At 60.2% G+C, this 55,073-nt stretch carries 55 protein-coding genes and 1 pseudogene; 26 read left to right on the forward strand and 30 right to left on the reverse strand.

The genetic code is table 11. The features are described from left to right. The first annotated feature begins 575 nt into the window (after window positions 1-575). From ACIPL2_RS13665 to ACIPL2_RS13680, 4 genes and pseudogenes are all read left to right on the forward strand, one after another. The gene (locus ACIPL2_RS13665; RefSeq protein WP_401357050.1) at window positions 576-755 is read left to right on the forward strand and encodes a type II toxin-antitoxin system HicA family toxin; all 180 of its coding nucleotides are present in this window, start codon (window positions 576-578) and stop codon (window positions 753-755) included. Window positions 756-792: 37 nt separating this feature from the next. After that, window positions 793-1,200 (forward strand): type II toxin-antitoxin system HicB family antitoxin, encoded by a 408-nt coding sequence (locus ACIPL2_RS13670; RefSeq protein ID WP_401357052.1) that lies wholly within the window; start codon window positions 793-795, stop codon window positions 1,198-1,200. Window positions 1,201-1,638: 438 nt separating this feature from the next. Continuing rightward, a complete protein-coding gene (locus ACIPL2_RS13675; protein ID WP_401357055.1) occupies window positions 1,639-1,908 on the forward strand; it encodes a short-chain dehydrogenase in 270 nt (89 codons plus the stop codon). A gap of 62 nt (window positions 1,909-1,970) precedes the next feature. Next, window positions 1,971-2,453 (forward strand): annotated as a pseudogene (locus ACIPL2_RS13680) (hypothetical protein). Window positions 2,454-2,744: 291 nt separating this feature from the next. On the opposite strand, the gene tam reads toward ACIPL2_RS13680, so the two are convergent. Further along, entirely contained in the window at window positions 2,745-3,515 is a 771-nt protein-coding gene (gene tam / locus ACIPL2_RS13685; RefSeq protein ID WP_401357057.1) for a trans-aconitate 2-methyltransferase, read from the reverse strand. A gap of 402 nt (window positions 3,516-3,917) precedes the next feature. Here tam and ACIPL2_RS13690 point away from each other — a divergent pair, with 402 nt between their 5' ends. The 3 genes from ACIPL2_RS13690 to ACIPL2_RS13700 all read left to right on the forward strand — a co-directional run bounded on the left by ACIPL2_RS13690 (window position 3,918) and on the right by ACIPL2_RS13700 (window position 5,672). Next, a complete protein-coding gene (locus ACIPL2_RS13690) occupies window positions 3,918-4,421 on the forward strand; it encodes an inclusion body family protein (protein ID WP_401357059.1) in 504 nt (167 codons plus the stop codon). Between the two features lie 124 nt (window positions 4,422-4,545). Beyond that, window positions 4,546-5,085, forward strand: coding sequence for an AidA/PixA family protein (locus ACIPL2_RS13695; RefSeq protein ID WP_401357062.1), 540 nt, complete (start codon window positions 4,546-4,548; stop codon window positions 5,083-5,085). Between the two features lie 176 nt (window positions 5,086-5,261). Beyond that, entirely contained in the window at window positions 5,262-5,672 is a 411-nt protein-coding gene (locus ACIPL2_RS13700; protein ID WP_401357065.1) for a low affinity iron permease family protein, read from the forward strand. Between the two features lie 46 nt (window positions 5,673-5,718). Here ACIPL2_RS13700 and ACIPL2_RS13705 read toward each other — a convergent pair whose 3' ends face one another. The 4 genes from ACIPL2_RS13705 to ACIPL2_RS13720 all read right to left on the reverse strand — a co-directional run bounded on the left by ACIPL2_RS13705 (window position 5,719) and on the right by ACIPL2_RS13720 (window position 8,643). Then, window positions 5,719-6,222, reverse strand: coding sequence for a DUF4142 domain-containing protein (locus tag ACIPL2_RS13705; protein WP_401357068.1), 504 nt, complete (start codon window positions 6,220-6,222; stop codon window positions 5,719-5,721). Between the two features lie 74 nt (window positions 6,223-6,296). Further along, window positions 6,297-6,455, reverse strand: coding sequence for a KGG domain-containing protein (locus ACIPL2_RS13710; RefSeq protein WP_401357071.1), 159 nt, complete (start codon window positions 6,453-6,455; stop codon window positions 6,297-6,299). A gap of 115 nt (window positions 6,456-6,570) precedes the next feature. Beyond that, window positions 6,571-7,920 (reverse strand): diguanylate cyclase domain-containing protein, encoded by a 1,350-nt coding sequence (locus ACIPL2_RS13715; RefSeq protein WP_401357074.1) that lies wholly within the window; start codon window positions 7,918-7,920, stop codon window positions 6,571-6,573. A gap of 84 nt (window positions 7,921-8,004) precedes the next feature. Next, the gene (locus tag ACIPL2_RS13720) at window positions 8,005-8,643 is read right to left on the reverse strand and encodes a LysE family translocator (RefSeq protein WP_401357077.1); all 639 of its coding nucleotides are present in this window, start codon (window positions 8,641-8,643) and stop codon (window positions 8,005-8,007) included. 258 nt (window positions 8,644-8,901) lie between these two features. On the opposite strand from ACIPL2_RS13720, the gene ACIPL2_RS13725 reads away from it, so the two are divergent. Together ACIPL2_RS13725 and ACIPL2_RS13730 are read left to right on the forward strand one after the other, a co-directional pair. After that, on the forward strand, window positions 8,902-9,141 hold the full coding sequence (locus tag ACIPL2_RS13725; protein ID WP_401357080.1) for a CopG family ribbon-helix-helix protein: 240 nt from the start codon (window positions 8,902-8,904) through the stop codon (window positions 9,139-9,141). Then, window positions 9,131-9,415 (forward strand): type II toxin-antitoxin system RelE/ParE family toxin, encoded by a 285-nt coding sequence (locus tag ACIPL2_RS13730; protein WP_401357478.1) that lies wholly within the window; start codon window positions 9,131-9,133, stop codon window positions 9,413-9,415. Before ACIPL2_RS13725 ends, ACIPL2_RS13730 begins: the two co-directional genes overlap by 11 nt. A gap of 32 nt (window positions 9,416-9,447) precedes the next feature. Here the strand turns inward: ACIPL2_RS13730 and ACIPL2_RS13735 are convergent, their stop codons facing one another. Further along, entirely contained in the window at window positions 9,448-10,359 is a 912-nt protein-coding gene (locus ACIPL2_RS13735) for a LysR family transcriptional regulator (protein ID WP_401357083.1), read from the reverse strand. Window positions 10,360-10,436: 77 nt separating this feature from the next. Between ACIPL2_RS13735 and ACIPL2_RS13740 the strand changes: the two genes are divergently transcribed. Then, on the forward strand, window positions 10,437-10,925 hold the full coding sequence (locus tag ACIPL2_RS13740; RefSeq protein ID WP_401357086.1) for a DMT family transporter: 489 nt from the start codon (window positions 10,437-10,439) through the stop codon (window positions 10,923-10,925). A gap of 139 nt (window positions 10,926-11,064) precedes the next feature. Here ACIPL2_RS13740 and ACIPL2_RS13745 read toward each other — a convergent pair whose 3' ends face one another. The 5 genes from ACIPL2_RS13745 to yiaY all read right to left on the reverse strand — a co-directional run bounded on the left by ACIPL2_RS13745 (window position 11,065) and on the right by yiaY (window position 17,046). Continuing rightward, window positions 11,065-12,396 carry an MFS transporter gene (locus ACIPL2_RS13745; protein ID WP_401357089.1) on the reverse strand — a complete coding sequence of 444 codons (1,332 nt, stop codon included), beginning with the start codon at window positions 12,394-12,396 and terminating at the stop codon, window positions 11,065-11,067. 176 nt (window positions 12,397-12,572) lie between these two features. Continuing rightward, complete coding sequence (locus tag ACIPL2_RS13750) at window positions 12,573-13,499, reverse strand: hydroxymethylglutaryl-CoA lyase (protein WP_401357092.1); 927 nt, start codon at window positions 13,497-13,499, stop codon at window positions 12,573-12,575. After that, window positions 13,496-14,689: a CaiB/BaiF CoA transferase family protein gene (locus ACIPL2_RS13755; RefSeq protein WP_401357095.1), complete on the reverse strand. Its 1,194-nt coding sequence runs from the start codon at window positions 14,687-14,689 to the stop codon at window positions 13,496-13,498. The genes ACIPL2_RS13750 and ACIPL2_RS13755 overlap by 4 nt, the downstream gene beginning before the upstream one ends. Window positions 14,690-14,918: 229 nt before the next feature. Next, the gene (locus ACIPL2_RS13760) at window positions 14,919-15,827 is read right to left on the reverse strand and encodes a LysR family transcriptional regulator (RefSeq protein ID WP_401357098.1); all 909 of its coding nucleotides are present in this window, start codon (window positions 15,825-15,827) and stop codon (window positions 14,919-14,921) included. Between the two features lie 70 nt (window positions 15,828-15,897). Beyond that, window positions 15,898-17,046: an L-threonine dehydrogenase gene (gene yiaY / locus ACIPL2_RS13765; protein WP_401357101.1), complete on the reverse strand. Its 1,149-nt coding sequence runs from the start codon at window positions 17,044-17,046 to the stop codon at window positions 15,898-15,900. Window positions 17,047-17,202: 156 nt separating this feature from the next. On the opposite strand from yiaY, the gene ACIPL2_RS13770 reads away from it, so the two are divergent. Then, window positions 17,203-18,222 carry a DUF4917 family protein gene (locus ACIPL2_RS13770; RefSeq protein WP_401357104.1) on the forward strand — a complete coding sequence of 340 codons (1,020 nt, stop codon included), beginning with the start codon at window positions 17,203-17,205 and terminating at the stop codon, window positions 18,220-18,222. Window positions 18,223-18,335: 113 nt separating this feature from the next. Here ACIPL2_RS13770 and ACIPL2_RS13775 read toward each other — a convergent pair whose 3' ends face one another. Continuing rightward, window positions 18,336-18,878: a helix-turn-helix domain-containing protein gene (locus ACIPL2_RS13775; protein WP_401357107.1), complete on the reverse strand. Its 543-nt coding sequence runs from the start codon at window positions 18,876-18,878 to the stop codon at window positions 18,336-18,338. 107 nt (window positions 18,879-18,985) lie between these two features. Here ACIPL2_RS13775 and ACIPL2_RS13780 point away from each other — a divergent pair, with 107 nt between their 5' ends. Together ACIPL2_RS13780 and ACIPL2_RS13785 are read left to right on the forward strand one after the other, a co-directional pair. Further along, window positions 18,986-19,768, forward strand: coding sequence for an aldolase (locus ACIPL2_RS13780; protein WP_401357110.1), 783 nt, complete (start codon window positions 18,986-18,988; stop codon window positions 19,766-19,768). A gap of 29 nt (window positions 19,769-19,797) precedes the next feature. Beyond that, window positions 19,798-20,685 carry a dihydrodipicolinate synthase family protein gene (locus ACIPL2_RS13785; protein WP_401357113.1) on the forward strand — a complete coding sequence of 296 codons (888 nt, stop codon included), beginning with the start codon at window positions 19,798-19,800 and terminating at the stop codon, window positions 20,683-20,685. Between the two features lie 130 nt (window positions 20,686-20,815). Here ACIPL2_RS13785 and ACIPL2_RS13790 read toward each other — a convergent pair whose 3' ends face one another. The 3 genes from ACIPL2_RS13790 to ACIPL2_RS13800 form a co-directional block, all read right to left on the reverse strand. Next, a complete protein-coding gene (locus tag ACIPL2_RS13790) occupies window positions 20,816-21,160 on the reverse strand; it encodes a YegP family protein (protein ID WP_401357116.1) in 345 nt (114 codons plus the stop codon). A gap of 181 nt (window positions 21,161-21,341) precedes the next feature. Further along, window positions 21,342-21,647, reverse strand: coding sequence for a ribbon-helix-helix domain-containing protein (locus ACIPL2_RS13795; RefSeq protein WP_401357119.1), 306 nt, complete (start codon window positions 21,645-21,647; stop codon window positions 21,342-21,344). A gap of 14 nt (window positions 21,648-21,661) precedes the next feature. Continuing rightward, window positions 21,662-22,243, reverse strand: a complete 582-nt coding sequence (locus ACIPL2_RS13800) for a DJ-1/PfpI family protein (protein ID WP_059402327.1) — start codon at window positions 22,241-22,243, stop codon at window positions 21,662-21,664. A gap of 292 nt (window positions 22,244-22,535) precedes the next feature. On the opposite strand from ACIPL2_RS13800, the gene ACIPL2_RS13805 reads away from it, so the two are divergent. Next, window positions 22,536-23,426 (forward strand): DMT family transporter, encoded by an 891-nt coding sequence (locus ACIPL2_RS13805; RefSeq protein ID WP_059402326.1) that lies wholly within the window; start codon window positions 22,536-22,538, stop codon window positions 23,424-23,426. A gap of 165 nt (window positions 23,427-23,591) precedes the next feature. On the opposite strand, the gene ACIPL2_RS13810 is transcribed toward ACIPL2_RS13805, so the two are convergent. The 4 genes from ACIPL2_RS13810 to ACIPL2_RS13825 all read right to left on the reverse strand — a co-directional run bounded on the left by ACIPL2_RS13810 (window position 23,592) and on the right by ACIPL2_RS13825 (window position 27,088). Next, entirely contained in the window at window positions 23,592-24,806 is a 1,215-nt protein-coding gene (locus ACIPL2_RS13810) for a class I SAM-dependent methyltransferase (protein WP_401357121.1), read from the reverse strand. A gap of 210 nt (window positions 24,807-25,016) precedes the next feature. After that, window positions 25,017-25,634 carry a TPM domain-containing protein gene (locus ACIPL2_RS13815; protein ID WP_401357123.1) on the reverse strand — a complete coding sequence of 206 codons (618 nt, stop codon included), beginning with the start codon at window positions 25,632-25,634 and terminating at the stop codon, window positions 25,017-25,019. A gap of 40 nt (window positions 25,635-25,674) precedes the next feature. Next, window positions 25,675-26,433 carry a TPM domain-containing protein gene (locus ACIPL2_RS13820; protein WP_401357126.1) on the reverse strand — a complete coding sequence of 253 codons (759 nt, stop codon included), beginning with the start codon at window positions 26,431-26,433 and terminating at the stop codon, window positions 25,675-25,677. A 43-nt stretch (window positions 26,434-26,476) separates the two neighbouring features. Beyond that, window positions 26,477-27,088 (reverse strand): LemA family protein, encoded by a 612-nt coding sequence (locus tag ACIPL2_RS13825; RefSeq protein ID WP_401357128.1) that lies wholly within the window; start codon window positions 27,086-27,088, stop codon window positions 26,477-26,479. 238 nt (window positions 27,089-27,326) lie between these two features. Here ACIPL2_RS13825 and bglX point away from each other — a divergent pair, with 238 nt between their 5' ends. After that, window positions 27,327-29,618, forward strand: a complete 2,292-nt coding sequence (bglX, locus tag ACIPL2_RS13830) for a beta-glucosidase BglX (RefSeq protein WP_401357131.1) — start codon at window positions 27,327-27,329, stop codon at window positions 29,616-29,618. Between the two features lie 142 nt (window positions 29,619-29,760). On the opposite strand, the gene ACIPL2_RS13835 is transcribed toward bglX, so the two are convergent. The 9 genes from ACIPL2_RS13835 to ACIPL2_RS13875 form a co-directional block, all read right to left on the reverse strand. After that, window positions 29,761-30,918: a phosphatidylserine/phosphatidylglycerophosphate/cardiolipin synthase family protein gene (locus ACIPL2_RS13835; protein ID WP_401357133.1), complete on the reverse strand. Its 1,158-nt coding sequence runs from the start codon at window positions 30,916-30,918 to the stop codon at window positions 29,761-29,763. 1 nt (window position 30,919) lies between these two features. Next, window positions 30,920-31,510: a YceI family protein gene (locus ACIPL2_RS13840; protein ID WP_401357136.1), complete on the reverse strand. Its 591-nt coding sequence runs from the start codon at window positions 31,508-31,510 to the stop codon at window positions 30,920-30,922. Window positions 31,511-31,675: 165 nt separating this feature from the next. Continuing rightward, the gene (locus ACIPL2_RS13845; protein WP_401357138.1) at window positions 31,676-32,446 is read right to left on the reverse strand and encodes an IclR family transcriptional regulator; all 771 of its coding nucleotides are present in this window, start codon (window positions 32,444-32,446) and stop codon (window positions 31,676-31,678) included. A gap of 70 nt (window positions 32,447-32,516) precedes the next feature. Further along, the gene (locus tag ACIPL2_RS13850) at window positions 32,517-33,959 is read right to left on the reverse strand and encodes an amidase (protein WP_401357481.1); all 1,443 of its coding nucleotides are present in this window, start codon (window positions 33,957-33,959) and stop codon (window positions 32,517-32,519) included. A gap of 2 nt (window positions 33,960-33,961) precedes the next feature. Further along, window positions 33,962-35,272, reverse strand: coding sequence for a citrate-proton symporter (locus ACIPL2_RS13855; RefSeq protein ID WP_401357140.1), 1,311 nt, complete (start codon window positions 35,270-35,272; stop codon window positions 33,962-33,964). An 81-nt stretch (window positions 35,273-35,353) separates the two neighbouring features. Further along, window positions 35,354-36,529 carry a M20 aminoacylase family protein gene (locus tag ACIPL2_RS13860; protein WP_401357143.1) on the reverse strand — a complete coding sequence of 392 codons (1,176 nt, stop codon included), beginning with the start codon at window positions 36,527-36,529 and terminating at the stop codon, window positions 35,354-35,356. Between the two features lie 298 nt (window positions 36,530-36,827). Then, the gene (locus ACIPL2_RS13865) at window positions 36,828-37,157 is read right to left on the reverse strand and encodes an amidase (protein ID WP_401357145.1); all 330 of its coding nucleotides are present in this window, start codon (window positions 37,155-37,157) and stop codon (window positions 36,828-36,830) included. Further along, window positions 37,154-38,248 carry a serine hydrolase domain-containing protein gene (locus ACIPL2_RS13870; RefSeq protein WP_401357147.1) on the reverse strand — a complete coding sequence of 365 codons (1,095 nt, stop codon included), beginning with the start codon at window positions 38,246-38,248 and terminating at the stop codon, window positions 37,154-37,156. Before ACIPL2_RS13870 ends, ACIPL2_RS13865 begins: the two co-directional genes overlap by 4 nt. 174 nt (window positions 38,249-38,422) lie before the next feature. Continuing rightward, the gene (locus ACIPL2_RS13875) at window positions 38,423-39,301 is read right to left on the reverse strand and encodes an acyl-CoA dehydrogenase (RefSeq protein WP_401357149.1); all 879 of its coding nucleotides are present in this window, start codon (window positions 39,299-39,301) and stop codon (window positions 38,423-38,425) included. A gap of 152 nt (window positions 39,302-39,453) precedes the next feature. Here ACIPL2_RS13875 and olsB point away from each other — a divergent pair, with 152 nt between their 5' ends. Both olsB and ACIPL2_RS13885 read left to right on the forward strand, forming a co-directional pair. Continuing rightward, window positions 39,454-40,209, forward strand: coding sequence for an L-ornithine N(alpha)-acyltransferase (gene olsB / locus ACIPL2_RS13880; protein WP_007903792.1), 756 nt, complete (start codon window positions 39,454-39,456; stop codon window positions 40,207-40,209). Beyond that, window positions 40,209-41,003, forward strand: coding sequence for a lysophospholipid acyltransferase family protein (locus ACIPL2_RS13885; RefSeq protein WP_401357484.1), 795 nt, complete (start codon window positions 40,209-40,211; stop codon window positions 41,001-41,003). The genes olsB and ACIPL2_RS13885 overlap by 1 nt, the downstream gene beginning before the upstream one ends. A 108-nt stretch (window positions 41,004-41,111) precedes the next feature. Here the strand turns inward: ACIPL2_RS13885 and ACIPL2_RS13890 are convergent, their stop codons facing one another. Beyond that, window positions 41,112-41,681 (reverse strand): ACP phosphodiesterase, encoded by a 570-nt coding sequence (locus ACIPL2_RS13890; protein ID WP_401357152.1) that lies wholly within the window; start codon window positions 41,679-41,681, stop codon window positions 41,112-41,114. A gap of 172 nt (window positions 41,682-41,853) precedes the next feature. Here ACIPL2_RS13890 and ACIPL2_RS13895 point away from each other — a divergent pair, with 172 nt between their 5' ends. The 5 genes from ACIPL2_RS13895 to ACIPL2_RS13915 all read left to right on the forward strand — a co-directional run bounded on the left by ACIPL2_RS13895 (window position 41,854) and on the right by ACIPL2_RS13915 (window position 46,283). After that, window positions 41,854-42,156 (forward strand): helix-turn-helix transcriptional regulator, encoded by a 303-nt coding sequence (locus ACIPL2_RS13895; protein WP_033060920.1) that lies wholly within the window; start codon window positions 41,854-41,856, stop codon window positions 42,154-42,156. Window positions 42,157-42,190: 34 nt separating this feature from the next. Then, window positions 42,191-43,357 carry an MFS transporter gene (locus ACIPL2_RS13900; protein ID WP_401357155.1) on the forward strand — a complete coding sequence of 389 codons (1,167 nt, stop codon included), beginning with the start codon at window positions 42,191-42,193 and terminating at the stop codon, window positions 43,355-43,357. 22 nt (window positions 43,358-43,379) lie between these two features. Continuing rightward, complete coding sequence (locus ACIPL2_RS13905) at window positions 43,380-44,429, forward strand: alkene reductase (RefSeq protein ID WP_401357158.1); 1,050 nt, start codon at window positions 43,380-43,382, stop codon at window positions 44,427-44,429. Between the two features lie 184 nt (window positions 44,430-44,613). After that, window positions 44,614-44,808, forward strand: a complete 195-nt coding sequence (locus tag ACIPL2_RS13910) for a hypothetical protein (protein WP_401357160.1) — start codon at window positions 44,614-44,616, stop codon at window positions 44,806-44,808. A 1,166-nt stretch (window positions 44,809-45,974) separates the two neighbouring features. Next, window positions 45,975-46,283 carry a DUF3077 domain-containing protein gene (locus ACIPL2_RS13915; RefSeq protein ID WP_401357163.1) on the forward strand — a complete coding sequence of 103 codons (309 nt, stop codon included), beginning with the start codon at window positions 45,975-45,977 and terminating at the stop codon, window positions 46,281-46,283. A gap of 365 nt (window positions 46,284-46,648) precedes the next feature. On the opposite strand, the gene emhR is transcribed toward ACIPL2_RS13915, so the two are convergent. Continuing rightward, window positions 46,649-47,281: an efflux system transcriptional repressor EmhR gene (gene emhR / locus ACIPL2_RS13920; protein ID WP_401357166.1), complete on the reverse strand. Its 633-nt coding sequence runs from the start codon at window positions 47,279-47,281 to the stop codon at window positions 46,649-46,651. Between the two features lie 266 nt (window positions 47,282-47,547). On the opposite strand from emhR, the gene ACIPL2_RS13925 reads away from it, so the two are divergent. From ACIPL2_RS13925 to ACIPL2_RS13940, 4 genes are all read left to right on the forward strand, one after another. After that, complete coding sequence (locus ACIPL2_RS13925; RefSeq protein ID WP_401357169.1) at window positions 47,548-48,705, forward strand: efflux RND transporter periplasmic adaptor subunit; 1,158 nt, start codon at window positions 47,548-47,550, stop codon at window positions 48,703-48,705. Between the two features lie 3 nt (window positions 48,706-48,708). Continuing rightward, window positions 48,709-51,858 carry an efflux RND transporter permease subunit EmhB gene (gene emhB, locus ACIPL2_RS13930; RefSeq protein WP_401357171.1) on the forward strand — a complete coding sequence of 1,050 codons (3,150 nt, stop codon included), beginning with the start codon at window positions 48,709-48,711 and terminating at the stop codon, window positions 51,856-51,858. Continuing rightward, window positions 51,855-53,315, forward strand: a complete 1,461-nt coding sequence (emhC, locus tag ACIPL2_RS13935; RefSeq protein WP_401357174.1) for an efflux RND transporter outer membrane subunit EmhC — start codon at window positions 51,855-51,857, stop codon at window positions 53,313-53,315. The genes emhB and emhC overlap by 4 nt, the downstream gene beginning before the upstream one ends. A gap of 435 nt (window positions 53,316-53,750) precedes the next feature. Further along, window positions 53,751-55,010, forward strand: coding sequence for an OprD family porin (locus tag ACIPL2_RS13940; RefSeq protein ID WP_401357177.1), 1,260 nt, complete (start codon window positions 53,751-53,753; stop codon window positions 55,008-55,010). The last annotated feature ends 63 nt before the right edge of the window (window positions 55,011-55,073 follow it).

Below are 55,073 nucleotides of genomic sequence, written 5' to 3' on the forward strand. Positions count from 1 at the left end.
GAGTAACTTGTGATGCTGATAATCTTGTTGACTATCAGTCTGACTCCACAAGCACCCACACGAATTGCTTGATTCAGTTGTTAAAGAGCGGTGGGTTAAGAACTTCGTCTCAACCGAGGCGCGCATTCTACAGCGCCTTATTTCATTTAGCAACCTTAAAAGCATCTAATTTTTATAACAAAATCAACTGCTTAAGCTAAACCCGCATCGAACTGCTCGTCAGCGGGAGGCGAATAGTACAGGATTAAAATGCATGGTCAACCCCCGTCTAAAAATTCTTTTCCTTATAGAAGAACCTGGGTAACCACCAAGGTCCGTACAACACCTTAGGGCAGCACACACCAAAGCATCTCGACCTATCAACACGCGAGCGTGGCGAGGTGAGTGCTCGGTAAAACCCCGCAATACACAAAACACCTCGATTCAATCCACCTAAAGCCATCGCCGCAGCACCTCCCTAGACTCGATCCGGATTGCCTATGTCATCGAACCCCTGGAATGTTTTCGGTGGTTATAGTGTTGATTACAAATTACCAGTAGGTATAGTAACCACAAGCACACCACAGGGAGGTGTTGTGAATAGCCGATTTTTGATAAGCCAAATCGTTGCGGACGGCTGGTATCTGGTGCGCATCAGAGGCAGCCATCATCACTTCAAGCACCCGACCAAGCCGGGGCTGGTGACAGTCCCTCACCCGAAGAAAGATCTGCTGAAGAAAACGACCATCAGTATCTTGCAACAGGCGCTGCTCTAATGAGCCCGATGCGCTGCGTCCTCGGAGGACAATGAACATGCTTTACCCAATTGCGATTTCAATGGGCGACGACGAGCACGCCTGGGGAGTGGAAGTCCCCGACATTGCGGGATGCTTTTCCGCCGGGGAAGATCTGGATGACGCGATGGCCATGGCTCGGGAAGCCATTGAAGGCCATTTCGAGATTCTGGCTGAAGACGGCTCCCCCATTCCGCCCGCTAATAAAGTGACCTTGCATGCGGCCAACCCCAAGTACGCGGGTTGTGCGTGGGCGCTGGTGGACATCGACGTTACCAAATACCTGGGCAAGGCCCAGAAGCTGAACATCACACTGCCCGGTTACCTGCTCAACCGGATTGATGAGTACGTGCTGCACCATCCGGAAGAGAAAAGCCGCTCGGGTTTTCTGGCCTCGGCAGCGCTTAAGGTGTTGCAGCAGAGTTGAAGTGCCAACTCAGAGATGAATCAACCGGCCCCACGTGGCCGGTTTTTTTTTGCAGCGGGATTAGTGAAACACGTGCGGATTGCGCTCTGCTCGGGATTCCGAACGAGGCCGATAGGCTGAAAAAGCAACGTCCTACACGACTCTGGGAATTGTCCGTACACTTGCGTATTGCTGTGTTTTTACCATGAAGCCTATAGTCGAACTGCGCCCAAATGGCGTGTCGGGTTTGGCGACTCGACGTCATGGTACAGAAGCCTCCGAGTAGTTCTCGGAGCGCTTTTGAACGTACTTGGCTGCCTTTTTTTGGTGGCTGTGCGTGGGAGACCTTAGGGTCTGCCGGTTTTACCATGGCCCGGTTCGCCAACCCGCGTACGGCTACCACCCTATTGTTTGGCGACGATTGAGTGGTAGATCTTCCTCTCTACATGGTGATCACAAATGAAAGAGTTCATGGCCTTAACCAGCAACGCCGACGATCTACCCTCCTTTTACGTCAACACCACTCAACCGCTGCACTCACTGCTCAGCAGCGCCAGATACAGAATCGGTGCGGTGACGCAGGTTCTCGAAAACCTCGCGATGCGAGGTGAAATCAGCACTGACTCGGTCATCCTCAGCGACTTCGCATTGTTGTGCGCCATACCTTTGCGTGATGGTTGCGATGTGCTGGATGTCATCGCCCGGCGCATGGATGCACAACCGTCCTGATGTTTATCGGGCGCCTTTCGAGGTGCCCTTTACGTTTCAGCGCAATACAAAGCCCCTCGCCCATGACCCAAAACATCTACGACGATCCCGGATTCTTCCATGGCTATAACCAGATGGCTCGCTCCATTGGCGGCCTCGACTCCGCGCCAGAATGGCTTGGCGTTGCACTACATTAAGAACCTGCCGGGCCTGCTCGCTAACATCCACGCAGCCCTCAAACCCGGTTCACGTTTCGTGTTTTCCATCGAACACCCGATTTTCATGCACCGCGTAACCCCGGCTGGATCACCGATGCCGACGGCCGCAAGAGCTGGCCGCTAGATAGCTATCAAATGGAAGGCGAGCGCATCACCCACTGGCTGGCGGAAGGTGTGATCAAGCAACACCGAACCGTGGGCACGTTACTTAATAGGTTGATCGCGGCGGTATTCACCCTCCAGCACATCAACGAATGGGGCCCATCAGATGCAGAGGTCGCGGCGCAGCCGGCGCTGGCCGAAGAACGGGAACGCCCCATGATGATGTTGATCGGCGTGCAACGCTGAAGGCCGCCCGTACATTTTGCGTAAAGATCCTCGCGGCCCAGTAAAGAAGCCGTAGCAAGGCGTTTCGCCCGCAAATAGATACCTTATTCTCCCGGCTCACCCTTCGCACCGAGATCACCATGGACAGTTCAGAGTTGGGAATCATGATCGTTTCAATGATCGGGTTGTTCGGCTTTGCTTCATTTGCTTTTGAATACTTGAGTGCCAGGCGCTCCAAGAAAGGCAAGCCGCAGTGATGCTCTCAGTGGCTCAACGAAAAGGGGCAGATAATGCATCTGTCCCTTTTTCACATCAGCGCGTCGCCACCAAAAACAACCGCGGAAATGGCAACAACACCGAACCATCCGCCAGCGTCGGATAAGCCCGATCGATTGCCGCCTGATATTGTTTGAGATACTGCTCCCGCTCCGCTTCATCCAGCGGATCGAGAAACGGTCGCAAACCACTGCCCTTGAACCACTCGACTACCCCAGACGCGCCGCCCGCCAGTGGGTGATGGTACGTCGTACGCCACACATCAACCCGGGAACAATGGGCCCGCAGCATCGAGTAATAACCACTGGCACTCTCCATCTCCGTCCGCTGCCCGGCAGCGCCAGCCAGTTTACCGACCCACGGACCATCGGCTGCCACCTCGCGCATCAAGCGGTGCGACGGTTCATTGAGATTGTCCGGCATTTGAATCGCCAGACTGCCACCGGGAGAAAGCTTGTTCACCAGTGCAGGGAGCAACGTCGCGTGATCAGGCAACCACTGCAACACCGCGTTGGCGAAAATCACATCGAACGGCCCGCTGTCCTTCCAGGTATCGATGTCAGCGATATCGAACTGCACCTGCGGCAGACGTTTGCGCGCGGCCTCGATCATGTCAATTGAACTGTCCAGCCCCCGCACCGTGGCATCGGCAAAGCGCTCCACCAGCAACTCGGTCGAGTTGCCGGGCCCGCATCCAATGTCGATGGCCAAGCGCACGTCCGTGCCGGGGATGGCCGCCAGCAAGTCGCGGGCAGGACGGGTGCGTTCATCTTCAAAAGCGACGTATTGTTTGGCGGACCAACTCATTGGGTTCTCCTGTCGGTGCATTCTCTTCACGACGGATCAAGAGGATACAGCGCCAATGCCCATCTGCCCTCCCCCGAAGATGTAGACGGACATTACAGCCAGGCCTTTCAGTTCTCGATGACCTGGTTCTTATCGCGAAACTCTCGAATCTCATCACCAAACACACCGTTCGTCGAGCCAAGGCTAAAGCAGTTTTGACAGCATAAAATTGGCATCTATAGTCCAATCGCGGCCTGTTTGAAGGAACCCAACCCGTCATTGCAACGCAAGGAGCAAGGCCTGTTTGTATCCCGTCAAAACGGGTGGGTTCCAACGTCATGTGTTCACAACGGCCGCAAGGCAAGCAAGCGTTGTTGTGCCTGGTAGGTAGCCAGGCGTCCACTATGAACAAGGAGCTTCACTATGTCTCGAGTCACGGATGTACTTGTTTCCATCGACACTGAAACCATTCTGAAAAGCTACCCGAACATCAGCAAAAACCCCGCTTCGCCGACGCTGATCGATGTCAATCATGTGTACATGGTGACCAATCAGAACAACGTGGTCAGTGGGCAGGCCGGTGGCGAACTCAACTTGAGAGCCCAGGTGGGCGACTTGATTCGCTGGCGTGAAACCAGCCTGTCGCAGAGTTTCGAAACAGCAGTCATTTTCTACAAGTTCGTCGGCAATGTCGGCAACGAATTGATCTCCACACCCACGCCACGCAAGGCTACTGCCTGTGTCGCCGTCCCCAACACCAGCAATCCATCGGTGCCGAGCTGCCAGAAAGTCGATAACCATTACTGGTCTTCGGAAACACTTTCAACCGGTAGCGTGACCTATCACTTCCACTTCCTGATCGTAGATCGCGACTGCAAGATTGTCGGCTGCTGCTCGTGGGATCCGTTCATTACCATCCGTAACTGACGATGGACTGGCCCCTTGGCGACAAGGGGCCAGCAGCGTTCGTTGCCGCCTCGACGGGAACAGGATGTCTTGCATGAATCGAAGCGGCTGCCGTCACCTGTCAACATCATGAAAGGAATCCATGATGACTTCCGAACCGATCAAACCCCCTTCTTCCAGCGGTACGACCGCCAATAATGTATTGCTGATCGTCGATGCCGAATCGCTGCTTTCACGTTACCCGCAACCCAGCCTTGAACCGCAGAACCCCACCGCGATTGATCAAGGCCACGTCTTCGTCATCAGCGGCACGCCAGTCAAACAAAATACGATAAATGACAGCTATGTGACGCTACCCACCGACAATGGGACAATTTTCCATATCCGCGGTAGAACCGTCAGTTTGCTCGCCGAACACAGCGTTACTTTTTACGAGATGTCGATAGGCGATGCCGGGGTTCTTTCAACACCTGAGCTGAAAGTCCACGGCAACCTGACCGTGCCCGCCCCCGATCCCGCCAACCCAACCGAACCGGGCAGCCACGAGGCTGATGATCATTATTGGCAGTGCACGCAACTGGCGTCAGGGATTGAGAAGTGCGAATTGCGTTTCATGCTGATCGATAAAAACTGCGAGGCATTGGGGTACTTCAGCTGGACGGTTGAGGTGAAGCTAGAGAGTTGAACGAAAACCGGCCAGCAGGCAAACACACAACCCTGTAATTGGATGGACTCGCCCAAGCCTGCTGCTACAGCGTTTGAATTTCTGCCGGTTTTTCACTGCCCCCCCACTTTTAATCAGAATTTTCAGCCTGCCGGCGCTGTCACAAAATCAGGCGCATCCCTACAAGGAACACGGCAATGAAATTCGCAAAAGTCGCACAGAAACTCGCCCTATGGGCCGGCAGCCCCAAGACGTTCATGGGGGCGATTATTCTGATTTTCCTGTGGGGGCTGAGTGGGCCGATTTTCGACTTCAACGACACGTGGCAGCTGATCATCAATACCTCGACCACCATCATCACGTTTCTGATGGTGTTCCTGATTCAGAACACCCAGAACCGCGACACGGACATTTTGCATTTGAAGGTCGATGAGTTGCTGCGGGTAACAAAAGAGGCGCAGAACGCGATGCTCGGGCTCGAAGCGCTGGACCTCAAGCAGTTGGAGGCGCTGAGAAAGCAGTATCGGCAGCTGGGTGAAGGTGAAACGATTTCCCTGGACGGCACCGTCGTCGAGGAAAAAAAGGATTCGGGCCTGAATCAATGCTGATCGGCGATGCGCGGGCGGCCCAAGGTCACCCGCGCTCTCCCAATGGCTAGCGACTGGCCTGCAGCGCCCTGGCCATTTGCAGATGGTTTTGCAGTTTGGGCAGGGTTTCTTCAGCGAACGCTTTGATTTCCGGAATGTCGGTGGTCTGCGCTTCACGCTGAAGCTGGTCGATGGCTTCCTGGGTGGTTTTCACCTGGCTGGCGGCATAGGCCTGATCGAAAGACGCGCCGTCCATCACTTCCGGCATCAAGGCCTTGGCCTTGTCGACCACCTCTTCGCGCGGGGCCACCGGCAAATCGAGTTGCTTGGCTATTTTCGCCAGATGCTGGTTGGCGGTGGTGCGATCGTTGATGACGACGATCGTGTAGTCCTTGACCTCTTTGGATTCGGTTTTCTGGTGCGCCAGGCGACTGGCTTCGATGTCGGCCATGCCTTTGGCCGACGCATCATTGATGAATTCGGCGGGTGACTGGGCAAAGGCACTGCTGGCACACAGGCCCAGTAACGTGGCGAAACTGGCATTGCGTAATCGGGTGGCCATCCGGCTCATGGTCGCGCCCTCCTCGAAATAAAATTCAAACGGGAGCTTTCGCTCCCGCCTCTCAATCAAAACCACCTTCACCACTACTTGGATTTCTGGCCACCTTTGCGGCCCATATCGGGTTTGGCAGGGTCTTTATCGACAGTCGTGGTGGTAGTTTTCCCACCTTTGCGACCGGCTTCAGACGCCTTCGTTCGATCGTTGCCGAAGTTTCCCGAGTTCGAGTTTCTTGAGTTAGGCATGATTCTCTACCTCTTGGTGATGATCGCGGCGAGCAGGAGCCCGCATAGAATCAGAATTTCGATCCCTGCAAAGGTTTAGAAAAATTGAAATCCCAGCGACGAACGGTGGAGGTTTTTACACGCTCAGTCGCAGATGATGCTGGCGTTTTGCGGAGTACATCGCTTCATCGGCATGCCGGAAAAGCTGCTTTTCTTCGGTGCCGTGCTCGGGGTAATTGGCGATGCCGATACTCGGATGGATGTTCAGGCTGTGCCCGTCCAATCGCAGTGGCTGGGCCAGGACTTGAAGGATTTTGCCCGCAACGCTGTCGGCATCTTCCGCCGCGTGGATGCTGTGCAACAACACCACAAACTCGTCACCGCCAATACGCGCCACGGTGTCGGTTTCGCGCACGCAGCCCTTGAGCCGATTGGCGACCGCTTGCAGCAGCATGTCGCCGACCGCATGGCCGTGGGTGTCGTTGACTTCTTTGAAGCGGTCGAGGTCGACGTACAACAGCGCCATGCGCCCGGAATCTGCCCGCGCCAACGTCAGCGAGGCCTTGAGCCGGTCACGCAGCAACTCGCGGTTGGGCAATTGCGTCAGTTGGTCGTACTGGGCCATGTGCTGCAGTCGGGTATGCAATTGCTTGCGTTCAATCGCCGTGGCGACTTGGGCGCAAACGTACTGCAACAGTTCCTTGTCCTGCTCGGTGTAGCGCTCGCCGCCGGGCACGCTTTTGACGATCAGCGCACCGATGGTGCCGTTTTGCGAGTTTAACGGTACACCGAGCCAGCAAGGTGAATGCTGGCCCGCGACCAGCGTTTCAAACCCCACGGGAAGATTTTCCTGGCCCGGGGTCAACAGAATCGGCTGGCCGCTGCGAATCACTTCGGCGCAAAGCCGCGCGGTAATGGTCCCGGGCGCCTCGGGCTGCAATTCATGGTCGTCGACGTGATAGGGAAAATTCAGCTGTGCACAGTGCTCGTCATACAGCGCGACGGAGAAATTCAGCGCGGGCAGCCATTCACCGATGATCAAATGGACGCGCTTGAACAGCGCCAGCAAATCTTCCGCGGCGTGGGCTGCTTCGGAGATCGCATACAGCGCCGCCTGCCGGGACTCGGCCTGCTTGCGTTCGGTGATGTCGCGGGCGACGGCGATGCGCAACTGGTCAACCTCCGACCAGCGCGCCGACCAGAGGATGTTCACCACGCGCCCATCTTTACGCAGGTAACGGTTTTCGAAATTGAGTTTGGGGTCGCCGCCCATGATTTCCCGCGCGGCGTCGAGGGTGCGCTGACGATCGGCGGGGTGCACCAGGTCGATCATCGGCTGGCCGATCAGCTCGTCGGGGGTGTAGCCGAAAATGCGCTCGCAGGCCGCGCTGACAAAGACGAAGCGGCCTTGTTTGTCGACCGCACAGACGGCGTCCAGCAAAAGATCGATGTAACTCGCCAACGGCGCGGAATTTCTCGTTGCCATAGTGCGGTGAGCGTGTCCGGACAATGTAGCAATAAATAACCTTCCCTGACCGTTCAGTACAACCGACGCATCCTGCGATCAGCCTCAAGCCTTGTTCGGCATCAACCCCGGCAATGCGTGCACCAGGGCGTTGATGGCAAAACCAATGAACATCATCCCGCACAACCGGGTGATTGCCAGCTCATGACGCTGATACAACGTGCGCACCTGACGTGCCCCGACAATGCCAATGAGGATAGCGTAGGCGATGAGGCCGCCGACGAAGCTCAAGACGATCAGCCACGGCAGCATCGACCAATGCAGCAGCTCGGCGCGGCTGGAGAGCAACGCGGTGAATGTCGCCACCGCCACCGGGTACGCCTTTGGATTGGTCAGGCCAAACAGAATGCCGTGCCAGAACGGCTGCCGCGCCGGGCCTTGAGGTGTCTCGGCGCTGCTGCGACGAGCGCGAATCGCGCGCAAACCGAGCCAGAACAGATACAGCCCGCTGATCACGCCCAACACGTCGAACGCGGTGCTGCCGATTTCCCGCGCACCGACAATCGCGATCAGCGCGGTGCTGCACCAGACCACGTCTCCCAGCAAATGCCCGCACAAGAATCCCGCGCCCGCCCGCCGACCACGCGCCGCGCCGATGCCAAACACCGCCAATACCCCCGGCCCCGGCGTGATCCCGTAGATAAAGCCCGAGGCGAGAACGGCCATTAGCAGCGATGGGGTCATGGGAAATCCTGATGAACTACTGGGTGAATGGACGCAAGTCTATATCAGGTCCCTCGGCGTCGAGTTACTGATCGTCGAAGAACTTCATTCCGGCATACGGCCGTTGCCGACATTATCTTTGAGCCTTATGGCAGTGTCGCTGGAACGAGAGTGCGAAAGGTCGGTGCAACGATTAGTTACGACAGACGAACGGGATGACCTCCGCTCTATGATGACGGTGTAGTATGTTGTATTACAAATCACTACATCGAGACCATCATGTCCGTCATGTCATTACGCTTGCCAGACGAAATAGCCGATACCCTCGCCAACCTTTCCAAGGCAACGGGTCGAAGCAAGTCATATCTTGCCGTGGATGCATTGCGTGAGTACCTGGCCCGGGAAGCCTGGCAAATCCAGGAAATCCAGAATGCCCTGATAGAAGCCGATGCAGGAGACTTCGCAACGTCAGAGGAAGTGAATGCAATCGCTGACAAGTGGACAGCCAATGCGCGTTGAGTGGCTGCGTACTGCATTAAAGAATCTGGATGACGAAGCCGCGTACATAGCACTGGAGAACCCAAAAGCTGCAGCAGACTTTGTCCAAGCCATTCTCACCAGCATTGATCATCTTGCTCGCTTTCCAGCGACAGGCCGTGAAGGCCGATTGCCCGGGACTCGGGAATGGGTTTTACCAGATCGGCCCTATGTGATTCCCTATCGAGTTCGCCAAGGCCGTTTGCAAGTGCTGCGGGTCTTTCATACTCGACGTCTCCCACCAAGTGCTTGGTAAACCCCATGAAATCCGGCGGTATTGGTTAATCATCAACCGCGGCCTATTCCCTCCTCTATTCGCTTACTCAACCAGTTCAACGCCTGATCCCCACCCCGCCGTTTATGCCAAACCAGCACAAACGTAAAAGAAGGAATGTGAAATGGCGGTGGCACGACGATCAACGAACGGTCATCAATATCGCGCACGCCTCGCGAAGCGACGGTGAGGATCAGGTCGGTGCCGCTGATGAGTTCCGGGGCGACGCTCCAGTGCGGCAGGCTGATCGCCACGCGGCGGCGTTCGCGCAGTGTGGTCAGGGCGCGTTCGATTTCCGGGGTGCCGCTGCCGCGCATTTCCAGCAGGACATGGGGGCGTGCGAGGTAAGTCGGCAGGTCGAGGTCGCCGTTGGCGGGCAGGCTGTGGCGGTCTACCAGGCAGACATAGTGTTCTTCGAACAGCGGCGTACTGCGCAGTTCGTGGGGCAGCTCGGGAAAGACGCCGGCCGCCAGGTCGATGTCACCGTTGAGCACGGCATCAAGCATGCCTTCGCGGCTGGCGTGGCTGATTTGCAGGTCGATGCCCGGTGCTTCCCGGCGCAACGTGCGAATCAGTCCCGGCAGGACGATCGCGGCGCCGTAGTCGGACATCGCCAGGCGAAACGTGCGCCTGGCGGTGGCCGGGTCGAAGGCGTTCGGCGCCAGCAGCGATTGCACTTGGGCCAAGGTTTCGGTCAAAGGTGCCATCAACTCCAGGGCACGAGGCGTCGGCACGAGACTGGCGCCGGCCCGCACCAGCAGCGGATCGCCGAGCAGGTCACGCAATCGCGCCAGGGCATGGCTGACGGCGGGCTGGCTCAGGTGCAAACGTTCGGCCGCGCGGGTCACGTGTTGCTCGGTGAGCAAGGCGTCGAGGATCACCAGCAAGTTGAGGTCGATGCGCCGTAGATCATTCATCTGATGCATGTTCTGGATAGCAAATCGGAATTTAAATCTGCGTTACGAATACTCTAGAGTCCAGCAAAACCTGTTGGAGAGTGATCATGAGTACATTGCATTGGACCGGCCTGTTGTTGCTGGCCGTGATTGCCGGGGCGGTGGTGCCTTTTCAGAGTGCGATTAACGCGAATCTGGGACGCGGTCTGTGTCACCCGTTGTGGGCGACGATGGCGTCGTTGCTGGTGAGTATTGTGGTGTTGTTGCCGGTGATGCTGGCGATGCGTTTGCCATTGCCAACACTGGCGTTCATCAGCAAGGCGCCGTTGTGGATGTGGGCTGGCGGGGCGTTTGGGGTGTGTTTTATTTCGTTGGCGCTGGTGCTGCTGCCGAAGCTTGGGGCCTCAGGGTTTATGGCGTTGGCGCTGGCCGGGCAAGTGGTCGCGTCGTTGGTGCTGGATCACTTCGGGATGTTTGGCTTGGTCGAGCGGCAGATGACGGTGTCGCGAGGGCTGGGGGCTTTGTTGCTGGTGGCGGGCGTGGTGCTGATTCAGTTCAGTGCTACACCGGCAAAAACTTTGGTGACGGCGAGTTGAGCGCTAACTGACAGTGAAGTGGTGACTGTCAGGCCGCCTTCGCGAGCAGGCTCGCTCCCACAGGTGATCGGCGGCGTGGCACAGATCAAGTGTGGGAGCGAGCCTGCTCGCGAAGGCGGCCTGAACAGCGCCGCAGTTTTCAGAACTTGTCGAGCGTACGCAGCTTTTGCGGCAGTCCCCACATCAGCAGCGCAACGGCGATCAGCGCGCAGATACCGATCACGTACAACGCCGGTGTGGTGCTGCCAGTCAGGTCCTTGATCCGCCCGACCATGACCGGGCTGACGATGCCGCCGAACTGGCCAAGGGTGTTGATCACCGCGATCCCGCCCGCAGCGCCCGCCCCGGCACCGGCCAGCAGTTTCGGCGGCAGGGTCCAGAAGCTCGGGATCGACGCGATGATCCCGGCACCGAGCAGGCCCAGGGCGACGATCAGGAAGGTCGTGTGGTTGGCGAAGATCCCCGCACAGAAGAACCCTACCGCGCCCACCGCAACCAAACCGGCGACAAACTTGCGTCGCTCGCCCGTCGAGTCGGACAACCGCCCGATCACCACCATGCTGATGGCGCCGCAAATGTACGGAATCGCCGTCAGCAAACCGATCATCACCGGGCTTTCGGTGCCCGCGCTGCGGATCAGTTGCGGGGCCCAGAAATTCAAGCCGTAGGACGCCACCTGAATCAGGAAGTAGATCAGCCCGAGGGTCAGGAAACCCGGGATGCGCAGCGCGGCGAGCAACGAGCCGCCACTCTTGTGCGGTTCATGGTGGGCGATACGGCTGGCCAGCAAGGTCTTCTCCGACGGCGTCAGCCAATGGGCGTCTTCGATGCGGTCCTTGAGCAGTGTCAGCACCAGCAAGCCGAGGCCGATGCACGGCACGCCACCGAGCAGGAACAGCCAGTGCCAGCCGCGCATATCGAGGAAACCGTCGAGGTGTTGCAGCACCAGACCGGAGAACGGTGCGCCGACCAGACCGGCAAACGCCGAGGACAGGAACAGCATCGAGGTGATGCGCCCGCGATAGTGCTGTGGGAACCACAACGTCAGGTAATACAGCACGCCTGGGGCGAAACCGGCTTCCATCGCCCCGATCACGAAGCGCAGCGCGTAGAACTGCCACTCGCTGTTGACGAAGACCATGGCGGCGGTGGCCAGGCCCCACGACATCATGATCCGCGCGATCCAGCGCCGCGCGCCGACCTTGTACAGCATCATGTTGCTCGGTACTTCGAAGATCACGTAACCGACCACGAACAACCCGGCGCCGAGGCCGTAAGCGGTGTCGCTGAGGCTCAGGTCGGTCTGCAGCTGGAACTTGGCGAAGCTGATGTTGATGCGGTCGAAAAAGGCGAACAGGTAGCAGACCATGATCAGCGGCATCAGGCGCCAGGCGACCTTGCTGACCAGGGCTTTTTCTTCGTCGTGGCTAACGGACGGGTTCGCACCCGCCTCCAGTACATTCAGGCTCATGATGTTTCTCCAGGCGGACTTCCCTTGGGTGTCCGATTGTTTTTGTTGTCTGGTTGAGATGCGTTTTTTGTAGGAGCGAGGCTTGCCCGCGAAGGCGGTGTGTCAGGTGCCATCAATGTTGAATGTGATGGCCTCTTCGCGGGCGAGCCTCGCTCCTACAGGTTTGTTCGGTGTGGTCAGGACGGGCTTGGGTGCAGGTCGCAATTGCGTCCGGCCTTGGCCAGTTGACCGGGCACTTCGTGGCCCAGCAGCGCCGGTAAACCTCGGGACAACTTCAGCAACAGCGGCAGATCGATGCCGGTCGGAATGCCGATTTCATCGCACAGGTTCACCAGGTCTTCGGTGCAGATATTGCCCGAGGCCCCCGGTGCGAACGGGCAACCGCCGAGCCCGCCCAGTGCAGCGTCGAAGCGTCGGGCACCGGCCTCGTAGGCGGCCAGCACGTTGCACAAACCGAGGCCGCGGGTGTTGTGGAAATGCAGGGTCAAATCAGCTGGCGACACCCGCTGCAACACCCGCCGCACCAGTCGATCAACCTGCCGAGGATTGGCCATGCCAGTGGTGTCGGCCAAGGTGATGCCCTGGAGGCCGAGTTCCTGATACGCCTCGACAATCTGCAGCACGCGGTCCTCATCGATCTTGCCTTCGAACGGGCAACCGAAGGTGGTGGCGATACTGCCGTTAAGGCGCACCTGCGTGCCGCCGACGTAGTGCACGATCTCACCGAACGCGGCCAATGAATCTTCGCAACGCATGCGCATGTTGGCCATGTTGTGCGTCTGGCTGGCGGACATCACCAGGTTCAGCTCGTCGGCCCGGGTCGCCAGCGCTCGTTGCGCGCCTTTCAGGTTGGGGATCAACGCGACGTAAATCACCCCCGGTTGGCGGGTGATGCCCTTGAACACCAGCTCGCCATCGCGCAGCGCCGGAATGGCCTTGGGCGAGACAAACGACCCTGCTTCGATGCGAGTGAAACCGGCCAACGACAGCTGATCGATCAGCGCAATCTTGTCGACGGTTTCAACCCAGGTCGGCTCGATCTGCAAACCGTCCCGAGGCGAGACTTCCTGAACAATCAGGGTCTGGGAGAAATCAGTGATCATTGCACCACCCCTTCGGTTTTCAGCCGTTCAATGTCCGAGTCCGTCAGCCCGAGCCCGGCGAGAATGCCGTCGGTGTGCTGGCCCAACGTCGGTCCCGACCAGTTCACGCCGCCGGGGGTTTCCGAGAGTTTCGGCACAATGCCCGGCATCTTGACCGTGGCACCGCCGGGCAGGTCGGCGCTGAGCAGCATGTCCCGCGCCTGGTAATGCGGATCGGCGACGATGTCGGCCACCGAATAGATGCGCCCGGCCGGGACTTCGGCAGCTTCCAGGGCCGCCAGCACGTCGGCGATCGGCAGGCTGCTGGTCCAGTGAGTGATCGCCGCGTCGAGCACATTACTTTTCAAGGCACGACCGTCGTTGTGGGCGAATTCCGGCGCGTCGGCCAGATCGCGGCGACCGATGGTTTCCATCAGGCGCTTGTAGATCGGGTCGCTGTTGCCGGCGATCACCACGTAGGCGCCATCGGCGGTCAGGTAGGTATTGGAAGGCGCGATGCCCGGCAGAGCGCCGCCGCTGCGTTCGCGAATGTGACCCTGCATGTCGTATTCCGGCACCAGGCTTTCCATGACGTTGAATACGCTTTCGGCCAGCGACACATCGACCACTTGCCCGCCGCCCTGCCCGGTCTTGACCCGCAGCAGCGACATTAAGGCCCCGATCACCGCGTGCAGCGAGGCCAGGGAATCACCGAGGCTGACACCGACGCGTGCCGGCGGCGAACCGGGCGTGCCGGTGGTGTAGCGAATGCCGCCCATGGCCTCACCGATGGCACCGAAACCCGGACGATCGCGGTACGGGCCGGTCTGGCCGTAACCGGAAATGCGCACCAGGGTCAGGTTGGGGTTGAGAGCGTGCAACACGTCCCAGCCCAGTCCGAGTTTTTCCAGGGCGCCGGGACGCAGGTTTTCGATGAGGACGTCGGCGCTGGTCGCCAGTTGCTTGACCAGTTCGATGCCTTCCGGGGATTTCAGGTTCAGCGCCAACGACTTCTTGTTGCGCGATTGCAGGTACCACCACAACGAGGTGCCCTCGTATAGCTTGCGCCATTTGCGCAGGGGATCGCCCTGGCCCATGGCTTCGATCTTGATCACCTCGGCGCCGAACTCGGCGAGCATGCGCGCGGCAAACGGCGCGGCGATCAGCGTGCCGATCTCGATTACCTTGATTGCACTCAGGGGGGCAGTCATCGCGGGGTACCTCTGTTGTTCTTGGAATATGAGCCAAGGCTAGAGGACCGGGGGGGCAGGAATCCAACCTTCAGTTGGCAACGGGCGTTCGTGAAACGCGAACGCTCCCTTGGAAGGGTCGCGACCTCGGGTCAGTCTTCGCGGGCGAGCCTCGCTCCTACAGGTTCAGCGCGCCCCTGTAGGAGCGAGGCTTGCCCGCGAAGAGGCCCGCCCATCCACTCAAGAATAATCAGACCTGACCCCGCAACTGCTCAAACAACATCCGGCTCACCGGCGACAACGCCGCTTCATCGCGCACCACCAACACCAGCGCCCGATCCGACCAGTCATCCGTCAACGGCACCGCGTGCAACCCCAACGCCCGGCCAAACAGCTCATAGGCTTTTTGCGGCAAAATCCCGATGCCCATGTTGGCCTGGACCATCCGGCACATCGCATCAAACCCTGGCACATGAATGCGCAACCGCAGCACCTTGCCGGCCTTGCGTGCCGCCGCGTGGGTGCGCATGTTGATCGAGCTGGCCGCATGCAAACCGACGTAGTCGCTGTCCAGCGTATCGGCAAACGCCAGGCTGGAACGACGGGCCAACGGATGATCGGGCAGCATCAACACCACCAGTTTGTCCTGCCGATACAGCACGCTGCGCAGCCCTTTGACGTCGCTGTCGCTGGAGCAGATCCCGAGGTCGGCCACGCCATCGAGCACACCTTGGATCACCCCGCTGCTGGGGCGTTCTTCGAGGTCGGTCTTGACTTGGGGATGACGCTCGGAAAAGTCCCGCAGGTCTTCGGGCAGAAACTGAATGATCGCCGACAGGTTGGCGAGCATCCGCACATAGCCGCGAATTCCGTGGCTGTGCTCGCCCAGTTCCAGGCCCATTTTCTCGACGTTGAAGAGCATCTGCCGGGCATGGTGCAACAGGGTTTCACCGGCCGGCGTCAGCGTCATGCCCTTGGCTTGACGCACGAACAGGCTGATGCCCAGCGCTTCTTCCAGTTCCATCAAGCGCTTGCTGGCCGCCGACACGGCGATGGCTTCGCGGGCGGCGGCACGGGTCAGCGTGCCTTCCTCGTGGACGGCGACGAACAGCTGAAGGGTGATCAGGTCGAGGCGGCGGATCAGGCTTTTTTGCAGCATCAGGGACTCGATGATGTCGGCTCGGGCGAAGTCGCAGCATAGCGTCCTTTGCGCCCGAACCGTGTCACCGTTAAAACGCGCTGCGGAAAATCTCCTCGATCTGCCGTTGATCCGCCGCACGCGGATTGGTCAGGCCACAGGCATCTTTCAAGGCGTTGGCGGCAAGCATCGGGATGTCGTTGAGCTTGGCGCCGAGCGCGCGCAAACCGGCGGGAATGTCCACGTCCCTGGACAAGCTGCGGATGGCCGCGATGGCCGCTCGCCCGCCCTCTTCCGGACTGCCCCCGCGCGCGTCGACACCCATTGCGACGGCGATATCGGTCAGGCGATCGGCGCAGACCAACGCATTGAAGCTTTGTACGTGGGGCAGCAGCACCGCGTTGCACACACCGTGGGGCAGGTCGTAAAAACCGCCCAATTGGTGGGCCATGGCATGCACATAACCCAGGGACGCATTGTTGAACGCCATGCCCGCCAGAAACTGTGCGTACGCCATGTTTTCCCGTGCCGCCATGTCGCTGCCGTCGCGCACGGCCAGGCGCAGGTTATTGCTGATCAGGGTGATGGCCTTCAGAGCGCAGGCGTCGGTGATCGGGTTGGCGGCGGTGGACACGTAGGCTTCGATGGCGTGAGTCAGTGCGTCCATGCCGGTGGCGGCGGTCAGGCTTTTCGGCATGCCGACCATCAGCGCCGGGTCGTTGACCGACAGCAACGGTGTGACGTTGCGGTCGACGATGGCCATTTTCACATGACGGGTTTCGTCGGTGATGATGCAGAAACGGGTCATTTCGCTGGCCGTGCCGGCGGTGGTGTTAATGGCAATCAGCGGCAGCTGCGGTTTGCTTGATTGATCGACGCCTTCGTAGTCGCGGATTTGCCCGCCGTTGGTCGCGCACAAGGCGATGCCTTTGGCGCAGTCATGGGGCGAGCCGCCGCCCAGGGAGATGACGAAATCACAGCGGGTTTCCTTGAGCAGGCCCAGGCCCTTCTCGACGTTAGTGGTGGTCGGGTTCGGCTTGGCGCCGTCGAAGATCACCGAGTCGATGTCCTGCAACGCCAGTTTCTCGGCAATCATTGTCGCTACGCCCGCCTTGGCCAACCCGGCGTCGGTGACGATCAGCGCCTTGCGAAAACCGTACTTGCCGATGGCGATCATGGCCTCGTCGAGGCAACCAATGCCCATGATGTTCACGGCGGGGATGAAAAACGTGCTGCTCATGAGCGAATCTCCTGGCTGAGGCCGAACCGGCAGTGCCGATCCAGCGGGTACCCACAGGATCAACCCATCGCTTGCGCAGTAACTTGATCTGGCTCAAGTCTGGGTCGTGATAAAGTCGCCGCCCATCAGAACCCTTGCTTTGAGACGATGAACGCAATGACCGATTTCCAGGATGTCGATGCCCAACTTGAAGACTGGGACGCCTTGCGCACCAGCGCTTCGTTCAGCGGCCTGCTGTTGGGCAACGGCGCCAGTCGCGCGGTGTGGGACGATTTCGGATACGACTCGCTGTTCGAAAACGCGCGCACCGTCGAAGAAAAGCCGATGAGCCAGTCCGAATTGAGCGTGTTCGACGCGATGCAGACGCGCAGCTTCGAGCAGGTGCTCAGCGCGCTGAAAACCACCAGCCGTGTCAACAAGGCCCTGGCCGTCAGCTCCGCCGCACCGCGCAATCGCTACTACGCGATCAAGGAAGCGCTAATCAACACCGTGCACGCGGTGCACATTCCGTGGCGGCTGGTGATGCCTTCAACCCTGGCGACGATCAATCAGGAACTGGGCCGCTATCGGACGGTGTTTACCACCAACTATGACTTGCTCAATTACTGGGCGACTCAGCACACGCCTGACGTCGTCTCCGATCTGTTCCAGGGCGCCGAGCCGGGTTTTGATTTGAGCGCCACGGCGACTGATAAAACCCGATTGCTGTACCTGCACGGTGGCCTGCATCTGGTGCGTAATCAGGACGGCACGGCGCGTAAATTGATGTCGACCGAGGGCACGTTGCTCGGCAGTTTCGCCATCAACAATAGGATCAAGACGCTGGATGACGTGCCGCTATTCGTCAACGAAGGCCCGGCCCAGGACAAGCTCAAGACCATTCGTAGTTCGGATTATCTGTCGTTCTGTTATGACCAGCTATTGGGGCATGGCGACGGGTTGTGCATTTTTGGTCATGCCCTGGGTGAGCAGGACAGCCACATCATCCATGCCTTGCGGCAAGCGAAACCGAAGGTGGTGGCGGTGTCGATTTACCCGCGCAGCAAGGCGTTCATCCAGCATCAGAAGCGGCATTACGCGAAGGTGTTTGAGGGGACGGGGGTTGAGTTGCGGTTTTTTGATTCGAAGACCCATGCGTTGGGGAGTCCGAAGTTGACGGTTCCGGTCGAGGTTTAGGCGGCGACGCGACTGACGCCTTCGCGAGCAAGCCCGCTCCCACATTTGATCTGCGGCGTACACGGATCAAATGTGGGAGCGGGCTTGCTCGCGAAAGCGTCGGCCCATTCATCTCAGTCCTCGCGGCTATGCACCACCACCAGCAACTGCGCCTGCACCTCGCCCACGGAGCGAATCCGGTGTGGTTTCTGCGCATTGAAGTGCAACGCATCCCCACGATTGAGCAGCACGCGCTCGTTCATGAAATCCACTTCCACCTGCCCTTCGTGGACGAACAGAAACTCCTCCCCCACGTGTTCCTTGAAGGCTTTGTCGACGAACTCGCTCGGCGGATAAATGATGAACGGCAGCAAGCTGCGCTCGCTGACTTGATGCGCCAGCACTGCGTAACCGGGGCTTTGGTCATTCGCCGCGAGAGACTGGCGCTCATCGCTGCGCACCAGGCTGTAGCTGTCGAGGCTGACGTTGTCTTCGGAGAACAGCTCCTCGACCTTCACGTTCAACGCCTTCGCCAGTTTCAGCGCAGCCGCGATCGACGGCGTATTCAGCCCGCGCTCGACTTTCGACAGATAACTCTTGGTCATGCCGGACTTTTCGGCCAAGGCCTCCAGCGTCACGCCGAGTTTTTTTCTCAGTAATTTCAAACGGATAGACATGTCGAGCGATTAATCCATCAAGGAGGCGACGATTTACCCTTGCCAATGACACTTTGTGTCATATAGTCTCGCTTGTGTCATTTGCACTGACCCCAAAGGACACCGATATGGCCAAGACCTTAGCACTACCCAAAGAGCAACTGGTCAAGCAAGCGCTGACCCAGATGCAAAATACCCTGGCGGATAATACGTGGACCGACCGGCAAAAGCTGGCCCTGACCTGCCGTATTCTGTTCGAAAACGGTCACGACTCCGGCCTGGCCGGGCAAATCACCGCCCGCGGCCCGCAACCAGGCACCTACTACACTCAGCAACTGGGCCTGGGTTTCGATGAAATCAGCGCCAGCAATCTGTTATTGGTCAACGAAGACCTTGAAGTGCTGGAAGGCGACGGCATGCCCAACCCGGCCAACCGCTTTCACAGCTGGGTGTACCGCGCCCGACGGGACGTGAACTGCATCATTCACACCCACCCGACCCACGTCGCGGCGCTGTCGATGCTTGAAGTGCCGCTGCAGATTTCCCACATGGACCTCTGCCCGCTCTACGACGACTGCGCGTTTCTCGAAGGCTGGCCAGGCGTGCCGGTGGGCAATGAGGAAGGCGAACTGATTGCCGGCGCGCTGGGCGACAAACGGGCGATCCTGCTTTCGCACCACGGCCAATTGTCCACCGGCACGACCATCGAAGAGGCGTGTGTCATTGCGCAACTGATCGAGCGCGCCGCCAAGCTGCAACTGCTAGCGATGAGTGCCGGGACGATCAAGCCGATCTTGCCCGAACTTGGACGTGAGGCGCATGACTGGATTTCCAGACCCAAGCGCCACGCCGCCGCCTTCAACTACTACGCTCGGCAGAACCTGCGTCAACACGCCGATTGCCTGAACTGAACCCACTCATTTTCAAGAGGAGCGTCGCCATGTCGACCCCAACCATTCACGGCATCATCGGCTACACCATCACCCCGTTCACCGGCAACGGCGAAGGCGTTGATCTCGACGCGCTCGGGCGTTCCATCGACCGCCTGATCGACAGCGGCGTGCACTCGATTGCGCCGCTGGGCAGCACTGGCGAAGGCGCTTATTTGAGCGACGCGGAATGGGACCAGGTCAGCGAGTTCAGCCTCAAACACGTGGCCAAGCGCGTGCCGACGATCGTCAGCGTGTCCGACCTGACCACCGCCAAAGCCGTGCGCCGCGCACGTTTCGCCGAAGCTCATGGCGCCGATGTGGTGATGGTGCTGCCGACGTCCTACTGGAAACTCAGCGAAGCGGAAATCCTCGCCCATTACCGCGCCATCGGTGACAGCATCGGCGTGCCGATCATGCTCTACAACAACCCGGCCACCAGCGGCACCGACATGTCGGTGGACTTGATCCTGCGGATCTTCAACGCGGTGGACAACGTGACGATGGTCAAGGAAAGCACCGGCGACATCCAGCGCATGCATCAACTGCAACGGCTGGGCGAAGGCCGGGTGCCGTTCTACAACGGCTGCAACCCGCTGGCCCTGGAAGCCTTTGCAGCCGGGGCGAAAGGCTGGTGCACGGCGGCACCGAACCTGATTCCGCAGCTCAACCTTGACCTGTATGAGGCCGTGTTGGCCAATGACCTGGGCAAGGCCCGCGAACTGTTCTATCGCCAGTTGCCGCTGCTGGACTTCATCCTCAAGGGTGGCTTGCCGGCGACGATCAAGGCGGGCTTGCGGGCCACGGGGCTGGACGTTGGCGATCCACGGTTGCCGGTGTTTCCACTGGGCGAGGCCGGGATCAGCCAGTTGCTAGACTTGTTGAAAGCCTTGCGCTGATCACCAGTCACACACAAAGCAAATGTGGGAGCGGGCTTGCTCGCGAAAGCGGTCTGACAGTCAACATCGTCGTTGAATGTTAAGCCGCCTTCGCGAGCAAGCCCGCTCCCACATTAGGTCGTCGGTGGATTCAGAGCACTGGCAGGGTCTTGTCCTTGATCACGGTGGTCGGGCCGTTGGCTTTTACACTGGCGATGCCTTTGTCCATTGCGGTAGCCGAGGAGTACGACTCGCTGCTGCCGATGATCTCGTGGTTACCGGCCTTGAGGTTGAAGTAAGGATGACCGTCCTTGGTGGTTTTCTTCTCGTAGCGTTCATCCAGCGGGCTGTTGGACTGAACCGATGCGATGCCTTTGTCGGCAGCGGCGCGGGTGGTGTACAGCTCGCTGGTCAGAATGGTTTCGGCGTTGGCGGCCTTCAGCACAAACCTGAACTGGCCACTGACGCTTTTGCTCACTTCGTACCATCCGGACATGCTCGTTCTCCTTGGCGATTGAGAGGTTTCGCGCTTCAGAGTAAAGACCAGACCCGGATTTTTGTCGCCTGTACGGTCCTCTTCGCGAGCAAGCCCGCTCCCACATTTGATCGCGTCTGTCCGGACAACCCGGTCTAATGTGGGAGCGGGCTTGCTCGCGAAGGGGTCGACTCGGTCTACGCTACCTAACCCCCGCCCGCACCACCGACAACTCCGGCGCACTCACCCGCCGCTGACTCAAATAGCGCGTGCAACTCACCCGCAAAAACGAGGCGAAATTCACCACTTCGCCGCGATAGTCCATCACCTCTTCATACAGCTTGGCGATCAGCTGGTTGGTGGTCATGCCGTCGACCTCGGCGATTTCGCTGAGGATGTCCCAGAACTGATTTTCCAGGCGCAGGGTGGTCACCACCCCGCAGATGCGCAGCGAGCGGGAGCGCGATTCGTAGAGAATCGGATCGGCTTTGACGTAGAGCTCGCACATGGACAGGTCCCTCGTTACAGCGTGATTTTGGTGCCCAGCAACCCGAGGAAACCGGCCAGCCAGCTCGGGTGCGCCGGCCATGCCGGCGCCGTGGCCAGATTGCCTTGTACGTGACCTTCCGTCACCGGGATATCGATGAACGTACCGCCGGCCAAGCGCACTTCCGGGGCACAGGCCGGGTACGCGCTGCACTCGCGACCTTCGAGCACGCCCGCCGCCGCCAGCAACTGCGCACCGTGACACACGGCGGCGATCGGTTTGCCGGCCTTGTCGAAGGCGCGTACCAGTTCCAGGACTTTTTCGTTGAGACGCAGGTATTCCGGCGCACGACCGCCCGGGATCAGCAGCGCGTCGTAGTCGGTCTCGGCGACCTTGGCGAAGTCGAAGTTGAGGGCAAACAGATGACCGGGTTTTTCGCTGTAGGTCTGGTCGCCTTCGAAATCGTGGATCGCCGTGCGCACGGTCTGGCCGGCGGTTTTGTCCGGGCACACTGCGTGTACCGTGTGACCGACCATCAGCAGCGCCTGGAACGGCACCATCACTTCGTAGTCTTCGACGTAATCGCCGACCAGCATCAGAATTTTCTTGGCAGCCATGGGGAGGACTCCTCTGGGAAATACGTAGGAGTATTCAAGGTAGACCTAATCCAGAGGGGCGGGTAATAACCTGCTACTACCGATGGACCGCGTTATCGTTCTTCGCGAGCAAGCCCGCTCCCACATTCAACCGCATTCCCATAGGAGACTCGGTCGAATGTGGGAGCGGGCTTGCTCGCGAAGGGGCCATCAAACTGTACGGATAACTCTGCACCTAGCTGTAACAGAGCAACACCCCCGGTTTATGGCTAGATGAACACTCTTCCCGCCACTCTCGATTCTGGTTGCCATCATGTCCTCGCGCGAAAACACCGGCATGGCCCTGGGCCTGCTGGGCGTTGTGATCTTCAGCCTCACCCTGCCCTTCACACGAATCGTCGTGCAGGAGCTCCATCCGCTGCTCAACGGCTTGGGCCGTGCGTTGTTCGCCGCGGTACCGGCGGCGTTGCTGTTGCTGTGGCGCCGGGAAAAGTGGCCGACCTGGAAACAGGTCAAAGGCCTGACGCTGGTGATTGCCGGGGTGATCCTCGGTTTCCCGGTGCTCTCGGCCTGGGCCATGCAAACCTTGCCGGCGTCCCACGGCGCGCTGGTCAACGGCCTGCAACCGTTGTGCGTGGCGCTGTATGCCGCGTGGCTGTCCCATGAGCGACCGTCGAAAGCCTTCTGGGCCTGCGCCGCGCTGGGCAGTGCGTTGGTGCTCGGTTATGCACTGATCAGCGGGGCCGGCAGTATTCAGGCCGGTGACTTGCTGATGCTCGGGGCGATTGCCGTGGGCGGCCTTGGGTATGCCGAAGGTGGCCGGTTGGCCAAGGAGATGGGCGGTTGGCAGGTGATCTGCTGGGCGCTGGTGCTGTCGACGCCACTGCTGATCGGGCCGGTGGTGTACCTGGCGCTGCAACATCAGGGCGAGATTTCGGCCAAGACCTGGTGGGCGTTTGGTTACGTTTCGCTGTTTTCGCAGTTCATCGGGTTTTTCGCCTGGTACGCCGGGTTGGCGATGGGCGGGATTGCGCGGGTCAGTCAGATCCAGTTGCTGCAGATCTTCTTCACGATTGCGTTTTCGGCGTTGTTCTTCGGTGAACACATCGAGCCGATCACCTGGCTGTTTGCCGCCGGGGTGATCGTGACGGTGATGTTGGGGCGCAAGACGGCGGTCAAACCCGCGCAGGTCGCAACGGCATAACCTGTAGGAGCCCGGCTTGCCGGCGAAGGCGTCCGCAAGATCGCCTTCTAGGAGCCAGGCTTGCCGGCGAAGGCGATCTTAAGAACGCCTTCGCCGGCAAGCCTGGCTCCTACAGGTTTAGAGGTAGCCGTCGAATCAGGATCAAAGGTAGCCGTCGGAACAAGTTCAAAGGTAACCGTCAGCGCGCAGCAGGGTTTCCAGGCAGTGCTCGGTGATGTGGTAGAAATCCTTCAACTCCTGAATCTTCACCAACAGCTGGGCCGGGTCCACCGGCTCGGCGCGTTTGACCGCCAGGATCATCTTGTTCTTGTTGGTGTGGTCCAGTGAGATGAACTCGAAAACCTTGGTCTCATAGCCGCACGCCTCAAGGAACAGCGCGCGCAAACTGTCGGTGACCATTTCCGCCTGCTGGCCCAGGTGCAGGCCGTATTGCAGCATTGGCTTGAGCAGCGCCGGGCTCTGGATTTGCAGGCGGATCTGTTTGTGGCAGCACGGCGAGCACATGATGATCGAGGCGCCGGAGCGAATGCCGGTGTGAATCGCATAGTCGGTGGCGATGTCGCAGGCGTGCAGCGCGATCATCACGTCCAGCTCGCTCGGTGCCACGCTGCGCACGTCACCGCATTTGAACACCAGCCCCGGATGCTCAAGCTTCGCCGCGGCGGCGTTGCACAGGTTGACCATTTCTTCGCGCAGCTCGACCCCCGTCACCTCGCCTTCGGCCTGCAAGGTGTTGCGCAGGTAGTCGTGGATTGCGAACGTCAGGTAACCCTTGCCCGAACCGAAATCCGCCACCCGTACCGGCTTGTCCAGCGCCAGCGGCGAAGTGGTCAGCGCATGGCTGAACACTTCGATGAACTTGTTGATCTGCTTCCACTTGCGCGACATCGCCGGGATCAGCTCGTGCTTGCTGTTCGTCACGCCGAGGTCGGCGAGAAACGGCCGGCTCAGGTCGAGGAAGCGGTTTTTCTCGCGGTTGTGCTCGGCGGACGGCACCTCGCGTAATTGCTGAGGTTTGCTCTTGAATAGCGAAGACTTGCCCTTTTTGCTGTATTCGAGCTGGGCTTCATCCGTCAGCGACAATAAATGCGCATTTTTGAACGACGCTGGCAGCAACGCGGCGATGGTCGCAACGCCCTCGGCAAGCGGCAGGTTCTTGGTGATGTCGCGGGTTTTATAGCGGTAGACGAAGGACAGGCAAGGCTGATCCTTGACCGTCAGCTGCTTGATGATCAGCCGCTGCAAATCGGTCTCGGTGCCGACGTACTTGGCCAGCACCAGTTTGATGAAGGCGCTTTGCTCGAGGCTCGATTGCAGCAGGTCGATGAACTGGGCGTGGTGATCCGGCGCGAGGCTGGCGGGAGTGACGATGACAGACATGGAAAAAGCGGCCTCGGGCGGTGCGAATCGGGGAATGGCGGGTATTTTAGGGGGGATGGCGTGCAAGGGCACGGCTAATTTCCCGAACGGCACGATCTGTAGGAGCGAGCTCGCTTGCGAAGGTCGCTAACGATGACGCGGGCTCACTGGATAAACGCGGTGATTCGGCATCCTTCGCGAGCAAGCTCGCTCCTATAGGGGTGAGTAAGCTCAGCCCAACACCACCAACCGATTCGGCAACTCATTACGCTCATGCGTCACCGGCACATGCACTTTGAGCAATTCGCCGCACGCCTCGACGCAGGTGACAAACCCCTGCAACGTCTGCCCTTGTTTCACCTGCTGCGTAAACGCCGCGACAATCGCGTCCCAGTTTTTGTTATCCAGCCGCTTGGAAATCCCCTCATCCACCAGAATCTCCACATAACGCTCGGCCTCGGAGACGAAAATCAGCATCCCGGTGCTGCCCACCGTGTGGTGCAGGTTCTGCTCCAGGAACTGCCGGCGCGCCAGGTTCGACGCACGCCAATGCCGCACCGAGCGCGGGATCAGGCGCGTGGTGACTTTTGGAATCCGGAACACCAGGCACAGCACGATGAACGTGATCCATTGCACCAGCAGCAGGCTGTGCATGGTCAGCCAGCCCGTCAGGTAATGCACGACACCCGGCACCACCAGCGCCAGCAGACTGGCCCAGAGCAGCGGGATGTACGCATAGTCGTCGGCGCGCGCCGCCAGCACCGTCACCAGTTCGGCGTCAGTGTCGCGCTCGACCCGGGCAATTGCCTCGGCGACTTTGCGTTGTTCGTGTTCAGTCAGTAATGCCATGTTTATGAATGCCTGCTCGCTATTGTTTTTACTGGCAGTGTCACCAGCCGCCCGACGAACCGCCGCCCCCGAAACTGCCTCCGCCGCCGCTGAAGCCCCCGCCTCCGCCGCCGCCACCAAACCCTCCGCCGCCGAATCCACCGCTCGAACCGCCTCGGCCACTGCCGCCACCACTGGGCAGGATCCCGAGCATCTGGCAGACGAAAATCGTCAGGATAAACAGCATCACCAGAAACACGAAGATCCCCGGATGCCGTGAGAGGAAGTCACTTTCCTGATTGCTTCCGGAGTCGTACACCGTGGACGGCTCATCCAGTGGATTACCGCCCAGCACCACCAGCATCGCCGCGACCCCGTCGCTGATGCCCTTGCTGAAGTTACCGCTCTTGAACGCCGGGGTGATCACCTGGTTGATGATCACCGAGCTCTGCGCATCGGTCAGGCGATCCTCCAGGCCATAACCGACTTCGATGCGCAATTTGCGATCATCGCGCGCGACGATCAGCAGTGCGCCGTTGTTCTTGTCCTTCTGGCCGATGCCCCAGTGGCGCCCCAATTGATAACCGAAGTCGGCGATGTCGGTGCCTTGCAAGTCCGGCAACGTGACCACCACCAACTGCTCGCCGGTGGCTTTTTCATGGGCCTGGAGCTGTTGCGTCAGCTGTTCGCGCACCGCCGGCTCGATCATTTGGGCGTTATCGACCACCCGCCCGGTCAGCTCCGGAAACTTCAACTCGGCCTGGGCCGTCAGGGCAAAGACCCAGAGCAACAGCACCAGGCCCACTTTCAACACACGCATTGGCAACCTCATCCGTGGTGATGCTTGGAACCCATTCCGACGCCTACTGGAACTTCACTTGAGGCGCTTTTTCCGCATCGGGGCTGGTGGCCTCGAAGGTTTCGCGGATCGGCAAATCGCTGTACATCACGGTGTGCCACAGGCGACCGGGGAAGGTACGAAGTTCGGTGTTGTATTTCTGCACGGCGAGGATGAAGTCGCGGCGCGCCACGGCGATGCGGTTCTCGGTGCCTTCCAGTTGCGATTGCAGCGCGAGGAAATTCTGGTTGGCCTTGAGGTCTGGATAGCGCTCGGACACCACCATCAAACGGCTCAACGCACCGGTCAGCTGATCCTGCGCCTGCTGGAACTGTTTGAGTTTTTCCGGATTATCCAGTGTCTTGGCATCGACCTGGATCGAAGTCGCCTTGGCCCGGGCTTCGACTACCGCGGTCAGGGTTTCTTCTTCGTGCTTGGCATAACCTTTCACGGTCTCTACCAGGTTCGGGATCAGGTCGGCGCGGCGCTGGTACTGGTTCTGCACCTGGCCCCAGGCGGCCTTGGCCTGTTCGTCGAGCGTCGGGATCGTATTGATGCCGCAGCCGGCCAGCAGTGTGGTCAGCAGCATCAAGGCTGCAACGTGCAGGCTCGACCGATAGTGGTGTCGTACGTTCATCTGGTTGACGCTCCCTTGTACATTCCGTTGAAAAACAACTGGCGACCTTCTGACCGGGCTCTTGGGGCATAATCTGCCGCCACCACTGGATTGCATCGAGCCAATGGGCTAAAAGATGCCCCAGCGCAAAAAACACGTCAGAAGTGTGCTGCATTTACCTGAACAACAATAGTCGCTCCCTAAATTTTGGCTGACCGGCGCGTATTCACTGCCGTTTAGGCTTTTGAGAAAACTATTCATGAAGAAGCTGTGTTTGCTGGGCTTGTTCGTCAGCCTGGCCAGTCATACCGTATTGGCCGCCACGACGCCCGCACCTCTGGAAAACAAGGACGCCTTCATCAGCAACCTGATGAAGCAAATGACCCTCGATGAAAAAATCGGCCAGTTGCGCCTGATCAGCATCGGCCCGGAAATGCCTCGGGAGTTGATCCGCAAGGAAATCGCGGCCGGCAACATCGGCGGCACGTTCAACTCGATCACTCGCCCGGAAAACCGTCCGATGCAGGACGCGGCCATGCGCAGCCGGTTGAAGATCCCGATGTTCTTCGCCTATGACGTGATCCACGGCCATCGCACGATTTTCCCGATCCCGATCGCCCTGGCGTCGAGCTGGGACATGGACGCCATCGGCCTGTCCGGGCGCATCGCCGCCAAGGAAGCCGCGGCGGACAGCCTCGACATCACCTTCGCGCCGATGGTCGACATTTCCCGCGACCCACGTTGGGGCCGCACGTCCGAAGGTTTCGGCGAAGACACTTACCTGGTGTCGCGCATCGCCGGCGTCATGGTCAAAGCCTTCCAGGGCACCGGCGCGAACGCGGCCGACAGCATCATGGCCAGCGTCAAGCACTTTGCCTTGTACGGCGCGGTCGAGGGTGGTCGCGACTACAACGTCGTCGACATGAGCCCGGTCAAGATGTACCAGGACTACCTGCCACCGTACCGCGCGGCGATCGACGCCGGTGCTGGCGGGGTGATGGTTGCGCTGAACTCGATCAATGGCGTGCCGGCCACGGCCAACACCTGGCTGATGAACGATCTGTTGCGCCGGCAATGGGGCTTCAAGGGCCTGGCGGTCAGTGACCACGGGGCGATTTTCGAGCTGATCAAGCATGGCGTTGCGGCTGACGGTCGTGAAGCGGCGAAGCTGGCAATCAAGGCCGGCATCGACATGAGCATGAACGACACCCTCTACGGCAAAGAGCTGCCGGGGCTGTTGAAGGCCGGTGAAATCGAACAGAAAGACATCGACAACGCCGTGCGCGAAGTGCTCGCCGCCAAGTACGACATGGGCCTGTTCAAGGACCCGTACCTGCGCATCGGCAAGGCTGAGGATGACCCGGCCGACACCTACGCCGAAAACCGTCTGCACCGCGCCGAGGCCCGTGACGTGGCGCGCCGCAGCATGGTGTTGCTGAAGAACCAGGGCGACACCCTGCCGCTGAAGAAAACCGCGAAAATCGCCCTGGTCGGCCCGCTGGCCAAGGCGCCGATCGACATGATGGGCAGCTGGGCCGCTGCGGGCAAACCCGCGCAGTCGGTGACGCTGTTCGACGGCATGAACGCGGCGGTGGCAGACAAAGCGACGCTGATCTACGCCCGTGGCGCCAACATCACCAGCGACAAAAAAGTCCTCGATTACCTGAACTTCCTCAACTTCGATGCGCCGGAAGTGGTGGATGATCCGCGCCCGGCGGACGTGTTGATCGATGAAGCGGTGAAAGCCGCCAAGGATGCCGATGTGGTCGTCGCCGCTGTTGGCGAGTCCCGTGGCATGTCCCACGAATCGTCGAGCCGCACCGACCTGAACATTCCGGAAAATCAGCGTGCACTGATCCGCGCCCTGAAAGCCACCGGCAAACCGCTGGTACTGGTGTTGATGAACGGCCGTCCGCTGTCGATTCTGGAAGAGAAGGATCAGGCTGACGCGATTCTGGAAACCTGGTTCAGCGGCACCGAAGGCGGCAACGCCATCGCCGACGTGCTGTTCGGCGACTACAACCCGTCGGGCAAACTGCCGATCACGTTCCCGCGTTCGGTCGGTCAGATTCCGACCTATTACAACCACCTGAGCATTGGCCGGCCGTTCACGCCGGGCAAACCGGGCAACTACACCTCGCAGTATTTCGATGACACCACCGGCCCGCTGTTCCCGTTTGGCTTCGGTTTGAGCTACACCGATTTCAGCCTGACCGACATGGCGCTGTCGTCGACCACGCTGAACAAGACCGGCAAGCTCGACGCCAGCGTCATGGTCAAAAACACCGGCAAGCGTGACGGCGAAACCGTGGTGCAGTTGTACATTCAGGACGTGACCGGCTCGATGATCCGTCCGGTCAAGGAACTGAAGAACTCCCAGAAAATCACGCTGAAGGCGGGTGAGCAGAAAGTCGTGCACTTCACCATCACCGAAGACGACCTGAAGTTCTTCAATGCCCAGCTCAAGTACGTGTCGGAGCCGGGCAAGTTCAACGTGCAGATCGGCCTGGATTCCCAGGACGTGACGCAGCAGAGCTTTGAATTGCTGTAACCCCGAAAGCACCGCAAAACAATGTGGGAGCGGGCTTGCTCGCGAAAGCGGATTGTCAGTCAACATCATCGTTGACTGACATGCCCCCCTTCGCGAGCAAGCCCGCTCCCACATTAGGTTTAGGGTGTTGCTGAAATGGGGCTCAGCCGCGTCGATCCAGAATATTCACCACCAGCCGATCCACCCATCCCCAAATCCTTTGCTTGACCCGTCGCCACAGCGGCCGGCGTTGCCATGCCTCCAGGCTGACTTCCTGGCTCAACGCAAAGTCTTTCTCGAAACTCGCCGCCACTGCCAGCGTCAACCCGGGGTCCAGCGCTTCCAGGTTGGCTTCCAGGTTGAAGCGCAAATTCCAGTGATCGAAATTGCACGAGCCGAGGCTCACCCAGTCATCGACCAGGACCATTTTCAAGTGCAGGAAACACGGCTGGTATTCGAAGATTTTAACGCCGGCCTTGAGCAGTCGCGGGTAGTAGCGATGCCCGGCGTAGCGCACCGACGGGTGATCGGTGCGTGGTCCGGTCAGCAGCAGGCGCACGTCGACGCCACGGGCGGCGGCCCGGCGCAGCGAGCGGCGGACTTTCCAGGTCGGCAGGAAATACGGCGTGGCCAGCCAGATCCGCTGCTGGCCACTGTTCAACGCGCGCACCAGCGATTGCAGAATGTCGCGGTGCTGGCGGGCGTCGGCGTAGGCGACCCGGCCCATGCCCTCGCCCATGGACGGCACTCGCGGCAGGCGCGGCAAGCCGAAATGCGAAGCGGGTTTCCAGGCGCGCCGATGGCGGTTGGCGATCCATTGCCGATCGAACAGCAACTGCCAGTCGATGACCAAGGGGCCGGTGATTTCCACCATGACTTCGTGCCATTCGCTGGTGTCTTCGCCCGGCGTCCAGAACTCATCGGTGACCCCGGTGCCACCGACCACCGCCAGGCTCTGATCGACCAGCAACAGCTTGCGATGGTCGCGATAGAAGTTGCCGACCCAGCGCCGCCAACTCAGGCGATTGTAGAAACGCAGTTCCACACCCGCCGACATCAAGCGCTGGCGCAAGGTCAGGGTGAACGCCAGGCTGCCGTAATCATCGAACAGGCAGCGCACCCGCACACCGCGCTCGGCGGCCTGGACCAACGCCTGAACCATGGCCTCGGCGCAGGCGCCCGCCTCCACCAGATACAGCTCCAGCTCGACCTGCTCTTCGGCGCGGGCAATCGCCACCAACATGCGCGGGAAGAACTGCGGGCCGTCGATCAGCAGTTCGAAGCGGTTGCCTTCACGCCAGGGAAAAATGGCACCGGCCATGTCAGCGCGCCGTGAAAATCAGTACCGCGCCCACCGGTACCGACAAACTGATGGCCGACAAACCGGCGACCTTGCGCAAGCTTTCCAGGCCCGGCGCCAGGTCGAAGTCTTCGGCGTTGATCACCAGTGGTTCCAGGGTCACCACCTGGAAGCGTCGATCATCGAGACGGGTCGCCAGCAATTCGGCGTTGTACTCGTGTGTTTTTCCGTGGAGGTTGACGGTCACCGGCAAGCGCAATTCAAGTTGCGCACCGGGCGCGAGGTCGTTGATCGGGCGCAGATCGATTCGCGCGGTAATCAATGCTTCGGGGAAGGTCTGGATGTCGAACAGCTCCTTGCGCATGCGTTCGTCACGCAGCGGGATGCCGCTGTTCACCGATTCCATTTCGACTTCGACCTCGGCCAGTCCTTTCGGGCTGACCTTGCCGTGCAGCACCAGAAAGCGCTGCACTTCGGAGATGTTGGCGTTTTTGGTACTGATGAACGACAGCCGCGAAGACTCGCCGTCGAGGTACCAATTGGCCTGGGCCGACAGCGAGGCGCCGGCCAGCAGCAGGACGGCGAGGATTTGGGAGACGGACCGCTTGAACATAGAGACTCGTGGGGCAGATAAACCTGTGCTGAACCTTAACTGCCCCTGAGGTAATTGCAACCTTGTAAGAGCAAGCTTGCTCGCGATAGTCGTGAACGATAACGAGGGTAGCCTGATACCCCGCAGTGTTCTCAGGTCCATCGCGAGCAAGCTCGCTCCTACAGGTTACGCCATCGCCTGTTGCACATCGCCAATGGCGGCGGCCAGGCTGCTGAGGTGCAGGCTGAGGACTCGCTCTACTGGGGCCTGATCCATTGGCCAGTGCAGCGCCATGCTGCCGACCAGTCGGCCGTCGGCATGAATCGGCAACGCCACTGCCCGAATCAGGAACGGCAGGCGCACCGGGTATTCCCAGTAACCTTCGGTGCGCTGGCCAAAGCCTTGGTGCAACGCTTGCTCACTGGCGCGGAAAAGGCTCTCGTCGGTCAACGGTTCACGACCGGCCAGGCGTTCCACTTCATGGGTTTCCAGCTCGCCCAGACACGCCCGGCCCATGGCTGAATGAAACAGGCTGGCGTGCTGGCCGACGATCTGGCAGTTGTTCGGGTAGCGCTTGCGCAGCACCGTGGGGATCGCGCTTTCCATGACTTCCACGCGCTCGCCGTCGAAGCTCGACAGGTCGGCCACCAACCCGGTGCGCTCGCTCAACTCCAGCAACAGCGGCGCAGCGCTTTCCACCAGGCGCCGCTTGAACCGCTGCTGGCTGTCGCCGAACAGGCGCTTGGCGCACAGCCGATAACGCCGGTCGCTCAAGCCGCGATAGATCCAGCCTTGCTCCTGCAGGGTCAGCAACATGCGCGACACCGTGGCCTTGGGCAGAGTCGTCAGGTAATGCAACTCCTCCAGCCCCAATGCCTGATGCTCGCCCAGCAACTCTACGATCGCTAAAGCGCGCTCAACGGAACGTACGCTGCCGGTTTCTGCCTTGCTGTCCATGGATTCGACCTCCCCTTGCCCGGAACGGATGATCGCTTTTCGCAGCAAGATGCGCGCCCGTCAATCGCTCTCAAGCGTTTTGCAGACAACCGGGCGGTCGGCGCTTGACCCATTGAGTCAACTGCTCATGGGCGTACGCCAGTTGCAATACCGCCAGGTCAGCCTGGGCCGGGCCAATGATTTGCAGGCCCATGGGCAACCCGGTCGGGTTAAACCCCACCGGCACATTCATGCTCGGCAAACCGGCCAGGGTCGGCCCGATCACCACCTCCATCCAGCGATGATAAGTGTCCATACTCCGCCCGCCGACGACGCGCGGCCACGGGGTTTGTGCATCAAAAGGGAACACTTGGGCGGTGGGCAACAGCAGAAAATCGTAACGTTCGAACAACGCGCTCACCGCCCGGTACCAGTCGCTGCGACTGACCGATGCCTGGTAAACATCCGCCGCCGTCAGCCGCAACCCGCCTTCGATTTCCCACTGCGCCTCAGGTTTGAGCAGGTCGCGTTTCTGCGTGTCGGCATACAACGCGCCGAGGCTGCCCTGCACCAGCCAGTGCCGGTGCACCAGCCAGGTCTGCCACAAGCGCTCCATGGAGAAATCCGGCTGACAGGCTTCGACCTTGCAACCCAGCGCGGTGAAATCGTTCAGTGCCGATTCGCACAGGCTCAACACGCCATCGTCCATTGGCAGATAGCCGTTGTAGTCACCCAGCCAACCGATCCGCACGTCGCTGAAATCCTTCGCCAAGGGTTCGGCAAAGATCTGCGGGGGCCGCGTGAGCGACAACGGCACGCGTGCGTCGTAACCGGCTTGTGTACTCAGCAAACGGGCAACATCGGTGACACTGCGGCCCATCGGCCCTTCGGTGGCCAGTTGCTGGACGAACACGTCCGGCGCCGGGCCGTGGGGCACGCGGCCCTGGGACGGGCGAAAACCGAACACGTTATTGAACGCTGCCGGGTTGCGCAGCGAGCCCATCATGTCGCTGCCGTCGGCCACCGGCAGCATGCGCAACGCCAGCGCCACCGCCGCCCCGCCGCTGCTGCCACCGGCACCCAGCGTTGGGTCGTAGGCATTGGTGGTAGTGCCGAACACGCTGTTGTAGGTCTGCGAACCGAGGCCGAATTCCGGAACGTTGGTCTTGCCGATGATGATCGCCCCACAGTCGCGAACCCGCGCCACGCTGATGGCGTCTTGCTGCGGGACTTGCTCGGCGAACAACGGCGAGCCCATGGTCGTGCGCAAACCGGCGGTGGCCGCCAGGTCCTTGATGGCCTGCGGCATGCCGTGCATCCAGCCGCGAGACTGGCCCTGGTCGAGTTGTCGGTCGCAGGCATCGGCTTCGGCCAGCAACTCTTCGGCCGGGCGCAGCGACACCAGCGCGTTAGCCTGCGGATTGAAGCGCTCGATCTGCGCCAGGTAGGCCTGCATCACTTCGCGGCAGGACACCTGCCGCGCATGAATGGCTCGGGACAACGCATCGGCGTCCAGTTCAACAATCGGGTTGATGCTCAAGGTTTCACCTCAAGATTAAGTGCAGTGGATTTCCGGGTCCGTGGGGCTTCATGCATGCAGTAAGTGCCCAACAGCGTCAGCACGCAAGCGAACAGTACGTAGAAGGCCGGCGCCACGGGGGTGGCCAGCACCTTGCTGAGCCAAGTGACGATCAGCGGCGCGAAACCGCCGAACACCATGACCGCAACGTTGTAGGCCACCGACACCCCGGTGGAGCGCACTTCGATGGGAAACTGCTCGGCCAGCGCCGTTGGGGCCGGGCCGTAGAAACCGCCAATCGCGCTGCATAACAAGAGCTGCATGACCAGCAGACGCTCCACCGATGGCGCCGCCGCGACCCAGACATACAGGGGATAAACCATCAGGAAAAACGCCAAGGTGAACGCCATCAACACCGGGCGTCGGCCAAGCCGGTCCGACAGCGCACCGGACAACGGAATGACCACGGTCATCACGGCCACGGCGAGCATCTGCACCAACAGCACCTGATCCAGCGGCAGGCCGAGGTTCTTGTGGGCGAAGGTCGGCATGTTCACCAGCACCACATAAAACGACACCGTCGCGCCGCACGCCAAGCCCATCGACACCAGAATGCTGCGCCGATGTTCGCGGATCACTTGCAGCAAACTCGGGCTCGCGCCTTTGGCCTGTCTGCGCGCCTCGAGAAACTCTTCCGGTTCCTCCATGTGCTTACGAATCCACAATCCCACCGGGCCGATCAGCAAACCGATCATGAACGGAATCCGCCAGCCCCAACTGTCCAGCGCCTCGGGAGAAAGCAGATGGGTGAACAACGCCACCATCCCTGCCCCGGAAAACACAGCCAGGCATTGCCCGACCAACTGCCAGGAACCGTACAAACCCTTTTTGTCTGCCGGTGCGCTTTCCACCAGGAACGCCGTGGCACTGGCGTATTCACCGCCCGTGGCAAAGCCCTGGAGCATCCGCGCGACCACGATCAACAGCGGCGCGCCCATGCCGATGGCGGCGTAATTCGGCGCGAAGGCGATCAGCGCGATGGACACCGTCATCAGGCGGATGATCATCTGCATGGCCGCTTTGCGCCCTTTGCGGTCGGAGTACATGCCCAACAAAATGCCGCCCACCGGGCGCATGAAAAACCCGACGCCGAAGGTCGCCAGGGCCATCAGCAGGGACGCGTATTCGTCTTCGGACGGGAAAAACTGCCGGGCAATGATGCTCGCCAGAAAGCCATAAACGATGAAGTCATACCATTCCAGGGCATTGCCGATGACGGCAGCGACCACCTGCCGGGTGCGCGAAACGCCTGTGCTCGAAGTCTGCATGGGGAACTCTCCAAAAACCTGTTGGGTGATGGGGGGCGCAACGAGGCGCGCCCGATCCAGCGGCAGTAGAAAGTCAGATCGTCAGGCCGGCTTGAGCCAGCACTCGGTCAGCGCGCCCCAATACGCCACGCCGGTCAGCAGGATGTCGTCGTTGAAGTCGTAGCCGGGGTTGTGGACCATCGGCCTCGAGATACCGTTGCCGATGAACAAGTAAGCGCCGGGGCAGCGTTGCAGCATCCAGGCGAAGTCTTCGCTGCCCATCAGTTTGGGCGTGTTGCCGTCCACCGAGTCGGCGCCGAGCAGTTCGACGCCGACCTGCCGGGCGAACTCGGTTTCGGCGGCGTGGTTGACCAACACCGGGTAGGCCGGGCGATGTTCGATGCGCGAACTGCAACCGAAACTGCGGGCCTGGGATTCGATGATCGCGCGAACGCGGTCGAGGGTTTTTTCCCGAACCTCAGCGTTCAGCGCCCGCAGGCTCAGGCGCAGGATCGCCTGCTGCGGAATGACGTTAGCCGCCTCTCCGGCCTGCAACGCACCGACCGTTACCACCGCCGCCTGCTGCGCATCGATGTTGCGCGCGACCACGGTTTGCAGGGCCATGACCACGCTGGCCGCCGCCACCAATGGATCGACCGCCAGATGCGGCATCGAACCGTGCCCGCCGACGCCTTCGATGGTCACGGTGAGCAAATCCTGCGAGGCCATCATCGGGCCTTCGCGAAAACCCAAGTGACCGGCCGGTAGTCCCGGCATGTTGTGCATGCCGAACAGCGCATCGCAGGGAAAGCGTTCCAGCAGGCCATCGGTGAGCATCGCTTCCGCGCCGCCCTGGCCTTCTTCGGCAGGCTGGAAAATCAGGGTCAGGGTGCCGTCGAACTGACGGGTCGCCGCCAGGTAACGCGCCGCGCCCAGCAGCATCGTGGTGTGACCGTCATGACCGCAGGCGTGCATGCAGCCTTGATGGCGGCTGCTGTAAGGCGCGCCGGTATTCTCGATGATCGGCAAGGCGTCCATGTCGGCCCGCAGCCCGAGTTTGCGTGAGCTGCTGCCGTTGCGCAGGACGCCGACCACGCCGGTCTTGCCGATGCCGGTGTGCACCTCGTAACCCCATTCTTCCAGGGATTTGGCCACCAGTGCCGAGGTGCGGTTTTCCTCGAAGCCGAGTTCCGGGTGGGCGTGGATGTCCTGGCGGATGGCGTGCAGGTCGCTGGCCACGTCGCTGAGCCAGGCAAGAATGTGTTGATGTCGGGTCATGAAAATTGTCCTCGTGCCGGGTGTATTCCCGTTCTTTTTGTTCGCTGCGATTTCGCGACACCTCAAGGCAGGTCGCGCTCACCGCCAGATAAACGCGAGTCGCGCGCGAGGACAATCAAATGTGGTTCCACTGCGTGGAACCTGAGGCCCACCTCGGCTGGGTTTGCAACAAAACCCTGTGGGAGCGGGCTTGCTCGCGAAAGCGTCGGCAGCCTCGATGCAAGCAGTGCGGCTGCCATTGCTTTCGCGAGCAAGCCCGCTCCCACAGAGAACTTCGTTTGAGCACGATTTGTGATCGTCAGGGTTGCAGTCGGCAACCCTGACGCTCGCCGGCCCAAACGGCGCTGTTGCTGCGCCCCATGCCGCTGACCGTCACGCGCTTGCTGGCGCTGTCATCGGTAAAACCGCTGAAGGCCAGCCACTGCTTCACATAACCCTGGCAATACGCGGCGTCGTTGTTCATCACGTACCGGCACGAACAATATTCCTTGGCTGTGTACGCGCTGATGATGTCCGGGAACGTCCACAACGCCACGCGCTCGTGCCAGACCCAGCCGAGCAAGGCGATCAGCAGGACCACCAACAGCGTGCTGAACGGTCGGTGACGAATGAAGTGGCGACGGTTCATGGCTGCACCTTCGCGGCAAAGGCCTTGAGGGCAAGTTTGAGCAATTCGTTGTGCTGGTAACTGCCGTCCCGGTCATCGCCGTAGCGCACGATCACCAGGTGTTCACTGGGAATCACGTACATCGCCTGGCCCCAATGGCCCAGCGCAGCGAAGGTATCGGCGGGGGCATCGGGCCAGGGTTTTGCCGCGCCCTCCACCGTGCGATTGAGCCACCAATGACCGCCGGGCACAGCGTCGTCCTGATGGGCGTGATAGTGGGCGAACGGTTCGCGGTTGAACGCGACCCAGTCTTTGGGCAGCAATTGCCGGTCGCCCCAGCGACCGTCGCGGGCCATCAACAGGCCGACTCGCGCCAGGTCGCGGGCAGTGAGGTAGGCGTAGGACGAAGCGACGAAGGTGCCCGTGGCGTCGGTTTCCCAGACAGCGTGGCTAATCCCTAACGGGTCGAACAGCGCCGTCCAGGGATAGTCTGGATAACGGGCCGGGCCGACGATGTTTTTCAGCGCGGCGGAGAGCAAATTGCTGTCGCCGCTGGAATAGCGGAATGCCTGGCCGGGTTGGGCGTATTCGTCGTGGCCAGCGGTGAACGCGGCCATGTCCTGGTGACCCCGGGTGTAGAGCATGGCGACTACAGACGACTTCAACGGCGCGTATTCATAGTCTTCCTGCCAGTCGAGGCCCGAAGCCCAGTGCAGCAGATCGGCCATGGTCAGGGCGGGGTGTTTTTCCAACGCTGGATAGAATTTCAGCACGGGGTCCTGGAGTTTGAACAAGCCTTCGCCATAGGCCACGCCGAGGACCGCCGCCATCAGGCTTTTGCTGATCGACCAGGTCAGGTGCGGGGTGTCGGCGCGGGTCGGGGCAGCGTAGCGTTCGTAGATCAGTTGTCCATCATGGATCACCAGCAAGGCGTCGGTGCGGATGCCTTGGCGGGTCGCTTCGTCGCGGGGTGGGAAGGCGTAGTTTTCCAGAGCTTGCAGCGCCGGGCCGGTGACGGTCGGGCCGGTCGACCATTGCTCGGCGGGCCAGTTTTCGGCGTGGGCCGTGAGGCTCAGCAGCAGTATGAAAAACAGGGACATGCCTTTGGACATGGTGGGGGCTCGGAGGGATGAACGTGCTGAGCCTAGTTGAGGTTGATGACAGTTTTGAAAGTTGTGTTGTTGTTGAGGCCGCCTTCGCGAGCAAGCCCGCTCCCACATTTGATCGCATTCTTTCTGCAAGAACTCGGTTGAATGTGGGTGCGGGCTTGCCCGCGAAGAGGCCCGTCAAAACACCGCCAACGCCTTGGCCAACCGCTTCCCCCGCGCCCCCGCCGCCAATTCCATCACCGCCTGATCGCGCGTCCACATCGCCGCCCATTGCGGCGGGCCATCGGCCAAGGCTTCATTGAGGTCAGCCTTGAGCCCGTCGAACTGCGCAAACAAACCACCGAGCAACACGTGCCCAGCCGGGTTGTTCGGGGCTTGCCGGCTGACTTCCGCGCACCCGGCCAGCAACGCCAGCAAACGCAGCTGCAAGGTTTGTGGCCAGTCACTGTCCTGGCCGACGCCGTACAGCCAGGCCGTCATGGCGCTCAGCACATAAATATCTTCAAGGGTGCGGAACGGTTTGACGTAGGCCTCCCAGCCATCGCCCGCGAGCAATTCACACTGCGCGTTATCCAGAAACAACCGGCCATGGCTGATGTCCGGCATCAGCGCGATCGCCGGGAGTTTTTCCACGCGCACGCCCGGTTCGCCGGGATAAACCACCGCGAGACTCAGGCGCGGATCGGCGTCGGGGGCTTCACTGCGGGCCGCGATCAACAGCCAGTCGGCGGCATCGCCGGCCGTGACGAAATCCTTGCGCCCGCTCACCCGCAAATCGCTGAGGCGCGTCTGCATGTCCGCCACCCGCAAGCTGCGCTGTTCGGTGGCGCATAACGCGCCGAGGCTCAGTGGCGCACTCGGCCACAGCATGCGCAGCGCCGCCTGATACCCCACCAGAAACGCCAGCCCCGGCGTTGCCATCAAGCGTGCGCCGACCACCGCCAGCTCGAACGGCGTGACCGTCCCCAACTGATGCAACAAGGTCGCGAAACCTTCCGCCAGGTCCGGGTTGGCAGGCAGGCGTTCGCGGCTATTCAACAGGGTTTGCCAGGGCATAAAGAGGCTCCTTGTGGGCTGTCATATAAGCATCACCAAAGCTTCATGGCGATGACACCGGGGCTACATAGCCTGACTTTGCACAACACGGCTGCATAAAGAAAGTCGATCGGCTATAGCCCAAGGGTGAAGAGCCCGCACGGAGATTCCCAATGACTCAGATCGCCCGCATCAGCGACACCGGCAACGAACGCCGCCTGCAAGCCGAACGCCTGGTGGGCGCCGAGGCCTTGCAGGAAGCCCAGGCCCTGCGCTTCAACGTGTTCAGCGGCGAATTCAACGCCAAACTCAAAGGTGCCGAACTGGGTCTGGACATGGATGATTATGATGTTCACTGCGCCCACATCGGCGTGCGCGACTTGAACACCGGGCGCCTGGTGGCGACCACCCGTTTGCTCGACCACACGGCCGCCAGCAGCCTGGGCAAGTTCTACAGCGAAGAAGAATTCAGCCTGCACGGCCTGGTTCACTTGAAGGGCCCGATCCTCGAAATCGGCCGCACCTGCGTCGACCCGGCCTACCGCAACGGCGGCACCATCGCCGTGCTTTGGGGTGAACTGGCCGAAGTGCTGAACCAGGGCGGCTACAGCTATTTGATGGGGTGCGCGAGCATCCCGATGCAGGACGGCGGCATTCAGGCCCACGCGATCATGCAGCGCCTGCGCGAACGCTACCTGTGCACTGAACACTTGCGGGCCGAGCCGAAAAAACCGCTGCCGACCCTCGATATTCCGTCCAACGTCATCGCCGAAATGCCGCCGCTGCTCAAGGCCTACATGCGCCTGGGCGCGAAGATCTGCGGCGAGCCATGCTGGGACGAAGACTTCCAGGTCGCCGACGTGTTCATCCTGCTCAAGCGCGATGAACTCTGCCCGCGTTACGCCAAACACTTCAAGGCGGCCGTATGATGAGCCGGTTGCGGGTGTACGCGCGGATTGCGCGAGTGCTGGTGGTGGTCACGCTGGGTTTGAGCATGGCCAGTGTGTTCGGCCTGTTCGAACGCTTGGGGATCGCGCATTCAATGGTGCGGCGCCAGCGCTGGTCGCGGTTTTTCATGGCCCGGTTGAGTAACGCCCTGCCCTTCAAAGTCACGGTGCACGGCGAGTTGCCGAAGTCGCCGATGCTCTGGGTCAGCAACCATGTGTCGTGGACCGACATCCCGCTGCTGGGCATGCTCACGCCCTTGTCGTTTCTGTCCAAGGCCGAAGTGCGCACCTGGCCGGTCGCCGGTTGGCTCGCGGCCAAGGCTGGCAGCCTGTTTATCCGTCGTGGCTCGGGCGACAGCCAGTTGATCCGCAAACAGATGACCCGCCATCTGCAGCAAGAACATCCGCTGCTGATGTTCCCGGAAGGCACCACCACCGATGGCCGTTCGTTGCGCACCTTCCATGGTCGCTTGCTGTCAGCGGCGATTGATTCCGAAGTGAAGTTGCAGCCGGTGGCGATTCGTTACCTGCGCGAGGGTGAGCTCGATTCGCTGGCACCGTTTATTGGCGATGACGATTTGCTCTCGCACCTGATGCGGTTGTTCGCCAATGATCGCGGGGATGTGGAGATTCATCTGCTCAAGCCGATCGCCTGCGAAGGTCGCGAGCGTGCGGCGTTGGCGTTTGAGGCACAGCAGGCGGTGCAAAGGGCGTTGTTTGGGGAAGTGGCGAAACCAGCAGAACCACGCCGCACCGGCGAGCTGATCGCCGCATAACCGCTTTTCTGTAGGAGCGAGGCTTGCCCGCGAAGGGAACGCTGCGGTGTACCTGAGAGACCGCGTTATCGTTCTTCGCGGGCGAGCCTCGCTCCTACAGGGGTTGGGTCAGCGGTTTTGGGCGAAATCCTGAAGCTGCGGGTAGAACACCCGAAAATCCTCGCTCAACGGTTCATACAACACCCGCAATTCCTGCATCGCAGCCGCCAACTCCTCCGGCCGGGTCAACCGTCGCGAGATCCCCCGCAGCACCTGCTCCAGCACCGCGAATTCGCGGTAAGAACCCAGCCAGTCATTGGCGACCATGTGCGGCGCGATCCGCGCCAGGCGTTCCGGCAATTGCGGTTCCGCCGACAGCACGCGGTACACATCCGACGTGAACTGCTCCAGCGGCTGATCCGAGTAAAGCGTCCAGTCCCGCGCCAGGCAGTGATCGAAAAACACGTCGAGCACGATCCCGGCGTAACGCCGCCGCGTCATGGAAAACCGTGACAACGCGACATCCACCAACGGATGCCGGTCGGTAAATACGTCGATGCTGCGGTGCAGCTGGATAGCGGCTTCGACCTCCGGATCGAACTGCCCTTGCAGCCGCCCTTTGACGAAATCGCCGTACAGGCTGCCGAGCAATTGACCGGGGCGCTGGCCACCGAGGTGAAGATGTGCGAGATAGTTCATGGGCGCAGCTTAGCACTGCGCCTTTGTGTTGTTACAACCAACGTATCGTTATAACTCGATATACCGAATTATGAGCCGGTCAGATCCAAATCATATTTGTATATCGCGAAATAACGATTTAAAGTTCGCCTCATCGCGATATAGCGTTTTACTCATCACGAGCCCACAGACCATGACCATCAATCTCGACGAAATAATAAAAGCCCTGGCACACCCAGTACGGCGAGAAATCCTGCACTGGCTCAAGGACCCGACCGTCGAATTTCCCGACCAGTCCCACAGCAACGAGCACGGCGTCTGCGCCGGGCAGATCGATCAACGTTGCGGTTTGTCGCAGTCCACGGTGTCCGCACACCTGGCGACCCTGCAACGCGCCGGCCTGATCAGCAGCCGCAAAGTCGGCCAATGGCATTTTTTCAAACGCAATGAGGAAACCATTCAGGAATTCCTCAGCACTTTCAGCAAAGAGCTCTGACCCTTTACGTCAGTACGCCGATAAGGAATCAACAATGCCCCTCTCGCTACTCATCCTGGCCTTGAGCGCCTTCGCCATCGGCACCACGGAATTCGTCATCATGGGCTTGCTGCCTGATGTGGCGGCCGACCTCGGTGTGTCGATCCCCGGTGCCGGCTGGCTGGTGACCGGTTACGCCCTGGGCGTGGCCATCGGCGCGCCGTTCATGGCACTGGCCACCGCCAAACTGCCGCGCAAGGCTGCCTTGGTGGCGTTGATGGGGATTTTCATCGTCGGCAATCTGCTCTGCGCAGTGGCCAGCGACTACAACGTGCTGATGTTTGCCCGTGTGGTCACGGCCCTCTGTCACGGTGCGTTCTTCGGCATCGGTTCGGTGGTTGCGGCAGGCCTGGTGCCGGCCAACAAACGCGCATCGGCCGTGGCCCTGATGTTCACCGGCCTGACCCTGGCCAACGTTCTCGGCGTTCCGCTGGGCACCGCGCTCGGTCAGCAAGCCGGCTGGCGCTCGACCTTCTGGGCGGTGACCGTGATCGGTGTGATTGCGCTGATCGGCCTGATTCGTTTCCTGCCGGCCAAGCGCGATGAAGAAAAACTCGACATGCGCGCCGAACTGCGTGCACTCAAAGGCGCCGGTATCTGGCTGTCGCTGAGCATGACCGCCCTGTTCGCGGCGTCTGTCTTCACCTTGTTCACCTACGTTGCACCGCTGCTGGGCGAAGTCACCGGCGTCTCGCCACGCGGTGTCACCTGGACCCTGATGCTCATCGGCCTGGGCCTGACCGTCGGCAACATCATCGGCGGCAAGCTGGCGGATAAAGGCATGGCGGCGACGTTGATCGGCGTGTTCATCACCATGGCGGTGGTCTCCACGGTCCTGACCTGGACCAGCGTTGCCCTGATCCCGACCGAAATCACCCTGTTCCTCTGGGCCACCGCGTGCTTCGCCGCCGTACCCGCCCTGCAAGTGAACGTCGTGACGTACGGCAAGGCCGCACCGAACCTGGTGTCAACCCTGAACATCGGCGCGTTCAACGTCGGCAACGCACTCGGTGCCTGGGTCGGCGGCAGCGTCATTGCCCACGGCTTCGGCCTGACCAGCGTGCCACTCGCCGCAGCCGTGCTGGCGGTACTTGCCCTGCTGGTAACACTGATTACTTTCCGTCAGAGCGGTAACCCCGAACTGGCCCCTGCTACCAACTAACACCTCACGAGGGTTGTATTGCATGACGACTATTTTTGATCCGATCAAACTGGGCGACCTCGAGTTGGCCAACCGCATCATCATGGCGCCGCTGACCCGCTGCCGCGCCGACGAAGGCCGTGTGCCGAACGCGTTGATGGCTGAATACTACGTACAACGCGCTTCGGCCGGCCTGATCCTCAGCGAGGCCACCTCGGTCACGCCGATGGGCGTCGGTTACCCGGACACCCCGGGCATCTGGTCCAACGACCAGGTGCGTGGCTGGAGCAATGTGACCAAAGCGATCCACGGCGCGGGCGGCAAGATTTTCCTGCAACTGTGGCACGTCGGCCGGGTTTCCCATGAGTCGTACCTGAACGGCGAAGCGCCGGTCGCACCGAGCGCCATCCAGCCAAAAGGTCACGTCAGCCTGGTTCGCCCACTGTCCGACTACCCGACGCCGCGCGCCCTGGAAACCGCTGAAATCGCCGACATCGTCGACGCTTACCGCGTGGGCGCCGAGAACGCCAAGGCGGCCGGTTTCGACGGCGTGGAAATCCACGGCGCCAACGGTTACCTGCTCGACCAGTTCCTGCAAAGCAGCACCAACCAGCGCACCGACCACTACGGTGGCTCGCTGGAAAACCGTGCACGCCTGTTGCTGGAAGTGACCGACGCCGCAATCGAAATCTGGGGCGCTGGCCGCGTTGGTGTGCACCTGTCTCCGCGTGCCGACTCCCATGACATGGGCGATGACAACCTGGCTGAAACCTTCACCTACGTCGCTCGCGAACTGGGCAAACGTGGCATCGCGTTCATCTGCTCCCGCGAGAAAGAAGGCGCTGACAGCCTCGGCCCTCAAATCAAAGAAGCCTTTGGTGGCCCGTACATCGTCAACGAACGCTTCACCAAGGACAGCGCCAACGCCTGGCTGGCCAGCGGCAAGGCCGACGCGGTCGCCTTCGGCGTGCCGTTCATTGCCAACCCGGATTTGCCGGCACGCTTGAAAGCCGATGCACCGTTGAACGAGGCACGTCCGGAGCTGTTCTACGCCAAGGGCCCGGTGGGCTACATCGACTACCCGACGTTGTAATCGTCAGCTACTGAAACGCAAAAGCCCCGACTCGAGAGAGTTGGGGCTTTTTTTTGTGGGTGCGAATGAGCGTTCGAGGTCATCAGCTATTTCCTGCGTTGGAATGGGAACGTTCCCAAGCGGGAATGGGATCGGGCTGATTTTCATTGTGTGTTCAATCCCCACAATGCTCGAGGTAGCACCAATGTCGCTACACATCAACGATGAGGTGATTTCCATGGGTGCATTGAAAACCAAAGTCCTGCGTTGCCGCGTTCCTTCGGATAAAACGGCCCGCGCCATGAAGCAAGCCCGAGATATTCGCCAGCGGTTCGACTCGATAGACGACATGCTAAGGGACGCTGATGGCGAAACCGCAGAAAAAGCAAAAACGCGCTGAGTCGCCTAAGCAGTGCGTATAAACGTCGAAATTCAAGAAATCGTGGGAACGTTACTAGCGCGCCGGGCGCCGTGACATGAATGAAGTTCGTCAGGTGATGGTCATGCTATTTCCGGGAGAGCCGCTGGCGGCCGAGGCTTGATAGGGGGTACGCATTCCCCTGTAGGAGCTGGCTTGCCAGCGAAGGACGTCAACGATGACGCGTTTTAACAGGATAAACGTGGTGTATTCGAATGCTTCGCTGGCAAGCCAGCTCCTACAAGGGACTGTGGTTTCAGCTTTTGATCTTGCCGTTGCTTTTGATTTTGATCTGTTGCCCCTTTCCCAGAGGCCGAACGCAGGCGTTGCGCAGGGGGCAACCCGGCATGGATGCCGGGTTAGCCGCCCCCGGCCATGGATGGCCGATGGCGGCGGGCCCCCGGAGCAATGCCGGAGTGAGGGCATGCCGAGCCACAGCGAGGCACCGAATGGAGGGGCAAGACCTTTTGGTTACTTTTGGGGCGTTTGCCAAAAGTGACTCGCTGTAAGAGCGAAACCGCCAGCCGCCGCTACCGCAGAAATGGATATGCCCGCCTATCCAAAATCTTCTTAAGTGCTGCGTTAGCTTGAGCCCGCTGACTGTGGCTGAGCAAAAACGCCGAAACTGTCCTCAGTCCCAGGACAAAGGACAAAGGACAAAGGACAAAGGACAAAGGACAGTTGCTAGCCGAGGCCACATGAAGAGTCAAGACATCCACTACTACTTCACTGAAGACTGATCCCCGGTTCAATCAACGAATTCGTGCGTTTTTTCGACCTGATGTTTAGTCCCGTTTACTTTAAGTGTCGGAATATAGGATGACGTCCGCAGACCTTGTAGGCAAACTCCGAATCGTGTTGCTTGGGCACTTTGATGCCTTGTTGCGCTTTTCTTCGACGGGATACTCTCCAGACGTCGCTGACCATTCAGCGATCGGGCTTGGAAACCCGTCGAACCGCAACGCAACAGTGCCCAATCATGACTGCAGGCGTTTTAACGACTGCATTCTTGTGTCATGGCGGCTGTGCGTGGGACGCCCTCGGGTGTGCCGGTTTCCCTGGTTCCCGGTTTTCCAACCTGCGTACAGCTGCCACCCATTCGCTTGGAAACGAATGTGGCAGCTCTTCGAACCATCGGGAGTAAGATCATGAATAAAACAAATCCACACGATCCCTCAGAACTCAAAACCATCGGCTTAACCCCCTTCATCTACTGTTCAAACCAGGCGCTGTTCCAGGTCAATCGCAACGTGCCCCTAGTTGACGCGTTATCCATGGCCTCCGACTTTCTGTTCCTGGCCAAGGACCTAACCCGAGAGGCTGCCTTTAACCGTGATACCGACCGACATATCTGGGCCGCGCATTACCTGACCGCGATGAGCAAAGCCTTGGTCGATGATGTGACGAAAGTGCTGGAGCGAGGGCCAGATCGCGAGAGCAAGAAAGCCAAGCCATAGCGATAAACCCTGCACGTAAAAAAGCCGCGGACGAACGCGGCTTTTTTGTAGCTGATGCTGGCCTGGACACTATTCACTGTGGGAGCGAGCCTGCTCGCGAATGCGGTGTGACAGGCGACGAAGATGTTGGATATGACGGCCTCTTCGCGAGCAAGCCCGCTCCCACAGAGGCAGCATTTCACGCACGATGTTCCTACTCGCTCCGAGAATCGACACAAAATTCCTACAAAATACGTAGTTCACTACCTATCAACCTGCCCAGCGTCCGTATATAAAAGCATCCCATTACGACAAGGCGGGCCAAGGACAGGTCTCCACTCGCCTCTAACCATGAAACATGGCTGATCCAACTACGTATTTTGTTTTCATTTGCGCAGGCTGGGGCTCAAGCGCAGCATGTCCAGCCCTGTATCGACCCAACGCTCGGCTTCGGTGTGCAGCTCAAAACTGTCGGGGGCCAGTAGCCACTGATACAGGATGCCATCGATGTACGCATGGATGCTGATGGCCGCGCGGGCGGTGTCGAGATTTTCCGGCAATTGCCCGCGATTCACCGCATTGCGTAACGCCAGTTCGATATGCACGTTGCAATCCCGGTTCGCCGTCAGGCGTTGCTGGCGCAGGTCGCACATTTCATCGGTGAATTCGCACTTATGAAACAGAATCTCATTGATGCGTCGGGTTTTCGGGTCCAGAGCAACTTGATGAAACAAATGAATCAGCAGCTTGCGCATGCACCCCAGCGGGTCGACTTCGTCTTCGCTCTCGCTGGCTCTGGCCATTTCATCCAGCGGCTCATGCAAGGTATCGAGCATGGCCTGAACCAGATCCGCCTTGTTGCTGAAATGCCAGTAGATGGCCCCGCGCGTGACGCCGGCCAGGGTCGCGATATCCGCCAGTGTCGTGCGCGCCACGCCCCGCTCGTAAAAGGCTTTTTCCGCCGCTTCGAGTATCTGGCTGCGGGTTTCTTGGGCTTCCTCTTTGGTGCGACGGACCATGGCAGTACAACCTCAATCAGGATGCTTCAGCGATGCCTGAACATCCGCTGAATAGAAGTGGGGCGAACGCTCTTGGGCGTCGTCACCGGCATACAATTCCAACCTTTGAACGGCTTTTGTAACGGAGTGGGTACGCAGCCAAGGTGTTTACAAACAACCATGAACGTAAGTATATTGCTTAGCAAGCTACTTATCCACTCAGCGCACATTTTTTTACCCTTCCACATTTCGAGTGCGTCATTTGCGCGCCTGACCCGAGGATTTTCATGCAATTCAAGCCAGCTGTTACCGCTATGGTCACTGCCCTTGCCCTGGCATCGCTGCTCAGCGGATGTAAAAAGGAAGAGGCGGCGCCCGCCGCACCACCTCCTCAGGTCGGCGTCGTTACTCTGCAACCTCAAGCGTTCACCCTGACTTCCGAGCTTCCGGGCCGCACCAGTGCGTACCGCATCGCCGAAGTTCGCCCACAGGTCAACGGCATCATCCTCAAGCGTCTGTTCAAGGAAGGCGGCGACGTCAAGGCCGGTCAGCAGCTGTATCAGATCGATCCAGCCGTTTATGAAGCCACCCTGAAAAGCGCCGAAGCCAACCTGCAACAGACCAAGTCGATCTCCGATCGCTACAAGCAATTGGTCAACGAACAGGCCGTAAGCCGTCAGGAATACGACACGGCACTGGCCAACCGTTTGCAATCGGAAGCCGCGCTGCAAACCGCCCAGATCAACGTGCGCTACACCAAGGTGTACTCGCCGCTGACCGGCCGCATCGGCCGTTCGAACGTGACCGAAGGTGCGCTGGTGACCAGCGGCCAGGTCGAAGCGATGGCAGTCATTCAGCAACTCGACCCGATCTACGTCGATGTCACCCAGTCTTCGGTGGATTTGCTCAAACTGCGCCGCGAACTGGAAAGCGGTCGCCTGCAAAAGGCTGGCGAAAACGCGGCAGCGGTCAAGCTGACCCTGGAAGACGGCAGCCAGTACAAGCAGGAAGGCAAGCTCGAGTTCTCCGAAGTCTCGGTTGACCAGACCACCGGTTCCGTCACCCTGCGCGCCGTGTTCCCCAACCCCGATCACACGCTGCTGCCGGGCATGTTCGTTCACGCTCAATTGCAAGCCGGCGTGAACGCTGCCGCGATCCTGGCCCCGCAACAAGGCGTGACCCGCGACCTCAAAGGCATGCCGACCGCACTGGTCGTCGGTGCGGACAACAAGGTCGAACTGCGTCAGCTCAAGGCCAGCCGCACCGTGGGTAGCCAGTGGCTGATCGAAGACGGCCTGAAGGCCGGCGATCGCCTGATCACCGAAGGGCTGCAATTCGTCAAACCTGGCGTCGAAGTCAAGGCCAGTGAAGCGACTAACGTTGGCGCAAAGAACCCGGCCCCCGCACAGGCAGCTGACAAGGCTTCCAGCGGCAAAGGGGAGTAACCCATGTCTAGATTTTTTATCGACCGTCCGATTTTCGCCTGGGTGATTGCCCTGGTGATCATGCTGGTCGGGGCACTCTCGATCCTCAAACTGCCGATCAACCAATACCCGAGCATTGCGCCGCCGGCCATTGCAATCCAGGTGACTTACCCAGGCGCGTCCGCACAAACCGTGCAGGACACCGTGGTGCAAGTGATCGAGCAACAGCTCAACGGTATCGATAACCTGCGTTATGTGTCCTCGGAAAGTAACTCCGACGGCAGCATGACCATTACCGCGACCTTCGAGCAGGGCACCAACTCCGATACCGCGCAGGTTCAGGTCCAGAACAAACTGAACCTGGCCACCCCGCTGCTGCCGCAAGAAGTGCAGCAACAGGGCATCCGCGTGACCAAGGCAGTGAAAAACTTCCTGCTGGTGATCGGCGTGGTGTCGCGCGACGGCAGCATGACCAAGGACGACCTGTCCAACTACATCGTGTCGAACATGCAGGACCCGATCTCGCGGACCGCCGGTGTCGGTGACTTCCAGGTCTTCGGTTCGCAGTACGCCATGCGCGTCTGGCTCGACCCGGCCAAGCTGAATAACTTCAGCCTGACCCCGGTGGATGTCAAAGCCGCCATCGCGGCACAGAACATCCAGGTCTCTTCCGGCCAACTGGGCGGTTTGCCAGCGGCGCCCGGCCAGCAATTGAACGCCACGATCATCGGCAAGACCCGTCTGCAGACTGCCGAGCAGTTCAACAAGATCCTGCTCAAGGTCAACAAGGACGGCTCGCAAGTGCGCCTGTCCGATGTCGCCGACGTTGGCCTGGGTGGCGAGAACTACAGCATCAACGCCCAGTTCAACGGCGCACCGGCGTCCGGTCTGGCGGTGAAACTGGCCAACGGTGCCAACGCCCTCGACACCGCTAAAGCCCTGCGCAACACCATCAACACCCTCAAGCCGTTCTTCCCGCAAGGGATGGAAGTGGTGTTCCCGTACGACACCACTCCGGTGGTGACCGAGTCGATCAAGGGCGTGGTTGAAACCCTGGTCGAAGCGATCGTGCTGGTGTTCCTGGTGATGTTCCTGTTCCTGCAAAACTTCCGCGCCACCGTCATCACCACGATGACCGTTCCGGTGGTACTGCTCGGTACGTTCGGGATCCTCGCGGCCTTCGGTTTCAGCATCAACACCCTGACCATGTTCGGCATGGTGTTGGCCATCGGCTTGCTGGTGGACGATGCCATCGTCGTGGTGGAAAACGTCGAACGGGTGATGAGTGAAGAAGGCTTGTCACCCAAGGAGGCCACCAAGAAATCCATGGGGCAGATCCAGGGTGCGTTGGTCGGTATTGCCCTGGTGCTCTCGGCGGTACTGTTGCCGATGGCGTTCTTCAGCGGCTCCACCGGTGTGATCTACAAGCAGTTCTCGATCACCATCGTCTCGGCCATGGCCTTGTCGGTACTGGTTGCACTGATCTTCACCCCGGCACTCTGCGCCACCATGCTCAAGGCGATTCCGAAAGGCGAGCACGGCACGCCGAAACGCGGCTTCTTCGGCTGGTTCAACCGCAGCTTCGACCGTGGCGTCAAAAGCTACGAGCGTGGCGTCGGCAATATGCTCACCAACAAGGCGCCGTACCTGCTGGCCTACGTGATCATCCTAGTCGGCATGGTCTGGCTGTTCACCCGCATCCCAACGGCGTTCCTGCCGGAAGAAGATCAGGGCGTACTGTTTGCCCAGGTGCAGACCCCGGCCGGTTCCAGTGCCCAGCGGACTCAGGTGGTGATCGACCAGATGCGCTCCTACCTGCTGGATAAAGAGTCCAGCGCGGTGGCTTCGGTGTTCACCGTTAACGGCTTCAACTTCGCTGGTCGCGGCCAAAGCTCCGGTCTGGCGTTCATCATGCTCAAGCCGTGGGACCAGCGCGATGCGGAAAACAGCGTGTTCAAACTCGCCGCCCGCGCCCAGCAGCACTTCTTCAGCTTCCGCGACGCCATGGTGTTTGCCTTCGCGCCACCGGCGGTACTCGAACTGGGTAACGCCACCGGTTTCGACGTGTTCCTGCAAGACCGTGCCGGTATCGGTCACGACAAGTTGATGGAGGCACGTAACCAGTTCCTCGGCATGGCCGCGCAGAGCAAAGTGCTCTATCAGGTGCGTCCTAACGGTCTGAACGACGAACCGCAATACCAGCTGGAAATCGATGACGAGAAGGCCAGTGCCCTGGGCATTACCCTCACCGACATCAACAGCACCTTGTCGATTGCCTTGGGCAGTAGCTACGTCAACGACTTCATCGACCGCGGTCGGGTGAAGAAGGTTTACGTGCAAGGCCAACCCGGCTCGCGCATGAGCCCGGAAGACATCAAGAAATGGTATGTGCGCAACAGCGCCGGCACCATGGTGCCCTTCTCGGCTTTCGCCAAGGGTGAGTGGATCTACGGTGCGCCGAAGCTCTCGCGTTACAACGGTGTAGAAGCGATGGAAATCCTCGGTGCCCCGGCGCCCGGCTATTCCACCGGTGAAGCCATGGCCGAAGTCGAAGCCCTGGCCAAGAAACTGCCGGCCGGTGTCGGTATTTCCTGGACCGGCCTGTCTTACGAGGAACGTCTGTCCGGTTCGCAAGCGCCAGCGTTGTATGCACTGTCGCTGCTGATGGTGTTCCTGTGTCTGGCGGCGTTGTACGAAAGCTGGTCGATCCCGATTGCGGTGATGTTGGTGGTGCCGCTGGGGATCATCGGTGCGCTGATGGCGACCAGCCTGAGGGGCCTGTCCAACGACGTGTATTTCCAGGTGGGCCTGTTGACAACCATCGGCCTGGCGGCGAAAAACGCCATTCTGATTGTCGAATTTGCAAAGGAATTGCATGAACAAGGGCGTAGCCTGCGCGATGCCGCGATCGAAGCGTGCCGGATGCGTTTGCGACCGATCATCATGACCTCGCTCGCGTTCGTCCTCGGTGTGGTACCCCTGGCCATTTCCACGGGTGCAGGTTCGGGTAGCCAACATGCGATCGGTACCGGGGTGATTGGCGGTATGCTCACGGCCACGGTCCTGGCGATCTTCTGGGTCCCGCTGTTCTTCGTCACCGTGTCGTCCATCGGTCAGCGTAAAAACGTCGATCAGGATGATGCAACTGAAACTCCTAAAGAGGCTGGCCAATGAGCAAGTCGCTACTCTCCCTAGTTGTCGCCGCGTTTGTGCTCGGTGGCTGCTCGCTGATTCCCGATTATCAGCAGCCTGAAGCACCGGTGGCAGGTCAATACCCGCAAGGCCCGGCGTACTCGCCGGCCCAGGCGCCGAATCAGGCCGCTGCGGAGCAAGGCTGGAAGCAGTTTTTCCATGACCCGGCGCTGCAACAGCTGATCCAGGTCGCCCTGGAAAACAACCGTGACCTGCGTGTCGCGGCGCTGAACATCGACGCGTTCGCGGCTCAATACCGCATCCAGCGCGCCGATCTGTTCCCGGCCGTTTCCGCCAATGGCACCGGCAGCCGTCAACGCGTCCCGGCCGATGCTTCGCAGACCGGTCAGGCGGGGATCACCAGCTCGTACTCGGCCACCGTCGGCATCAGCGCTTATGAACTCGACCTGTTCGGTCGGGTTCGCAGCCTCAGTGAAGAAGCGCTGCAGAAGTACTTCGCCACTGAAGAAGGTCGCCGCAGTACCCAGATCAGCCTGGTGGCCAGCGTGGCCAATGCCTACCTGACCTGGCAGGCCGACAAGGAACTACTGAAACTGACCCAGGACACCCTCGGTGCGTTTGAGGAGAGCTATAAGCTCACCGCGCGCAGCAACGAAGTGGGTGTGGCCTCGGCGCTGGACCTCGCCCAGTCGCGCACCTCGGTGGAAAACGCCCGTGCGCAACTGGCGAAGTACACCCGTCAGGTGGCCCAGGATGAGAACAGCCTGGTGCTGCTGCTCGGCACCGGTGTCCCGGCCAATCTGCAAGCGGCCAAGCCGCTGGCTGACGACCTGCTGAGCGACGTACCGCCGGGCCTGCCGTCGGACTTGCTGCAACGTCGTCCGGACATCCTCCAGGCCGAGTACAACCTCAAGGCTGCCAACGCCAACATCGGCGCGGCGCGGGCGGCGTTCTTCCCGAGCATCAGCCTGACGGCCAACGCCGGCTCCCTCAGTCCGGACCTGTCCGGCCTGTTCAAGGGCGGTTCGGGCACCTGGCTGTTCCAGCCGCAGATCAACCTGCCGATCTTCAACGCCGGCAGCCTGCGCGCCAGCCTGGATTACTCGAAAATCCAGAAAGACATCGGCGTGGCGAACTACGAGAAGTCCATTCAAACGGCCTTCCAGGAAGTCGCCGACGGCTTGGCCGCCCGCCAGACCTACACCGAGCAGTTGAAAGCGCAGCGTGACTTCGTCACCGCCAACCAGGACTACTACCGCCTGGCCGAGCGTCGCTACCGCATTGGTGTCGACAGCAACCTGACCTTCCTCGACGCCCAGCGCCAGCTGTTCAGTGCCCAACAGGTGCTGATCACTGATCGTTTGGCGCAGTTGGTCAGCCAGGTGAATTTGTACAAGGCACTGGGTGGTGGCTGGAACGAGCAGACGGCGAAGAATGAGCCGTTGAAAGAAGATGCGCCGAAGATGAGGATGTTCTGATAGCGCTTTGAAAAAATAAAAAGCCCACCTTTTGGTGGGCTTTTTGTTGTCTGCGGGGGGAAGAAGTGTTGTCAGTGCGGCCCCCATCGCGAGCAAGCCCGCTCCCACATTCGACCGCATTCTTATGGAAGAACTCGGTTAAATGTGGGAGCGGGCTTGCTCGCGAAGAGGCCCGCACATCCACCCCAAAACCAGAACACATCTTACGTTCGATAATCGCCCAAAACCCGCTTTCGCCGATTGAACCATCCAGTACATTCCCCGCACCATTCGTCGCACAAGACCAATAACAACAGGTTCGACACCATGCCCCCGCGCCCTGCCCTGTCTGGCTGATCCCGTTCGTTTTGTCCTGATTTCAGATTGTCGGTCTGCAACCCCAAGGGTCGCGGCATCACCCCGTTTCATCCCCAAGAATTAGAGAGAACCGAGCTCATGACGCCTTCCCCCGCGCAGTATTTCGTTCCCGGCCTGATCGCCGCCGCCCTGGCCAGCGCGGCCCTGCCCGCCCAGGCTGAAGAGTCAGGCTTTGTCGACGGCGCCAAGGTCAACCTGAACCTGCGCAACTTCTACATCAACCGCAACTTCACCAACCCGACCAAGGCTCAGGGCAAGGCTGAAGAGTGGACGCAAAGTTTTATTCTCGATGCCAAGTCCGGGTTCACCCAGGGCACCGTCGGGTTCGGCATGGATGTGCTGGGGCTGTACTCGGTGAAGCTCGATGGCGGCAAAGGCACCGGCGGGACGCAGTTGCTGCCGCTGGACAGTGACGGTCGCCCGGCGGACAACTTCGGTCGCACCAACGTGGCGTTCAAGGCCAAGTTGTCGCAGACCGAAGTGAAGGTCGGCGAGTGGATGCCGGTGCTGCCGATCCTGCGTTCGGACGACGGTCGCTCGTTGCCGCAAACCTTTCGTGGCGGGCAGATTACGTCGAAGGAAATCAACGGTCTGACGCTTTATGGCGGACAGTTCCGGCAAAACAGCCCGCGCGATGACAGCAGCATGAGCGACCTGTCGATGACCGGCAAAGCCGCGTTCACCTCCGACCGCTTCAACTTCCAGGGCGGCGAATACGTGTTCAATGACAAGCGCACCCAGATCGGGTTGTGGAACGCCGAACTCAAGGACATCTACAACCAGCAATACGTGAATCTGGTGCACAGTCAGCCACTGGGTGACTGGACGCTTGGCGCCAACCTCGGTTTCTTCTACGGCAAGGATGACGGCAGCGCCCGGGCCGGTGAGTTGGACAACAAGACCTGGTCGGGCCTGTTTTCGGCCAAGGTCGGCGGCAATACCTTCTTCGTCGGCCTGCAAAAACTCACTGGCGACAGCGCGTGGATGCGGGTCAACGGCACTAGCGGCGGGACCCTGGCCAACGACAGCTACAACTCAAGCTATGACAATGCCAAGGAAACATCCTGGCAGGTGCGCCACGACTACAACTTCGTCGCCCTCGGCGTGCCGGGCCTGACCCTGATGAACCGCTACATCAGCGGCGACAACGTGCACACCGGCACCGTCACCGATGGCAAGGAATGGGGTCGTGAAAGTGAATTGGGCTATACGGTGCAGAGCGGCGCGCTGAAGGACTTGAACTTGAAATGGCGCAACTCGACCATTCGCCGGGATTACAGCAATAACGAGTTTGACGAGAATCGGCTGATCGTCAGCTATCCGATCAGTTTGTTGTAAGGCTTGGGGTCGCCTTCGCGGGCAAGCCTCGCTCCTACAGTGGGCTTTGGTGAATGCAAATTC

Source organism: Pseudomonas sp. NPDC086251 (assembly GCF_044746405.1).
GTDB lineage: Bacteria > Pseudomonadota > Gammaproteobacteria > Pseudomonadales > Pseudomonadaceae > Aquipseudomonas.

Bases quoted from the DNA above. Each gene is read 5' to 3' on its own strand.
- ACIPL2_RS13670 (WP_401357052.1), top strand. From the start codon at position 793: ATGCTTTACCCAATTGCGATTTCAATGGGCGACGACGAGCACGCCTGG.
- ACIPL2_RS13675 (WP_401357055.1), top strand. From the start codon at position 1,639: ATGAAAGAGTTCATGGCCTTAACCAGCAACGCCGACGATCTACCCTCC.
- tam (WP_401357057.1), bottom strand. From the start codon at position 3,515: ATGAGTTGGTCCGCCAAACAATACGTCGCTTTTGAAGATGAACGCACC.
- ACIPL2_RS13690 (WP_401357059.1), top strand. From the start codon at position 3,918: ATGTCTCGAGTCACGGATGTACTTGTTTCCATCGACACTGAAACCATT.
- ACIPL2_RS13695 (WP_401357062.1), top strand. From the start codon at position 4,546: ATGACTTCCGAACCGATCAAACCCCCTTCTTCCAGCGGTACGACCGCC.
- ACIPL2_RS13700 (WP_401357065.1), top strand. From the start codon at position 5,262: ATGAAATTCGCAAAAGTCGCACAGAAACTCGCCCTATGGGCCGGCAGC.
- ACIPL2_RS13705 (WP_401357068.1), bottom strand. From the start codon at position 6,222: ATGAGCCGGATGGCCACCCGATTACGCAATGCCAGTTTCGCCACGTTA.
- ACIPL2_RS13710 (WP_401357071.1), bottom strand. From the start codon at position 6,455: ATGCCTAACTCAAGAAACTCGAACTCGGGAAACTTCGGCAACGATCGA.
- ACIPL2_RS13715 (WP_401357074.1), bottom strand. From the start codon at position 7,920: ATGGCAACGAGAAATTCCGCGCCGTTGGCGAGTTACATCGATCTTTTG.
- ACIPL2_RS13720 (WP_401357077.1), bottom strand. From the start codon at position 8,643: ATGACCCCATCGCTGCTAATGGCCGTTCTCGCCTCGGGCTTTATCTAC.
- ACIPL2_RS13725 (WP_401357080.1), top strand. From the start codon at position 8,902: ATGTCCGTCATGTCATTACGCTTGCCAGACGAAATAGCCGATACCCTC.
- ACIPL2_RS13730 (WP_401357478.1), top strand. From the start codon at position 9,131: ATGCGCGTTGAGTGGCTGCGTACTGCATTAAAGAATCTGGATGACGAA.
- ACIPL2_RS13735 (WP_401357083.1), bottom strand. From the start codon at position 10,359: ATGCATCAGATGAATGATCTACGGCGCATCGACCTCAACTTGCTGGTG.
- ACIPL2_RS13740 (WP_401357086.1), top strand. From the start codon at position 10,437: ATGAGTACATTGCATTGGACCGGCCTGTTGTTGCTGGCCGTGATTGCC.
- ACIPL2_RS13745 (WP_401357089.1), bottom strand. From the start codon at position 12,396: ATGAGCCTGAATGTACTGGAGGCGGGTGCGAACCCGTCCGTTAGCCAC.
- ACIPL2_RS13750 (WP_401357092.1), bottom strand. From the start codon at position 13,499: ATGATCACTGATTTCTCCCAGACCCTGATTGTTCAGGAAGTCTCGCCT.
- ACIPL2_RS13755 (WP_401357095.1), bottom strand. From the start codon at position 14,689: ATGACTGCCCCCCTGAGTGCAATCAAGGTAATCGAGATCGGCACGCTG.
- ACIPL2_RS13760 (WP_401357098.1), bottom strand. From the start codon at position 15,827: ATGCTGCAAAAAAGCCTGATCCGCCGCCTCGACCTGATCACCCTTCAG.
- yiaY (WP_401357101.1), bottom strand. From the start codon at position 17,046: ATGAGCAGCACGTTTTTCATCCCCGCCGTGAACATCATGGGCATTGGT.
- ACIPL2_RS13770 (WP_401357104.1), top strand. From the start codon at position 17,203: ATGACCGATTTCCAGGATGTCGATGCCCAACTTGAAGACTGGGACGCC.
- ACIPL2_RS13775 (WP_401357107.1), bottom strand. From the start codon at position 18,878: ATGTCTATCCGTTTGAAATTACTGAGAAAAAAACTCGGCGTGACGCTG.
- ACIPL2_RS13780 (WP_401357110.1), top strand. From the start codon at position 18,986: ATGGCCAAGACCTTAGCACTACCCAAAGAGCAACTGGTCAAGCAAGCG.
- ACIPL2_RS13785 (WP_401357113.1), top strand. From the start codon at position 19,798: ATGTCGACCCCAACCATTCACGGCATCATCGGCTACACCATCACCCCG.
- ACIPL2_RS13790 (WP_401357116.1), bottom strand. From the start codon at position 21,160: ATGTCCGGATGGTACGAAGTGAGCAAAAGCGTCAGTGGCCAGTTCAGG.
- ACIPL2_RS13795 (WP_401357119.1), bottom strand. From the start codon at position 21,647: ATGTGCGAGCTCTACGTCAAAGCCGATCCGATTCTCTACGAATCGCGC.
- ACIPL2_RS13800 (WP_059402327.1), bottom strand. From the start codon at position 22,243: ATGGCTGCCAAGAAAATTCTGATGCTGGTCGGCGATTACGTCGAAGAC.
- ACIPL2_RS13805 (WP_059402326.1), top strand. From the start codon at position 22,536: ATGTCCTCGCGCGAAAACACCGGCATGGCCCTGGGCCTGCTGGGCGTT.
- ACIPL2_RS13810 (WP_401357121.1), bottom strand. From the start codon at position 24,806: ATGTCTGTCATCGTCACTCCCGCCAGCCTCGCGCCGGATCACCACGCC.
- ACIPL2_RS13815 (WP_401357123.1), bottom strand. From the start codon at position 25,634: ATGGCATTACTGACTGAACACGAACAACGCAAAGTCGCCGAGGCAATT.
- ACIPL2_RS13820 (WP_401357126.1), bottom strand. From the start codon at position 26,433: ATGCGTGTGTTGAAAGTGGGCCTGGTGCTGTTGCTCTGGGTCTTTGCC.
- ACIPL2_RS13825 (WP_401357128.1), bottom strand. From the start codon at position 27,088: ATGAACGTACGACACCACTATCGGTCGAGCCTGCACGTTGCAGCCTTG.
- bglX (WP_401357131.1), top strand. From the start codon at position 27,327: ATGAAGAAGCTGTGTTTGCTGGGCTTGTTCGTCAGCCTGGCCAGTCAT.
- ACIPL2_RS13835 (WP_401357133.1), bottom strand. From the start codon at position 30,918: ATGGCCGGTGCCATTTTTCCCTGGCGTGAAGGCAACCGCTTCGAACTG.
- ACIPL2_RS13840 (WP_401357136.1), bottom strand. From the start codon at position 31,510: ATGTTCAAGCGGTCCGTCTCCCAAATCCTCGCCGTCCTGCTGCTGGCC.
- ACIPL2_RS13845 (WP_401357138.1), bottom strand. From the start codon at position 32,446: ATGGACAGCAAGGCAGAAACCGGCAGCGTACGTTCCGTTGAGCGCGCT.
- ACIPL2_RS13855 (WP_401357140.1), bottom strand. From the start codon at position 35,272: ATGCAGACTTCGAGCACAGGCGTTTCGCGCACCCGGCAGGTGGTCGCT.
- ACIPL2_RS13860 (WP_401357143.1), bottom strand. From the start codon at position 36,529: ATGACCCGACATCAACACATTCTTGCCTGGCTCAGCGACGTGGCCAGC.
- ACIPL2_RS13865 (WP_401357145.1), bottom strand. From the start codon at position 37,157: ATGAACCGTCGCCACTTCATTCGTCACCGACCGTTCAGCACGCTGTTG.
- ACIPL2_RS13870 (WP_401357147.1), bottom strand. From the start codon at position 38,248: ATGTCCAAAGGCATGTCCCTGTTTTTCATACTGCTGCTGAGCCTCACG.
- ACIPL2_RS13875 (WP_401357149.1), bottom strand. From the start codon at position 39,301: ATGCCCTGGCAAACCCTGTTGAATAGCCGCGAACGCCTGCCTGCCAAC.
- olsB (WP_007903792.1), top strand. From the start codon at position 39,454: ATGACTCAGATCGCCCGCATCAGCGACACCGGCAACGAACGCCGCCTG.
- ACIPL2_RS13885 (WP_401357484.1), top strand. From the start codon at position 40,209: ATGAGCCGGTTGCGGGTGTACGCGCGGATTGCGCGAGTGCTGGTGGTG.
- ACIPL2_RS13890 (WP_401357152.1), bottom strand. From the start codon at position 41,681: ATGAACTATCTCGCACATCTTCACCTCGGTGGCCAGCGCCCCGGTCAA.
- ACIPL2_RS13895 (WP_033060920.1), top strand. From the start codon at position 41,854: ATGACCATCAATCTCGACGAAATAATAAAAGCCCTGGCACACCCAGTA.
- ACIPL2_RS13900 (WP_401357155.1), top strand. From the start codon at position 42,191: ATGCCCCTCTCGCTACTCATCCTGGCCTTGAGCGCCTTCGCCATCGGC.
- ACIPL2_RS13905 (WP_401357158.1), top strand. From the start codon at position 43,380: ATGACGACTATTTTTGATCCGATCAAACTGGGCGACCTCGAGTTGGCC.
- ACIPL2_RS13910 (WP_401357160.1), top strand. From the start codon at position 44,614: ATGTCGCTACACATCAACGATGAGGTGATTTCCATGGGTGCATTGAAA.
- ACIPL2_RS13915 (WP_401357163.1), top strand. From the start codon at position 45,975: ATGAATAAAACAAATCCACACGATCCCTCAGAACTCAAAACCATCGGC.
- emhR (WP_401357166.1), bottom strand. From the start codon at position 47,281: ATGGTCCGTCGCACCAAAGAGGAAGCCCAAGAAACCCGCAGCCAGATA.
- ACIPL2_RS13925 (WP_401357169.1), top strand. From the start codon at position 47,548: ATGCAATTCAAGCCAGCTGTTACCGCTATGGTCACTGCCCTTGCCCTG.
- emhB (WP_401357171.1), top strand. From the start codon at position 48,709: ATGTCTAGATTTTTTATCGACCGTCCGATTTTCGCCTGGGTGATTGCC.
- emhC (WP_401357174.1), top strand. From the start codon at position 51,855: ATGAGCAAGTCGCTACTCTCCCTAGTTGTCGCCGCGTTTGTGCTCGGT.
- ACIPL2_RS13940 (WP_401357177.1), top strand. From the start codon at position 53,751: ATGACGCCTTCCCCCGCGCAGTATTTCGTTCCCGGCCTGATCGCCGCC.